The sequence below is a fragment of the Phaeobacter sp. NW0010-22 genome (genome assembly GCF_040365955.1).
GTDB lineage: Bacteria > Pseudomonadota > Alphaproteobacteria > Rhodobacterales > Rhodobacteraceae > OMPR01.
The window spans coordinates 281,777-338,265 of the sequence record NZ_BAABWT010000006.1 but is presented as its reverse complement, the minus strand read 5'-3'; the positions used below and the strand labels follow the sequence as shown (position 1 = coordinate 338,265).

The window sequence follows — 56,489 nt, the reverse complement described above, 5'->3', positions numbered from 1 at the left end:
CACCGAGGGGGCGTCGTTGAAGACGGTAAAGTTAATTGTGACCTGCTGCGTAGAGCTGTTCGTAGCCCCATCATTCAACACCATATCAACGGTTCGCTGGGTGGCATCGGGATTATCGCCCCCCTGATTTTGATAGAGGATGTTGCGGATCAAGGTCTGAACACGAGCTTCAGTCGCATTGGCCGTTAGGCCAATAACCAGAGCCGTCCCCCCGGTTCCCCCAGAGAATGACCCGATCTGTACACCATCGGCAAAAACGCTTGTCGACAAGAGACCCGTTTGACCCGCAGAAAATCCATTATTGGCGACAGTCAGATCATCTTCGCTCTGGCCACCTGCAGAGAAAGAAACCGTCAACGACCCCCCATTGAAATTGGCGTTATCGATGTCTGAAACGGTGGCGTTTCCGGTGACATCAACATTGGTGGTGGTAAAGCCTTCGAAATAATTAATGATGTCGCCATCGACGTTTGTAATGACAGGCGCGTCGCTAACTGGCGTGACTGTGAAATTGAAGGCAGCGGCGGATAGAAATGTAGCGCCATCGTTCACAACAAAGCCAAAGCTGTCAGAGGTGGTTTCGCCGCCATTATGTTCATAGCGTAGGTTGCCGTTGTTGATGTTGGCCTGGGTGAACGTGCTGGTCGCGGCCAGATCAGTATCCCCAGCGTTGAAGGTGTTCGAGTTGTCATTGTCCAGATAGAGAGTGCCGTTGGAAACATCCGTGTCCAGTGTATAGGTCAGGCTTCCATCGGCCGTATCCGCATCGTTGGTGTCCAACTCTGACGACGAAACCTCGTCATCGGCGCCTTCATTCAAGGTGGACCCGGTGTTGGTGTCCAAAGTAGGGGCGGCGCCGGGCGCGGTTACAGAGAAAGCCCCCGGGGTGGTTGGTGCGGTTGACCCTGAAAAGGTCCAGTTTGCCGGATTCGCGATCGCCGCCAAAAGCTCATTCTGTGTACCCGATTGGGTGCCCGTGTAGCGGGTGTTCCCATCATTGAAAGAACCGCCCGGTTCTGTAAGTGCGACGGCGGTCAAACCAGGTGTCAATCCGGGGGGAAGACCCGATTGATCGGCGTTGGGTCCGTTTAGGTCCGTTCCGTTCCAAGCTGCTTGTGTTCCAGCGTCGAATCCGGGAAACCCGTCGGTTCCGGATACGTTGACCCCGAACAGCTCGGTCATGCCCGCGCCGGTAGCGTTGTAGGACCCCTGAAAGGCTGTAATCGAGTTAGAGAAATCCAACCGCCAATCGAAAGCGGTGCTGCCTGTCGGTTGATAAGCCATACTGCCGGAACTGGCGCCCAGGACTTTACCACCGCCAGCTGTGGCATCGGAAAGTTGAGAAATAGTTATAACGGTTCCAGCAGTCATAGCGGTGCCAGAAGACCAGCCCCAGTGGAATTCTCCACCGTCGTAATAGCCGTCGTTGGTCGCGCTGTTGCTGTTCTCGTCAATATAGCCTTTGTTGGTAAAGTTGATCGACGTACTGGAATCAATGTCTTTTAGCAGGACAAAGGAATATTCGGGGCTGCCAAACTGCCCTTGGTATTCAACAATGGCGATATCGCCTTCGGTTAAAGTAGTCATACCCTAAAACTCCTCAGTTCTCGCAAATCGCTGCGCGGCTTATGGTAAAAGGTTTAATAAATTTACAAATCGGTAATGAATCATACGCATAAAGAACCTGATGTCATATATTTTTGGCCATAGACCTTCAAAATCGCAATGCTTTACGAGAGCAGAGCCGCTATCGATCAACTTTGAAGATAACTTGGGCTTTATTAAAGCTTCGGAGTTTTGAGAATAATCCTAAGCAGAAATCATAGCTAATGCTCGTATTGGGCTGTGAGTGGTATTGTTGCGCAACTCGGTTGGTGGGGCTCATTGTACGAATCCAGTGTTAGAGTTCGAAAGTATGAGCCGATGGGCCCCTCAGACACACGAGATTATGAACTGGCCATCGTACAACGAAAGTTTGAAGCGGCGCGGAGCACCGGGGGTTTTGATGCCCTTGCAAACCGCGAAGAGCTTCTGCACTCTACTTCCATGCTGACACTTCATCCCAATTGCGAAATCTGTGACGCTGACCTGCCGCCGGAGACAGATCAGGCTAGGATTTGCACCTACGAATGCACCTATTGCGCTTCCTGTGCTGAAGCGGTTTTGAAAGGTGTTTGTCCCAACTGTGGTGGAAACATTGTGCCGCGTCCCATTCGCCCTAAAGGCGCATGGCGTTCTGGTACGGGCTTGGAAAACCATCCTGCCAGCACCACACGGCGGCACAACAAATACAGTGTTGAAGACCGCAAAGCACTGTCTGATAAATTGAAAGATACGCCCGCACAAGATCGCTAACATCACGTCGCTCTCGCAATGAGTCGGTTCAGGGCGACTGCGTCCTAGCGACAGTTGAGAGGGACAGCATACCCGATAGTGCGACGCTCAGACGTACCCGCTTGATACGCATCACCGGCGACCAGACATCCAGTCAAACGCGGAACTGACGCCGCAAAGGCACCGCCACGTCCCGCTGCCATCTGTCCATCACCGCTTGTCGGGGTGCGAAAGACCGCAAACAAAATTCCGTTCACATCGACCTGGCTCATCATCAATGTCCCGGCTTCTCCGCCCACTTCAATCGCTGTGTTCAGATCCCGTCCACCGTTTGCAATCGCAACCCCCGCCAGTTCAGACAGCTCTTGTGACTCGACACGGACCGGTATCACTGGTTGTCCTGCGAATTGAGCCGGCACACCGCCCCGCCGTGAGACATAGTCTGCCCCGCCCTTTGCTGCGGTGATAGTGCGGGGTTCGCCGTCTATACCAGTAAAGCCGACACCTTCACGGTCCCAGATGTCGTCACAGGCAGATAGGCCGATCAAGGCTATGGCAGGCAGCAGAATTTTATACATGATGATCAGTGGTTAGTGGCAGACATTGGTAGCGTAGCGGCAGCGGGGGTGTGATAGCAAGCATTCTGTCCTGCCCCGCCGAGGGGCAGCCACGAAAAAGGGCCCCACCAAATGGTGAGACCCTTTAAAGTCATCCAAGAAAGGATCAAAACCTTATTTGATTTTGCCTTCTTTGTATTCGACGTGCTTACGAACAACGGGGTCGTACTTACGCACAACCATTTTTTCGGTCATGGTACGTGCGTTTTTCTTGGTCACGTAGAAGTGGCCCGTGCCCGCGGTCGAATTCAGACGGATTTTGATGGTCGTTGGTTTCGCCATGAGTTCTCTCCTGCAGTGAAAGGCAGGGGCCTTTCGAAATAATTCATATGAAGGGCGCTTGTACCCACCCTGCGTCCCGAGTCAACACCGGAATCGAACGGATCAGGTATTACAGCCTCAAAACCACAAGAAACCGCGTCGGCTGTGGAGTATCACGAAACTTAGTCCAGCGGTGGCTGGACTGAAACGACACCTCCGGTCATGTGGGTCAGACCCGCATGGCTCGCAATGTCGCCCTAGCCTAGACGTTTGCAGTGGTCGGTCAAACAATTGAAATGCCACCTGAATTTGTCAGACCATTTTTCCCTTATACGCGGCCTATGACCCGCAAATATAGTTCAATATAGTGGGGAGTTGTTTGGTTTTCCGGCCTTATTTTCAGACCCCCGCTCGATTTGGGATCACGATGAAGGTTTTAGGAATCTGTACTACATCTGCGGTTCTTTGCATGTTAGCCTTGGATGAATTGTTAAGGGGAACAGTCAGTGGCACTTACAGTAAAAACGATGATGGAGGCCGCAAATGCGGCTGTGGCGCGTATCGACAGCGCCAAGGCACAAGAGATGATTGCGCAGGGCGCTTTGCTTCTGGATGTGCGTGACACCATAGAGCTTGAGCAGAGTGGTCGGGCCGTGGGCTCGCACCACATCCCCCGTGGGATGCTGGAGTTCCGGGCGGATAGCAATACGCCGTTTCATGATCCGGAACTGCGCCATGATCGGGCGATTATTCTGCACTGTGCCTCGGGCGGACGTGCGGCTTTGGCTGGCAAGCTGTTGAAAGATATGGGGTTCCAAGAGGTGTACAATCTTGGAGGTTTTGAGGATTGGAAAAATGCAGGTGGGCCAGTGACCGAACCTGTCGATTCTGGAATGTAAAAAATCAGCTGATCGAGATCAAAGCGACGCGATGTTTGGGGAGGTAGGAAACCCCAACACATTCAACAGGAGAATGCCGAAATGGTACGCCTCGCTTCGATTCTTTTTACTTTGATTTCAACCGCGCTCGCAGGCACTGGGGTGATTATTGTTCTGGCGGCGGGCTATGTCTCGGTGAACGCGATCTTGCTGTCCGCTGCGATAGGGTTTGTTGCGGGCGCACCCGTCTCGTGGGTGCTGGCCAAAAAGCTATACAATGACCCGGCGGGCTAAGCCTTAGGCATCCAGAAACGCGCGGGTTGCTGCTTCGAATTCGCGCGGCTTCTCTGCGTGGAGCCAATGGCCGGCACCGGGGATCTTGGCAAACTTGGCCTTGGGAAAATAACCACGGATCGTCGCGCGATGTTCTGGCATCACGTAATCAGAGTTTCCCCCTGACAGGAATAAGGTAGGCCCCTCCCATTGGGTAGCAAGATCAGGAAAGCTCATGATCTTGGGCATTTCCGCGCCAAGCAGATCAAGGTTGAGACGCCATTTTTTCCCCGGAACGTCCAAAGATTGAGTGAAAAAGCTTTGCAAAGCTTTTTCGACGCCCTGTTCCGCCAGCAGAGTTTCCACATCAGACCTGCGTTCGATCTCGTTCAGATCAATGGATTGCATCGCTTTGATGAATTGGATCTGACTGTGCCCATAAGGGACCGGCGCGATATCTGCTACGGTCAACTTGCGCACCAGCTGAGGGTGTTGCAGCGCAAGAACCATCGACGCTTTGCCGCCCATCGAATGCCCGACGACATCAGCCACCCCCCCATGATGTTGGATAACCTCCGCCAGATCATCCGCCATTGAGGGGTAGTCATGCACAGCGGTCCATGGGCTGTTGCCATGATTTCGCATGTCTACGGCAATTACGTGCCGAGTGTCAGACAGGCGCTTAGCGATCACGCCCCAATTGCGGGCAGAGCCATAAAGACCATGTGCAATAACAAGCGGGGGAAGGTCGGTGGCGGTTCCGTGGGAGATAGAAGTTAGCATAGCTGGGGTGATACCCGGCTGCGCGCCTGACGACTAGCCCCATTGAGCCTGCCAAGCGTCTAAAGTAGGGTGCCCTTCAGGAGGCCCGCCCGTGTCAGAGACTATGTCCGCCGAAGATCAGATCGCTCAGATCAGCACCCTGTTGCATCGGAAACTTGGGGTGCGCGGTAAAACGTTGTCCAAGACCTTGCGTAAGGCCAAACACCGCCTGCCACGGCGTATCCATAAACAAGCGATGTCTCTGGCCAAGGTTGAAACGTTGGCCCATCACCCAAAGCTGCGCCTAACGCTGGATCTCACCGGGTTGGGGTCTGCAACGCGAGAAGTGACCGCCTACCTCAACGAGATTGATTTGGCGGATCGTCGCAAGGGGTGGTGGCTTAGCATGCTGGGAGGCCTTGCCTTCAACGTTCTGGTTGCGGCAGCGCTTTTGATTTTGTTTCTCTGGTGGCGCAACCTCATTTGAGGCCGGTCCTCGCGGATCTCGAATACCTACTTTCAAACCCAACGCAGTATCCGAAGGGGTGTGCAAAAAAATGGGCGCCATCCAACGGATGCCGCCCATACAGAGTTGGCCGCTTATGCGACCAACCTGATTTATCTTAGAGGTTCGGGTAGAGTGGGAAGCGCGCGCACAGTTCCGCGACTTCAGCCTTTACCTTTTCCTCAACAGCAGAGTTGCCGTCTGCGCCATTTGCGGCCAGACCATCAACCACTTCGATGATCCAATCTGCGATCTGACGGAATTCAGCCTCGCCAAACCCACGGGTTGTGCCTGCAGGTGAACCCAGACGGATGCCAGAGGTTACGGTTGGCTTTTCAGGGTCGAATGGCACACCGTTTTTGTTGCAGGTGATGTGCGCGCGGCCCAATGCTTTGTCGACGATGTTGCCTGTCACGCCTTTGGGGCGCAGATCGACCAGCACAACATGAGTGTCGGTGCCGTGGGTAACAGTGTCCAAGCCACCCTTGATCAGTTGGTCCGACAGCGCCTGCGCGTTGTTGATGACGTTTTTGATGTAGGATTTGAACTCGGGGCGCAGTGCCTCACCAAATGCGACAGCCTTACCTGCGATCACGTGCATCAACGGACCACCCTGAATGCCGGGGAAGATTGCTGAGTTTACTTTTTTAGCAATCGCTTCGTCATTGGTCACGATCATGCCACCGCGTGGGCCACGCAGGGTTTTGTGTGTGGTTGTTGTGGCCACGTGGGCGTGTGGGAACGGCGAGGGGTGCTCTCCGGCGGCGACCAGACCGGCAAAGTGCGCCATGTCGACGTGCAGATAGGCACCAACCATGTCGGCGATCTCACGCATGCGGGCAAAGTCGATCTGACGCGGGATAGCAGAACCACCAGCGATGATCATTTTGGGCTGGTGCTCTTTGGCCAGGGCTTCGACCTGATCATAGTCCAGCATGTTGTCTTCTTTGCGTACACCGTACTGAACCGCGTTGAACCATTTGCCCGACTGATTGGGTTTGGCACCGTGTGTCAGGTGTCCACCTGCATCCAGCGACATGCCCAAGATGGTGTCGCCTGGCTGAAGCAGAGCTTGAAACACGCCTTGGTTGGCCTGCGACCCGGAGTTGGGTTGCACGTTGGCGAATTCGCAGTTGAACAATTGCTTGGCGCGGTCGATCGCCAGGTTTTCGGCAACATCCACAAACTGGCAGCCACCGTAATAGCGACGCCCTGGGTAACCTTCGGCATATTTGTTTGTCAGCACCGAACCCTGCGCTTCCATCACGGCGGCAGAGACGATGTTCTCGGATGCGATCAGTTCGATTTCGTCGCGCTGACGACCAAGTTCAGATGTGATCGAGCCGAACAGTTCGGGATCGCGAGAGGAGAGGGACTCGGTGAAAAAGCCGGTATCGGTGTTGGACGCAGTCATGGGAGCTCCGAATAGCTGAGTTGATTTGACGGTTTCCTATCGGAAACGAAGCCGGGCAGGAAGACTGGAAAGCGACGAATTGGCTTGCTGCGGCGTCAAGGCTGGCCTCTTGGGGAAAGGTATGATTGTTTCGGAACCGAATGCGCAATACCGGAAACCTCCTGCTATGACCAAAAGAATCGCCTTTCTTGCCAGTGAGGCCCCGGTTGCACAAACCGCCCGGGCGACTTTGATCGGGCGATACGGCAATGCGGCGCCGGGCAATGCGGACGTTATCGTGGCCCTTGGTGGTGACGGTTTCATGCTGCGCACGCTGCACAACACTCAGCACCTTCCGGCCCCGGTTTATGGAATGAACCGAGGAACGATCGGTTTTCTGATGAATGAATACAACGAAACGGATCTCATAGAGCGCCTGTCCGAGGCAGAAGAAGAAATCATCAATCCACTTTCGATGCGTGCGATGGACCAGTCGGGGCAGATGCACGAGGCTTTGGCGATCAATGAGGTGTCTTTGCTGCGCGCCGGTCCACAAGCGGCCAAATTACGAATCTCGGTCGATGGGCGGGTGCGTCTGGCGGAATTGGTCTGTGATGGGGCATTGGTTGCTACACCTGCTGGATCGACCGCCTATAATTATTCGGCGCATGGGCCGATCTTGCCGATTGGCTCGGATGTTCTGGCGCTGACTGCAATTGCAGCGTTCCGCCCACGTCGATGGCGTGGTGCTTTGCTGCCCAAAACGGCACAAGTCCGGTTTGACGTGGTTGATCCAGAAAAGCGCCCGGTGATGGCGGACGCGGATTCAATCTCGATTACCGATATCGATTGGGTCGAAATTCGGTCTGAACCCGCGATCGAGCACAATATCCTGTTTGATCCGGGGCATGGGCTTGAAGAGCGACTGATATCGGAGCAATTCACCTAATCGTTCAGATTGAAGTTGCTGAAAAATTCATCGTTTGTGAAGCAGATCACAGTCGTCGTCGAATCCCTCAGGTATACCTAAGTTACTGACATCAAAGCCCGGCACGGAGGTGAGTGGCCGTCCCGGGGAGCCGTATTAGGTGAGTTTTGCATGTTTTGCATATGTAGGCGCCGTGCCCATCTTGGCGTCTGTAACATTAGATGTTGGTTTTATTGTTCCGGCTCGATCCCGGGGTGCTTGCAGTCAAATGCTCGCATCCCGGGATCTATTTCATTTGGGGCTTAGGAGATCTGACGTTCCTGATCTTTCCAGAAGGGCTTGCGCAGTTCCGTTTTCAGCACTTTGTTTGCCCCAGATAGAGGGAAGGGGTCGGACCGGAACTCGACGCTGCGTGGACATTTGTAACCAGCAATCAAAGTATGGCTGTGGGCCATCAGTTCTTCGGGCGTGACGGTCATACCCTCATTCAGAATGACAATTGCATGCACAGATTCGCCCCACTGCTCAGAGGGAATGCCAATAACCGCGCTTGTTGCAACAGCCGGGTGTTGGCCAAGCGCGTTTTCGACTTCGGCAGAATAGACGTTTTCACCGCCTGATACGACCATGTCTTTGACCCGGTCCATCAGGTAGACGAATCCTTCGTCGTCCATATATCCGGCGTCCCCAGTCATCACCCAACCGTTCACAAGGGTTTCAGCAGTCACTTCTGGCTTGTTCCAATATCCAAGCATGGTGATGGGGCCTTTGACTGCAATTTGCCCGACATCACCTTGTGGCACTTGGGCCCCGGCATCATCAAGTATACATATCTCGCATACACGCGTTGCACGCCCGGCAGAGCGCAATCTTCCGGCAAATGGCCCGTCGAGCGTATGATATTTCGTATCGAGAATTGTCGCCACGGGGCTTAGCTCGGTCTGCCCAAAGGCCTGCAAGAATGCCACTTTTGGAAAGCGTTCAAAGGCTTGGGCAAGCGTGGCTTCGGTAATTGGGGAAGCCCCATAAGCTATGAGTTCGAGGGACGAAATGTCCGTTTGTTCTAGCTTTGGGTCGGCAAGCACCATTTGTAGCATCACCGGAACCAACAAGACATGCGAAGGTCGCGTGGTTTCAATAGCCTCTAGGGTTGCAGCAGGCGTGAACATTGGGATGACACTGTGTGTTCCAGCGACAAATGTGACCGCCATAAAAAACAACAGGTCCGCGATATGGAACATCGGCGCGGCATGCAGGTAAACTGTGCCATCTACCAATTTGATTTCTTGCGCGTTGGAAATTCCGCTGACGTAGAAATTGGTGTGCGATAGCATCACACCTTTGGGGAAACCGGTCGTGCCGCCCGTGTAAAAGATTCCGGCCAGATCATCATCCGCGCGTCCGGCATCCTCAGCCGGCTCAGCCGCTGCTATGATTTGCTCATATCCATGCATACCTTCGGGCACGTCACCGTCACCACAATAGATAACGGTTTTCAAGCCTGCGACATCGGGTTGAATAGCCGCTGCCGCGTCTTTGAATGCCTCATCCACCAACAGAATTTCCGCTCCGGCATCGTTTAGGGCATAGGCGCATTCAGTTGGAGCCCAGCGAATGTTCATCGGCATCATCGCGCCTCCACCCCAAACTGTGGCAAAAAAGTACTCGATGTAGCGATCAGAGTTCAGCGACAGCAGGGCAACCCGATCGCCCGGTTTCATGCCGATGTTTTGCAAGGCTCCGGCAAGGCGTTGCACCCGGTCAAGCAGTTGCGACCAGTTTTGTTGGCGTCCTTGATAGATGGTTGCCGTACCAGTTGGATTCACTTGAACAGCGCGTCTTAGAACAGAGGTTATCTGCATTGCTTTTCTCTTCCCTCTTTGAGTGAACAGGCCGCTCCCTCAGCCTGTTTCAGTTACGCCATGCGTTGCCAAAGTGCGTCGCACATTCGGCCCGCGCGTGCTTCAATTGCGATCGCTGCATCCACTGCGAGATCCTCGCGCCAGCGACGTGCAACAATCTGTACGTTCATCGATTGCGGTCCTTGTGGTAACTCAGCGACGTGGGTTGGGACGCAAGCCGCAGGTAGCCCCATGAAGTTCATCGAATAAGACCACAAAGCGGATCCCAATACTTCGCGGACCCCCTCTGGCCCTTGGGTGTCGCGATCAGGTGCAAAGAACGGCTGCGGCAAAAATGGACACAGCACCAATGGGTACTCTTGCTGAAACACCGACCATTCCCGTGCATAAAAGCTGCGCTTTGCCATCATGTTGAGCAATTCGGTGTCTTTGTAGGGCGTGAATTGGTCGAAATATTCGTCAAAAATGGCGTTGATGGTGGGCGATCCGTGCTGTCGCACACTCTCGCCCATCATTGCGAGCACTTCGCCCATTAGGGCGCGATAGCCATCCATTCCGCAATCACGCAAATGGGGTGGGTCGATCTCTTCGATTTGGTACCCGGCGTCGACAAGCGCATCACGGGCAATATCGAGGGCCCGCGACACCTCTGGATGCAGGTCGAACTCATAGGTGTTTTTAGTAAGCCCTACTTTTATCGGCCCGTCCAACGCTGGCCCACGCCAGGGCAGGGGGGCGTGAAACGGGTCACGGGCATCTGGTTGAACAATGGTTGGCATCGAAAGGTGCAGGTCTTGGGCTGAGCGGGCAAGCAGGCCCTGCACTGACATCGATTGCGCCAACAGACCGCGTTCTGCTGTCTGGCTGGGATTCCATGCCGCCACGCGTCCTAGACCCGGTTTGACTGTTACGGCCCCATTGGCAGCCGCAGGAAACCGGAGGGACCCGCCGATATCGTTGCCGTGGGCCAATGCCCCGATCCCGGCCATAACAGCAGACCCCGCGCCACCGGATGATCCGCCGGGGGACACATGTCGACCCCATGGGTTATGCGTGCGCCCATGCAACGGATTGTCGGTGTCCGCGCGAAACGAAAACTCAGGGGTATTTGTACGTCCGATGATAACAGCGCCCGCTTCCTGCAGGCGCGCTACGATGGGCGCATCGGCCGGGGCAATCAGATCCTTGAGCGCGACCACGCCGTTGCTGCTGGCATAGCCCGTCTGGTCAACATTGATCTTGATGGTGACGGGAACACCATGCAATGGCCCGGTTGGTGCACCACTGGATCGGGCTTTGTCGAGCGCGCGCGCGCGCGTTTGGGCGTCTTGGGTGCAAAAATCGACCACCGCATTCAGGTCAGGATTTACCGCATCCATCCGATCCAACGCTGCTGCAACGGTGTTTTCGGCGGTTAGGTCCCCAGCGGTGGTATGCGCAACGGTTTCAGTGGCGCTTAGACGCCAAACATCAGTATTCGTCATGAAAAATCTCCCGCTTCGCAGCCTAGGCGAGGAGAGAGAGAAGGCAAGGGACTCTGTTCGCGCCCCAACGTCACTTTCGAGGTGGGGAACGTCTTGCCAGAGCTGGATTGTTTTGAGGCGAAACGGGACTGGCCCCCCTCGCAAAGAGGAGGGCCAAAAGTTTAGCTTGCGTAGCCGAGCGTTTTCAGCGCGTCAGTTATTTCATCCAGAATGGCTGGATCATCAATTGTGGCCGGCATTTTGTAGTCTTTGCCATCCGCAATCGACACCATTGTGCCTCGTAGGATCTTGCCTGACCGTGTCTTGGGCAACCGGTCCACAACAACGGCAAGTTTGAATGCGGCCACTGGCCCGATCTTTTCACGGACGAGTTTGACAACTTCGGAAACGACCTCAGCGTTGTCACGACCCGCACCAGAGTTGAGGCATAGGAAACCAACGGGCATCTGGCCTTTCAGCGCGTCTGAAACCCCGATAACAGCGCACTCTGCAACATCTGGATGACCGGCCAAGACCTCCTCCATGCCGCCTGTAGACAGACGGTGCCCGGCCACATTGATGACGTCATCTGTTCGCGCCATGATGTAGAGGTATCCATCTTCATCAATCATGCCCGCATCGCCAGTTTCATAATAACCGGGGAAGGTGTTCAGATAACTTTTCTTATAGCGATCCTCGGCATTCCACAGAGTCGGGAACGTGCCCGGCGGCAGTGGCAGCGGGGTTACAATCGCACCCAGCTCACCCGGTGGCAGCTCATTGCCGTCCTCGTCGAGGATTTTCATCTCATAGCCGGGTAGGGGAACCGAAGGCGACCCTAGTTTGACCGGCATCAGTTCGATTCCGACAGGGTTACACACCGCAGGATAGCCCAGCTCAGTTTGCCACCAATGGTCAATAATCGGCACGTTTAGCTGCTCTTGTGCCCAGACGATGGTGTCTGGATCCGCGCGTTCACCGGCAAGGAAAACCTGATCAAGGCAGGATAGGTCGTATTTTTTGACGAACTCGCCTGTCGGATCTTCGCGTTTCACAGCCCGGAATGCCGTTGGCGCGGTAAAGAAGGTTTTGACTTTGTGTTCCTGAATAACGCGCCAGAAGGTGCCCGCATCCGGGGTTCCGACGGGTTTGCCTTCGAATACAATGGTGGTGTTTCCGTGGATCAGGGGGCCATAGCAAATGTATGAATGCCCAACGACCCAACCCACATCTGACGCTGCCCAGAACACATCGCCGGGTTCCACGTTGTAGATGTTTTTCATCGTCCAGTTCAACGCAACCAAATGGCCGCCCGTCGCCCGGATGACGCCTTTGGGCGCGCCCGTGGTGCCCGAGGTATACAGAATATAGGCGGGGTCATTACCGTTGACGGGTACACATTCCGCTGGCTCGACGCCGTATTGGAACCCATGCCAGTTAAAATCACGGCCTTCGACCAGTTCTGCCACTTCTTGCTCACGTTGAAGGATGACGCAGAAATCGGGCTTGTGTTCGGCCAGATCAATGGCCCCATCCAGCAGCGGTTTGTAGTGGACGACGCGGCCCGGTTCCAGACCGCAGGACGCGGCGATGATGGCTTTGGGTTTGCAGTCGTCGATGCGCACCGCCAGTTCGTTGGCAGCAAAGCCACCAAAGACAACCGAGTGTACGGCACCCAGACGCGCACAGGCGAGCATAGCTTCCAACGCTTCAGGGACCATCGGCATGTAGATAATCACGCGATCGCCTTTTTCGACGCCCTTGGCGCGCAATGCACCTGCAAGATTGGCGACGCGATTGCGCAGCTCAACATAGGAGATCTCGCGCTTGGTGTGGGTGATCGGGCTGTCATAGATGATCGCGGTTTGCTCACCACGGCCGTTTTCGACGTGGCGATCCACAGCATTCCAGCATGTGTTGACCTTCGCGTCCGAAAACCACTCGTACATCGGCGCATTGTCATCAAAGAGCGCTTTGGTTGGGGCTTCGACCCAATCGATACCCTTGGCTGCTTCTAGCCAAAAAGCCTCGGGATCTTTTTTCCAGCTTTGATACACGTCCTGATATGCCATGGCGTCCTCCTCACGTTCGGCTTGTATGATGTGTTAGGCAAGCGCCACGGTTCGGGCAAGAAGGTTACACGACGTAGCGTCAGATTATCGCAAGAGATTTGCAGATTCCCCACTTTTCGCCCTGCAAATTTTTGCAAACAGGGAGTTTTGCCCCGCTTTTTTGGGAAATCTAACAGAGTTTGCAAAGTTTAAGCTTGGGGCCCGAAAGTACGCCGGGCCCCAGAGTTCGAGTATGGATCAGTGATGAAGAGGGGCAGGTAGGCGTCTGATGAACCGGGCGCGCGCGCTGGGGTTCGCATGTGCTTCTGCTGATCGCTTCGTTCTTATCCGTAATGGGTAACTGGTGTGCCGGCGATGGCGGCCATATTCAACAGCCCCCGTGCCGTGATTGAGGGCGACACGATGTGAGCCCGGTTGCCCATGCCCATCAAGATTGGGCCAACTTCCAATCCATCGGCCTTCACCTTTAGCACGTTACGTACACCGCTGGCGGCATCAGCATGGGCAAAAATCAAGACATTTGCTTGTCCTTGCAGGCGTGAATTGGGAAAAATCCGTTGCCGCAGATCGGGGTCGAGTGCGGTATCCAAATTCATTTCACCCTCATAGATGAAATCACGTGGTGCCCTATCTAGAATGTCTAATGCGGCCCGCAACCGTTTTCCGGACCCTTCGGCCTGATTGCCGAATTGCGATTGTGAGCAGAATGCGATTTTGGGTTCCAGCCCAAAGCGACGCACGTGACGCGCAGCCCCAATTGAAATCTCGGCCAATTCCTCGGGAGAGGGCAATTGATGCACATGCGTATCTGCGATGAACAAGGGGCCATCTTCTAGGATCATCAACGAGAGGGCGCCATGTGCGCGCAGGCTGCCACCGCCCAGGACTTGCTGGACATAGTTCAAGTGCCAGCGGTATTCCCCAAACGTGCCGCAGATCAAGCTATCGGCCTCGCCACGTTGAACCATGATGGCCCCAATCGCGGTCGTGTTGGTCCGCATAACTGCTTTGGCCGTATCAGGAGAGACCCCCTTACGCTCCATCAGCTGGTGATATGACGTCCAGTAGTCATAGTATCTGGGGTCGTTCTCGGGGTTCACGATCTGAAACTCTCGGCCGGGCCTGATGTCTAGGCCAATCCGTTCACACCGTGCGTCGATCACGTCGGGGCGACCGATCAGGATCGGCGTCTCTGTCGTTTCTTCGAGAATGGCTTGGGCCGCGCGCAAAACGCGCTCATCCTCACCTTCAGAAAACACAATTCTGCGCGACGCGACTGAGGCGGCCTCGAATACGGGGCGCATGAGCAGGGCGGACTTAAAGACGGTTTGGTTCAGCTTTTCTTTGTACTGTTCCAGATCGTCGATTGGGCGTTTGGCAACGCCGCTTTCCATCGCGGCTTTGGCAACCGAAGAAGACACCACCCCGACCAGCCGTGGATCAAAGGGTTTGGGGATCAGGTAATCAGGGCCAAATGTCAGCTGTTCACCGCGATACGCAGCCGCTGCTTCGGCCGAGGTTGTGGCACGGGCCAATTCAGCAATGCCATCGATGCAGGCCAGTTGCATGGCATCATTGATTTCTGTCGCGCCAACATCCAACGCACCGCGAAAGATGAAGGGGAAACACAACACATTGTTAACCTGATTGGCAAAATCACTGCGCCCTGTTGCGATGATGGCATCCGGTGCGATTTCACGGGCAAGGTCCGGCAGGATCTCGGGATTGGGATTTGCGAGTGCAAAGATGATCGGGCGGCTAGCCATTTTGGCGACCATTTCCGGCTTTAATACGTTGGGCCCGGACAGGCCCAAAAATAGGTCAGCCCCATCAATGACATCATCTAACGTACGCTTATCCGAGGCTTGAGCAAAGGCTGCCTTGTGCGGGTTCATATCCTCGGCGCGGCCCTCGTAGACAAGACCATGAATATCGCACAGCCAAACGTTCTCGCGTTTCACGCCCATTTTAAGAAGCATGTTGAGGCAGGCAATGCCTGCAGCGCCGCCACCCGTTGAAACGATCTTGATGTCTTCAAAGTTCTTGCCAGCAACGTGCAGCGCATTTTTTGCAGCAGCCCCGACAACAATCGCTGTGCCGTGCTGATCATCATGGAATACGGGAATATTCATGCGTTCGCGGCAGATCTTTTCGACAATAAAGCAATCAGGAGCCTTGATGTCTTCTAGGTTGATCGCGCCGAAAGTTGGGCCCAAAGCGCAAACGATCTCCGCCAACTTCTCGGGGTCTTTTTCGTCCACTTCAATGTCAAAACAGTCGATGTTGGCGAACTTCTTAAACAGGACAGCTTTGCCTTCCATCACGGGTTTGGAGGCCAACGCGCCAATATTCCCCAGCCCAAGCACCGCGGTGCCGTTTGACACAACCGCAACTAGATTGCCGCGGGCTGTATAACGTTCTGCGGTTTCGGGGTCCTTGCTTATTTCTATACAGGCTTCAGCAACACCCGGCGAATATGCACGTGCTAGATCGCGCCCGTTGGCCATCGGTTTGGTGGCTTTGATTTCGAGTTTACCGGGTTTGGGGAATTCATGATAATCAAGAGCAGCCTGGCGTTGGTTTTGATTGTCGGACATATTCGGGTGCTCCTGAAAAAACTAGTTTAGCGTTAAACTATAATTGACCTCAGGGAAACAGACCTTTTCAGGAAACACTGTCGCAGGCGTCTTCTTGCAAAACAAGACGCTCAGCGCCAATGTCCGCGCCAGAGGAGAACTTGATGACCGATACGATAGCGGAAATGCGCCTGCCTACAAGCGAGCTGCGAGATGATATCCCGTTTTTTACCAAGGTTCTTGGGATGCGGATGGACATGATTTACCCGGCGGATGATCCAAGCACCGCTGTGTTTTCTGGTCATGGTTTACGATTGCGTGTCGAAAAAGACGCGCCAGAACAGCCCGGGACCATTCGGATCCTGACGAGTGACCCAGACGGATTTGCGGATGGGCAACGCAGCCTTTTGGCGCCGAATGGCACCCGGGTAGAGATCGAAGATCGCAATCCGCCGATGATAATGCCTGAGACGGTGCATTCCTTTGTGGTCCGCCGCCTCAAGGATCAGGCGCCGTGGATCATTGGGCGTGCTGGCATGCATTATCGCGACTTGGTGCCGGATCGGCTGGGCGGATCAATTATTGCCAGCCATATCCGCATTCCAGATGGTGGCCCAGTTCCGGACATGGTGCATTTCCACAAAGTCGGGTTCCAGCTGATCTTTTGCATCCATGGTTGGGTTGATGTTGTATACGAAGACCAAGGCCCAAAGATGCGCCTTACCGCGGGGGATTGCTTTATCCAACCGCCGGAGATTCGCCATCGGGTAATTGAGGCCTCGGATAATGTGCAGGTGATCGAGATCGGCGTCCCAGCTGAGCATGTGACTGAGATTGACCATGACATGCAGTTGCCCACACCGCACCTGTGCCCAGATCGCGAATGGCAGGGGCAAAAGTTTGTCTACAACCAAGCCAAAGACGCAGAATGGGTTCCCTTCAGATTGCCGGGATACATCTGTCGTGACACCACTATCGCCGCTAATACAAAAGGTGTGGCAGGTGTTCAGGTGGCGCGCCGCGGCGAGGGGGAGCCTCAATGGGCCGCCCACGACACAGATATTCACTTTACCTTTGTGATGCAGGGCACAGTGATCCTCGAGGGGGAAGGGCGCGATCCCTATCCGCTTGAACAAGGGGATGCGTTCGTCATTCCGCCCGGCATGAAAACCCGCCTCAGCGTGCCTTCTGACGATATTGAATTGCTCGAGGTCACCTTGCCCGGAACCTTTAACACCACGGTGGAATAACGCCGCGCAACAAAGACGTGCTTAAGAGGGGCTTCACCTCTTGAGTACGTTTCGCGTAGGGTGGGATATTCTGACCAGATGATCAAAAAAAGGAATCGCCATGAGCCTTAAAGATGCTGCACTAGCTGTTCGTAAAAACGCCCATGCGCCGTATTCGAGTTTTCAGGTTGGGGCGGCAATCCGGTCCGTTTCGGGCAAGGTATATGCTGGATGCAATGTTGAAAATGTCGCCTATCCCGAAGGTACTTGCGCAGAAGCCGGTGCCATCGCCGTGATGGTTGCATCGGGTGAAGTCGAACTGACCGAGGTTTACGTCGTGGCGGATTGCCCGGACCCGGTTCCACCTTGCGGTGGCTGCCGTCAAAAGTTGGCGGAGTTTGGCAAGGGGGATGTTGTCGTGACCATGGCCACAACGGATGGTGTCGAAAAATCGATGACCATATCCGAGTTGTTGCCCGGTGCCTTTGGCGCAGAGCACATGGAAGAATCCTAAGACCATGGATGCGCGTGCTATTATTGCCAAGTTGCGGCGCCAATTGGTGCCGGACGCTGATGAGATGCGCTGGTTTGCGCAAGGGTTGGCCGATGGCGGCGTTTCCGATGCACAGGCCGGCGCCTTTGCCATGGCGGTGTGCATGGGGGGGCTTGATGCCTCAGCTCGGGCTGCTCTGACACTTGCCATGCGCGATAGCGGTGATGTTTTGACATGGGATTTGGACGGTCCTGTGATTGACAAGCATTCCACGGGTGGTGTCGGGGATTGCGTGAGCCTTGTTCTGGCACCTGCCTTGGCTGAGTGCGGCGCATATGTCCCGATGATTTCTGGCCGTGGGCTGGGGCATACAGGTGGCACGCTCGACAAGATGGAGGCCATCCCCGGGGTCACGACCCAAGTGTCCGAAGACCGCCTTGCGCAGATTGTGGCGGATACAGGGGCGGCGATCGTGGGTGCAACGGCGCAAATTGCACCGGCTGATAAACGCCTTTATGCGATCCGTGACGTGACCGCGACGGTTGAAAGCCTTGATTTGATTACGGCGTCGATTTTGTCAAAGAAGCTGGCGGCCAGTCCGGATGCGTTGGTTTTAGACGTCAAAGTTGGCAGTGGTGCCTTCATGAAAACCCTTGCGGATGCGCGCGCTCTGGCGTCTGCCTTGTCTGAGACGGCGAATGCGACGGGATGCAAAACCTCGGCGGTAATCACAGATATGAACCAACCATTGGCCGGGTCGCTTGGAAACGCGTTGGAAGTTGCCGAAGTCATGCGCGCGCTCACCAGCGGCAAGGCGAACGCCCTTGCTGAACTTTCGGCAGTATTGGGGGGCGTGTTGTTGGCGGATGCAGGGCTGGCGCAAAATGCTGACCATGGTCGGGCGCAGATTGCTGAAGTTATCCGCAACGGTGGGGCCGCTGATCGCTTTGGTCGCATGATTGCTGCCGTGGGTGGCCCGGTTCAATTTGTCGACAGTTGGGCGCGCTTTTTGCCTGAGGCGAACGTGATTCAAGAGGTCTCTGCCCGCAAGGCCGGATATGTCACCGCAATTGATGGCGAAGCTTTAGGGCTGGCCGTGGTGGCTTTGGGTGGGGGGCGTCAAGTGGAAAGCGACGTGATTGATCCCGCAGTGGGCCTGTCAAATATGGTTCGCCTGGGCGATAAGGTCGATCCCGCAACACCGTTGGCGGTCATTCACGCCGCACGTGAAGACGCGGCGCAATTGGCAGACTCTGAAATCCGCAAAGCGATTTCTATCGGGCCAAAGCCTCTCGCCATTCAGCCCCTTATCCATGAACGGATTCTGGCATGACGCGGGCCTTTCTGGTGGTCATGGATTCTGTTGGCATAGGGGGTGCATCGGATGCTCATGCTTTTTTCAATGGAAAGACGCCCGATACTGGTGCGAATACCATGGCCCATATCGCGCAAGCCTGTGCAAACGGCTTAGCCGAAGAAGGGCGCACAGGCCCGCTGAATGTGCCACATCTCGATGCCTTGGGCTTGGGGGCAGCCGTGGGGTTGGCCTCGAGAGATGCGACGCCGGGACTAGGGGTCGAGCCCACGGGACTTTGGGGATGTGCGCAAGAACATTCGCTTGGCAAGGATACGCCTTCAGGGCATTGGGAATTGGCTGGCGTGCCCGTGCCGTGGGAATGGCACTATTTCCCGGATACCACACCGGCGTTTCCGTCTGAGTTGACACAGGCCGTAATTTCACACGCCGGCGTGCCCGGGGTTCTGGGGGATTGTCACGCCTCAGGAACAGCAATCATTACCCAATTCGGTGCAGAGCATATGCAGAGCGGCAAACCGATTTGCTATACCTCTGCTGACAGCGTGTTTCAGATCGCGGCGCATGAAGAGACGTTTGGCCTAACGCGGTTGTTGGATTTGTGCAAAGCGCTCGCCCCTCGCCTTCATGCCATGAAAGTGGGTCGTGTAATTGCGCGCCCCTTCGTTGGCACGCCTGAAGAGGGTTTTACCCGTACGATCAATCGCAAAGATTTTGCAATCGCTCCCCCGGCGCCGATCCTGACCAATTGGGCACAAGATGCGGGTCGCAAGGTTTATGGTGTCGGAAAAATCGGCGATATCTTTACAATGCAAGGGATCGACGACTTGCGAAAAGGTAGCGATGCCACCTTGATGCAGCATTTGCAGGACCTCGTGCACGATGCCGAGGACGGTAGCCTGACCTTTGCTAACTTCGTGGAGTTTGACAGCCTTTTTGGCCACCGTAGGGATATCAGCGGATATGCACGCGCGTTGGAATGGTTCGATACCGCGATCGGCGGGGTTCTGAAGAACTTGAAACCTGAGGACATGTTGGTTCTGACAGCCGATCATGGAAATGACCCCAGCTGGGTCGGGTCTGACCATACCCGAGAACAAGTCCCCGTTCTGATAGCCGGGCGCGGCACCGGGTCGATTGGTAAGGTCAATTTTGTCGATATTGCCGCCAGCGTTGCCCACCACCTAAATATACCGGCGCAGGGGCCGGGGAGGAGTTTTCTATGACGGTAGCGGATCTTCCCAAGGTCGAATTGCACCTGCATCACGAAGGTGCCGCACCGCCCGCGTTCATTCGCCAGTTGGCGCATGAAAAGAGGGTCGATTTGAGTGGGATTTTCACCTCAGACGGTGCCTATAATTTTCGCGATTTCACTCATTTCTTGTCGGTATACGAGGCCGCAAGTACGGTCTTGACCGGCCCCGAGGAGTTTCGCCGCCTGACCCTTGCGATCTTAGAGGAGAGCGCCGCGAATGGCGTCGTCTATTCAGAAACGTTTCTGAGCCCCGATTTTTGTGGTGGCGGGGATCTACATGCATGGCGTGATTATTTGGCTGCCATTCAGGACGCTGCCGCTGAAGCCGAAGCAAAGCATGGCATCGTTCTGCGCGGTGTTGTGACTTGTGTGCGCCATTTTGGACCGGACAAGGCCAAGGCGGCGGCGCTCTGTGCGGCAGAAACTACGGGCGATTGGGTCGTTGGGTTTGGAATGGGCGGAAACGAAGGCGTCGGAAAACAAGGCGATTTCGGATGGAGCTTTGATTGCGCGCGCGAAGCAGGGCTGCGGCTGACCACGCATGCTGGTGAATTTGCCGGCCCTGATAGTGTGCGTGATGCGGTGCGGATCTTAGGCGTTGAACGGATCGGTCACGGGGTACGGGCCATCGAAGATCCCGATCTTGTGCACGAGCTGGCAGATCGCGGAACCACGCTCGAGGTTTGCCCCGGTTCCAACATCGTTTTGGGATTGTATCCGAACTTTGCTGCGCATCCGATTGCTCGATTGCGAGATTCCGGGGTGAAAGTAACAGTCTCAACTGATGATCCGCCGTTTTTCCACACCACTATGCGCCGTGAATATGAGATGCTGCATGAGGCATTTGGATGGGCCAAAGAAGATTTCGCCGCTTTGAATGCAACTGCACTTGATGCGGCTTTTTGTGATGACAACACCCGAGATCGGGTCAAAAAGAAACTGGAGACAACATGAGCGACCACCTGACTGTCGTCGATCACCCGCTGGTTCAGCACAAACTCACCTTGATGCGGGACAAAGGCACCTCGACCGCTGGGTTTCGGCAACTGCTACGCGAAATCACTCAGTTGCTGGCGTATGAAATCACGCGCGAAATGCCATTGACCACGCGCCAAATTGAAACGCCGATGGAAGAAATGGATGCGCCGATCCTTGCGGGCAAAAAGATGGCGCTTGTGTCGATTTTGCGAGCTGGCAATGGCATGTTGGATGGGGTCCTCGAACTGGTCCCTTCAGCGCGTGTGGGGTTTGTTGGCTTGTATCGAGACGAAGAGACACTGAAACCTGTTCAGTACTACTTCAAAGCCCCCGAAGGCTTGAAAGACCGTTTGGTCATTGCCGTGGACCCAATGTTGGCCACGGGTAACAGCTCGGCAGCGGCGATTGATCTGCTGAAAGAGGCTGGGGCGGTTGATATTCGGTTCTTGTGTCTGCTGGCGGCCCCCGAAGGCGTTGCCCGGATGAAGGAAGCACACCCCGATGTTCCGATCGTTACGGCATCACTCGATCGTGAGCTGAACTCAAAAGGCTATATCATGCCGGGGCTTGGCGATGCCGGGGATCGGATGTTCGGGACAAAATAAGGCGAATCAAAGGCAAAGCGCGCTTTACTCAAGGACAGAATTGCTGCATCCTGACCTCCATATCTTGTGGGGGCAGTCATGAGAATTACAAGAGTTATTGCAGTTACCATCATAGGTGCAACCTTCGGGTTAACATCCTTGCAGGCTCAGACCCTGCGTAAAGCCGCGCCGCCTGCGGAATTTCCTCCTGCCTCCTTTAAAGGGAAGCAGTATGTAGACAGCCGTGGATGTATCTACATCCGGGCGGGTATCGACGGGAACGTCACGTGGGTTCCACGCGTTGCGCGGGATCGTCGACAGGTGTGTGGATATAAGCCCACAGCCGTCGCTGGAGGGTCCGCGCGATCCACAACCAAGCAAGCGGCAGCGCCCACAGTGATCACCAATCCGTCAGGGCCAACAGCTGCACCTGCCAAGCCAAAGGCACAGCCCAAGCCAAAGACCGCTGCGGCTACCACTGTGGCGGCGCCCAAGCCTAAGACGACCACAACGACGCGAACAACAACGACGACGACACGCACCACGACTGCGCCGGCCACCACTGCTGCGAGGACAACGCGCAAGCCGGTGCCAACGATTGCAACGACAACCGTCGCGCCAAAGACACAAAAAACAACGCGTTCCGTTGCGCCAACCACAGCCATCGCTCCCCGCACGGTTCCAGCGAGCAATGGGTGCTCCAATGCGTCGTCCTTTAGCCAGCAGTTTATCAACAAAAAGGGTGTCCGTTGTGGACCACAGGCCGAGTCTCCGGTCACGCCGGGTCGGGGCGGATCGCGGAACTCTTCCGAGCTGATTGCTCCTGCGACGTCCGCGACAGGCGCGACCACACAGGTTGCTCAGCTCACACCCAATACACGGGTTGTGCGTCGCCATGTGTACCAAAACCGTCACAACACAACCAATGTCTCTGTCCCCAAAGGTTATCGTCCTGTTTGGAAAGATGATCGTCTAAATCAGCACCGGGCTGAGCGGACCGCGAGACCATCGGTTGTGAGCGGCACCTATATCGCTCCAAATGGGTATCGTGCTGTTGAGCGTGAAGATGACCGATTGAACCCGAACCGGGGCGTTCGCACTGCCGCTGGGGATGCTCAGACTGATCAGATTTGGCAGCGCACAATCCCGCGTTCGCTTATCCCACTCGAACAAACACCCCCGGTCGTTACTTTGCCAGAGGGGGCTGTGGCCTATTCGGACGCTGCATCAGCCCCAACCTTGTTTCGGATTTCGACCCGGTCCGCGCCGGATGCGAGCGTTGCACAGGCTAAGCCAACGCCGACAGCAACACGGTCCTCTTGGGTGCGGGTAGCGACGTTCAAAACGGATGAACAGGCTCGCCAAGTGGCACAGTCTCTTGCGTCTCAAGGTTTGCCGATGAGATTGGGCACTGTAAAACGGAAGGGCACGGCGTATCGCGTCGTCTTAGCAGGTCCTTTTGGAACTTCAAAACAGACACAATCGGCCTTATCCCAAGTGCGCAGCGCGGGATACAATAACGCCAAAGTCAGCAAATAAGATTAATCAGAACCTAAGTAGGAAAAAGGTCACCCGACAACTCCTGTTTCGATCTTTCCAGAAGGGTTTTCCGCAGTGTTGACCTTTGATTAATTCTAACGTTCATGAAGCTTAGAAACCGCTAAATCTGAAGCCGAAAAAGCTGGTGGACGAATTTTGAGATCTCTTACCTAGTTTTCCGTTTTCAATGCAAGATTCTTGCATTGCCCACTAATTCTTGCGGACACCACAGGCCTTTGTGTTGCACCCAAATTAGGGCCCTGCCGCGTATGCCATGATAGGCATTCCTCGTTTAGCCTCCATCTAGGTGGGAGGCGTCACTGACGAAGGTGGCTATCACTACTCGCCGCAGATATTTTGCAGCAAAACCCAATCCCGATCTGAAAGCACAGGCTCTAAAGTGCGTCCAGCCATCGGGTCCGCCTCAATCAAGCCAATCACCGCTTCGCCTGTGATGTCGCGCGCATAGGCGTAGGGCGAGGTTGGGATGGCGGACTGCGCAAAGATGTTCAGCACTTCTGCCTCAGGCAGCTCAGGACGGGGGGCAGAAAGAATACGCTCCGCGTAATGATCTAGAATCTCCGAAGTCAAAATACCAGTTGTCAACAATCGGAAAGAGGCAGAAGGGCCGGCTTCGTCCAACAGCTCGGCCAGTGGATCGAGATGTTGCGCACGGGCGCGTTCAACCAAAACATATCCAGCTGCGACAGCGGGGTCTTCGTGATCTTCGATTAAGGTGCGGTTGAGTAACACGATACCACCGGGCAGATGTAAGCTGTCGGCAACACCACCCGGCAACACAGCAAGCCGCCGCACGCCGGTGCGCTGCGCAAGCTTGTTCAAAACACCCTGGGTTTCTTCGCTGTGACAGACAGTTCCTGCGACACGCTCGATGCGATCTAGAACTGCGCGTCCAATTTCCTGTCGTTTGATTTCGGGAACCACGGATACCACATGACGTTGTAACGCACCAGGAAGCCAAAGCAACAAGACGGCCATGACCACGGTTACAACACCAGCTACGCTCATCCAGCGTAACCTTCCGGGGCGCGGGCGCGTGCGTTCGATGGCACGATGAAGTCGCTCAATCGCTTCGATCATCGTTGTCTCCGAACCTTCCAGCTCAAGCGTCTCTCCGGGATCTCCGTCCGGATGGTAGATAGCAGGAAAACTGCCCGGATTTTGCCGTTCCAGCGCGGCTAATGACCAATGCGTCAGCGCCTGATCATTAAAGTCGGAGATTGTCAGAGTGGCATCGCCTATGGAAATGACGACTTCGCGCCTTTGCTCCTCAGGTGAGCGGCGCCATAGACCGGTTGCCTCGATCCGTTCGTATTGTTTTAGAGCTGTCATTCTGGCTGAGTGTGCCTGTGCTTTTTTGAAAGCTTAGCATGGCCTTGGTGGGGGCAGCAAACACCTAGCACAGGAATGTGACGATGACGTGAGAAAGCCAGTGGCTGTTTGATCTACAGTCGTAAATTGTTTGGGATGTCGCAGACGGACCAGCACACGGTAATCCGTAGCACTAGGGAGAGAGCATGCATACCAGCCAAAAAGACTCTCCCGTATCTGCAGCGATTTTTATGATTGCTGCCATGGCCATAATTGGGATCATCGACAATTACATTGCCCGCTTAGCCGACACGATCGGCTTGTGGCAGTTCCACTTTTTGCGGGGTGTTATGATGCTCCCGTTGATCGTCATTATGTCTCGGATTGGCTTGGGTCGACTGGCGCCCAACCGGGGATGGGCCGTCGCCGTTCGTAGTCTCGCGCTGGCTGTGGGGATGTTGTTCTATTTCAGCGCCTTGGCCTTGATGCCAATTGCGCAGGCGCTTGCAGGGTTATTCACTTCGCCGATCTTTATCCTGCTGATTACAACGTTTGTGCAGAAACGCCGGATTGGTCCGTGGCGCATTGTGGCTGTTGGATTGGGCTTCATCGGTATTCTGAGCGTTCTACAACCAAATCCTCAGGATTTTGACGCCATGGTTTTGCTGCCCGTCGCAGGTGGTTTTTTCTATGCACTGGGCGCAATCGCCACCCGAACTTTGTGCGAAGGCGAGAGTACAGTTGCCCTCTTGGGAGGGATGATGCTGTCCCTATGTTTGCTTGGCCTAATTGGATTGCTTGTTTTGGCGGTTGTTCCATTACAATCGGTGCCAGGCCCTGCTGGCTTTGTGACGCGGGGATGGGTTTGGCCGATGGAAGATGCCTTGCCATGGGTCATCTTGCAGGCCTTTGGGTCCGTGATCGCCGTGTTCATGTTGGTAAAGTCCTATCAATTGGGCGACGCCACCTATGTTTCGGTGTTTGAATATTCTGTGATGATTTTTGGCCCTGTTTTCGCCTGGATCGCTTTTGGGCAGGCGCTTGGTGTTTGGCAGATCTTTGGGATTGGCCTGATTGTCTTTGCAGGTGGTATCATTGCCATCCGATCGGGGAGCGAGGGGGTTCAGCTTGAGGCAAAACCGGGCTAATCTAAGGCATGATTATCTCGACCGGTCGCGGCTATATTTTTGTACATATTCCCAAAACCGGTGGGACCTCTCTGTCTTTGGCACTGGAGGCACGTGCGAAAAAGGATGATATCCTGATTGGGGACACGCCCAAGGCCAAGCAAAGGCGCAAGCGCGTACAGGGGATCGAAACGCACGGGCGGTTGTGGAAGCATTCAACCCTAACGGACATAGATGGATTGGTGTCTATCGAGGATATCCAAGCGCAGTTTTGCTTTACACTGGTACGCAATCCATGGAACCGCGCTGTGAGCTATTATCATTGGCTTCAGAAGCAAACGTTTGATCATCCTTCGGTTCAGCTTGCGAAGTCGCTGAATTTTGGAGCTTTTCTGACGCATCCGGATACTTTGATCGCGTTTCGTAGGTCACCTGCATGTAGCTATATGCAAACTGTGGATGGGCAAGTGAAATGTGATTTGTACATTCGGATCGAACATTTTCATGAAGATGTTAAACCGCTGCAAGAGCATCTGGGATTCTCGTTAAAGTTACCGCATGAGAACAAGTCGGAACGTAAGTTGGACTACCGAGGATATTACAGCGATCAGAGCGCGGAGTTACTGGGGGCAGCTTGTGCTCAAGATATTTCGCAGTTTGGGTACCGTTTTTGAATTGTGGCAGGTTTGTTGAGCCAGCCGCGTCAATCCCATGACTTTGTTGTGCATTGTCTGGAAATGTCTGAACAGTGCCACAATCATGCCCTTTTCTCGGCCTGAATCGGTCTCTCGAATCAGGCTTCCTATCTGAACAATATGGTTAATCCGGCAAGCCACGATTTGCTGCTGCCACAACAAGGGAAGAGGCGCGTGTTCGGGTGGAAAGAGAAGTGGAGCCGTAGGGTTCCGGAAATGGCGGATGACGCCATCGACGAAGGTATTTTGATAACCGGCCAGTCTGGTTTTCTAACGGGAACGCAAGTCGTATCCAATCTGGGTTGGCGATCAGTCGAGGCTTTGTCCATCGGAGACAAGGTGTTGACATTTGATCATGCCATGCAGCAGATCAAGGGTATCAAGCGTGAAACGCTGTTCATGCAAGACATGATTGTTCCGAAATCCCGCAGGCCAGTTCTGGTGCCAGAAGGGGCTTTGTTTAACCGGCGTGAGTTATGGTTAATGCCTGATCAGGGCATGCTGGTTGAATGCGAGGCCGCGCTAGATGCGTTAGGGGATCCGTTTGCCGTCATCCCTGCGCGCCTGCTGGAAGGGGTGCGCGGAATTGAAGCGGGTATTCCAGGCCAACGGGTTGGGATTACGACGCTGACATTTGAACAAGATGAGGCGATCTATGTCGAAGGTGGCATGCTCGCGCATTGTCCCTTACCGCAGCCGCTTCTGTTTGAAGAAGGGGCGCTGAGCCCAACATTGTACGATGTCTTGGACGGTGATGCGGCTCGGATGTTGGTCGAACATTTGCGGGATGAAAATGACATTCGCGCCTTGGCCAGTCATCCAGACGAGTTGCCGAGCCTGAAAGTGAAGCCTGTGCACCCAGATCGCGGTTTGCGGATCTGACCAAAACTAAATTCGGTCGTCCCGAGGTCCGGGATGCCATCCCTCGGCCTCACGAAGAAACCGGCGCATCAAGTATGCGCCGGTTTTTTTAACTTACGCCGCGGACTTTGCGTCCGGGTTGAAGCGGCCATAAAAGGTCTGACCCTTTTCGGCCATTTCCCGCAGCAGCGGTGGGCAAGCAAACCGATCGCCGAATTTGGCGGTCAGCTGATCACAACGCTCGGCCGCATAGGGCGCGCCGATGATGTCGAGCCAGCTGAGCGGACCACCAGACCAAGGCGCAAAGCCCCACGCCAGGATCGCACCAACGTCCGCTTCGCGGATGTCTTCGACGACACCTTCTTCCAATGCGCGCACGGCTTCCAGCACCTGTGCGAACATCAGACGTTCCTGTACTTCGATCAGATCGGGCTGTTCATCGGCCAGCGGATACTTATCGTGGATACCCTGCCAATATCCAGTGCGCTTGCCCTTTTCGTCATAGTCGAAATAACCCGCTTTGGATTTACGACCTAAACGACCCTCTTCCTCCATCCAAACGATCAGATCGTCGGCTTCAGATGCAGGATAGGTGTTACCCATGGCGGCTTTGGTGGCCTTCATGATGCGTACGCCCAGATCGATCGAGGTCTCGTCACCCAACTGCACAGGACCAACAGGGAAGCCAAGCTGACGCGCCGCGTTGTCGATCAGAACGGGGGCGACGCCTTCTGTGATCATGCGGGTTGCTTCGTTGCCATAAGGAATGATGCAACGGTTGCAGTAGAAGAAGCGCGCATCGTTGACAACGATTGGCGTTTTGCGGATCTGACGAACATAATCCAGCGCCTTAGCGACGGCACGATCCCTGGTTTCCTTGCCTTTGATGATCTCGACCAGCAGCATTTTCTCAACTGGTGAGAAGAAGTGGATGCCAATGAACTGATCGGGACGCACGCTTGCCTTGGCCAGACCGGTGATCGGCAAGGTCGAGGTGTTCGACGCAAAGATGCAATCTTCGGGGATGATCGCCTCGACCTTTTTGGTCATGTCAGCCTTGACCGCTGGGTCTTCAAATACGGCCTCAATGATCAGATCACAGCCTTTGAGCTGCTCCAGATCCGGGGTCGCAGTGATGCGGCCCAACATGGCGTCTTTCTTCTCTTGGGTAACCTTGCCGCGCTTCATGCCCTTGTCGAGGTACGCTTCGGTATAGGCCTTGCCCTTGTCGGCAGCTGCCTGATCACGGTCGATCAAAACAACTTCCATACCGGCCTGAGCAGAAACCAACGTGATGCCGGCCCCCATCATGCCAGCGCCCAGAACGCCCAGCTTTTTGACGCGCTGATCGGCGACATCCTTGGGACGCACAGCTCCTTTTTCCAGCGCTTCTTTGTTCAGAAACAGCGAGCGGATCATGGCACCGGACGACGGGTTCATCAAAACAGAGGTGAACCAGCGCGCTTCGATTTTCAGAGCAGTGTCAAAGTCGACCAACAGCCCTTCGTAAACCGCGCTCAGCAGCGCTTTGGCTGCGGGAAATGCGCCTTGGGTTTTGCCGTGAACCATTGCTGCGGCACCAACAAACGTTGGGAAACCCGCGGGCGAGTAGGGCGCGCCGCCGGGGATCTTGCCGCCTTTGGCGTCCCAGGGTTTGACGATGTCGGCGTCTTTCGCATTCAGAACCCATTCACGGGCTGCGGCGACTGGATCGGCCACAACTTCGTCAACCATGCCCGCGCCTTTGGCTTTCTTCGCGTCCAGCATCTTACCTTCGAGCAGCAAAGGCGAAGCCCCCATTGCGCCCAGTTTTCGAGCCAGACGTGTGGTACCACCCGCACCGGGAAAGATCCCGACGAGGATTTCAGGCAATCCGTACTTGGCTTTGGGGTTTTCGCTGACGAAAATGCGGTGTGTGGCCAGCGGCAGTTCTAGGCCGATGCCGGCAGCAGTGCCAGGCAAGGCGGCTGCGATTGGTTTGCCACCTTTGTTGGTCTTTTTGTCCATGCCAGCGCGTTCGATTTTGCGCAGCAGGGCGTGCATTTTCATCGTGCCTTCAAACAGGCCTTTTGCCGGGTCGTCGCCCGCCTGTTCTTTCATCACGGCCAGCAGGTTCAGGTCCATGCCGCCAGCAAACGAGCCTTCTTTGCCGCTGGTGATCACGATGCCTTTGACGGCTTCGTCTGCCAGTGCGTCATCAATACAGGCGTCCAACTGGGCCAGGCCGTCGAACGACATCACGTTCATGGTCTTGCCGGGAACATCCCAGGTGATGGTTGCGACGCCGTCTGCGTCTTTGCTCAGTGTAAATTCACTCATTGGTGTCTCCGATCTGGTCAGCCGTTAGAGGGCTGCCATCCTTGCGGGTGAACGCGGAGCCAGTGGCATCCTGCTTCACCATCATGTCGATATCGCTGTAATAGCCAGTCTCGGTCGGGGTTCGCGTGCCCACCACCAGAAAGGTTGTGGGCGCATCGGTGGTGTTGATCAGGTGATGGCCGTTGGCCTCACCTGCCGGGAACGTGGCGCAATCGCCGGGCTGCATCTGATGTTCACCTTGATCGTCGACCAAGGTGCAGGTGCCGCTGATCACGATGGCAAATTCATCCTGCTCCATATGGTAATGGCGTAGGGATGATAATCCACCGGGTTCAAGCCGCACCATGTTGACCCCGTACTGGGTCAACCCGCCTGCATCCCCAAGACGCTGGACAAACCGACCAGCGCCCGCCTCAGCCAGCTTACCGGGATACCCGGAGCCACCTTGGAAGGGAATTTGCGACAGATCCAGCTTTGGCATTAGACGCGCTCGATGATTGTGGCGGCACCCATACCGGACGCAATACACAACGTGGCAAGACCCATTTCTTTGTCCTGACGCTCCAGCTCATCCAGCAACGTGCCGATGATGATCGCACCGGTTGCACCCAATGGGTGACCCATTGCGATAGACCCACCATTGACGTTGACCAGCTCGGGGTCGACATCAAACGCCTGTTGGAACCGCATGACAACGCTTGCAAAGGCTTCGTTGACTTCGAACAGATCCAAGTCGCTGATGTTCATCCCGTTATCCGCAAGGATCTTTTGCGTTACAGGAACTGGACCGGTCAGCATGATGGTGGGGTCGGTACCGATCTTGGCAGTCGCTTTGATGCGGGCACGTGGTTTTAGGCCATGTTTCTCGCCGAACTCTTTGTTGCCGATCAAAACAGCGGCCGCGCCATCCACGATACCGGACGAGTTGCCCGCATGGTGGATGTGGTTGATCCGTTCAAGATGTGGGTACTTCAGCATGGCGATCTTATCAAAGCCCGGCATCTGCTCGCCCATCATCTGGAACGCAGGGTTCAGACCGCCAAGGCTCTGCATGTCTGTCTGGGGGCGCATGTATTCGTCGTGATCCAGAATGGACAAACCGTTCTGATCTTTGACGGTGATCACCGATTTTGAGAACCGGTTTTCGTCCCACGCCTGTTTCGCGCGGCGTTGGGATTCAACCGCCAATGCATCCGCCTGATCACGGGTAAAGCCATACTCGGTCGCGATGATGTCTGCCGAAATCCCCTGAGGAACGAAATAGCTGTCCATTGCAATGGATGGATCAACCGCGATCGCGGCGCCATCGCTGCCCATGGGCACGCGCCCCATCATTTCAACGCCGCCTGCGATATAAGCATCGCCCGCGCCGCCTTTGACTTGGTTTGCCGCCAGATTGACAGCTTCCATGCCGCTGGCGCAGAACCGGTTGATCGACAGACCCGGGATCGACTGATCCAGTTCCGAGGCCAGAACAGCCGAACGCGCCAGACACGCGCCTTGTTCCATAACCTGGGTGACATTGCCCCAGATCACGTCCTCAACAGCGTGGCCTTCGAGGTTATTCCGCTCTTTGACCGCATTCAGGGTCAGGGCGCTCAGGCGCAACGAGGTCACCTCGTGCAGCGCACCGTCCTTGCGGCCTTTGCCACGCGGTGTGCGCAGTGCATCATAAATATAAGCTTCGGTCATAAGGGGCTCCTCAAGCTCGATCTGACGGGTTGCCCGGCATCAGATCATAGGGGTGTTTCCAGCCAGGTGTTGCGCTCAGGCGCGTCAACCAGGCATCGATATTCGGCCAATCCGCACGGTCAAAACCGAACGGTTCGTCGTAGAAAAGGTAGCCGCAGCAGCTGAGATCGGCATTGGTCATGCCATCCCCTACGATCCACTCGCGGCCCTCTAGGTGTTTATCCAGCGTGTCGTATGCCGCTTTTAGGCGACCTTGATTGAACGCGATGACTTCCTGCGGCCGCTTATCCTCGGGCAGGAAGTTCATCAGGAAACGGGTCAAGCCAGCCATCGAGCTGAACTTGTGATTGTCCCACAGAACCCAGCGGAAAATCTCGTAGTTCTCTTCGGAGGTTTGACCGCCGAATTTACCTGATTTTTCGGTCACATAAGCCTGAATGGCACCGGATTGCCCGGTTTTGAAGTCACCATCGACCAGAAATGGGGCTTCACCCAGTTCGTTCAGTTCACGAAACTCCGGCGTGCGGGTTTCGCCGTTGAAGAAGTCAACAAAAACCGGCTCCCACTCCAACCCGCTGAGTTCGAGGGCAAGTGCAGCTTTGTAGGAGTTTCCGCTTTCTCCAAAGCAATACAGTTTGATTGTCATATCGCGCCCTCCCTAGGCGGTTATGTTTCTGCGTCGGGCGTGCCGTCGCAGGCGTTCAACGGTGCAAAGTCGTGCGTTCCCAAAGGGCGGCTTAACGCTTGCGATCTTCAAGCTCTGCATTGAATAGACGCAGCCGGTGAGTCAGGTTTTCCTCGTGAATCACACTGTTGAAATTCTCAAACAGAAACGAAAGCGCTTCGCCTTCATCCAACCCTGCTTCTTTTGAAAAGCTTCTGAGTTTGCGATACCCGTCTTCGGTCATGGCAACGGGAAAGCGGCGGGTCAGGCGGAAACGTTTTGGCATCAGGTCCTCTGGTGTATTGGCTTCGGGCAAATCAGCCCGAAGCCAGTTTGCCGTTTAGAAGTTGACGGCGTCCAGTGACATAACAGTGTCACCACCGCTTTGGATGCGAGTCAGGTGCATCGCAGTCGCGGGCAGGCGGCGCGCCATGTAGAAACGACCGGTGGTCAGTTTGGTTTCATAGAACGCTTTGTCTTCGGCTCCGTTTGCCAATGCGTCCAACGACGCCTTGCCCATGCGGGCCCACATCAGACCCAGGCAGACGTGACCAAACATGTGCATGAAGTCATAAGAACCGGACAATGCATTGTTTGGGTTGGTTGCATTTTGCATGAAATACATACCAGCGGCTTGCAGATCCTTTGAGGCTGCTTTCAGCGGCTCAAGGAAATCACGATCAAAAGCTTCATCCTGACCAGAATTTTCTTTGATATAGGATTTCACCATTTCAAAGAACGCCATCACATGTTTGCCACCATCGGCGGCCAGCTTACGACCCACCAGATCCAAGGCTTGGACACCGTTGGCACCCTCGTAGATCATTGCGATTCGGGCATCGCGTGTGTACTGCGACATGCCCCATTCTTCGATGTAGCCATGGCCGCCATAAACCTGCTGCGCCTGAACGGTCATGTCATAGCCTTCGTCAGTCAGGAAGCCTTTGATAACCGGCGTCAGCAGCGAAATCAGACCGTCTGCATCTTTATCTTCCTTCCGGTGCGCAGCATCGATCATCGACGCGCCCCACAGAATGAACGCGCGCGCGCCTTCGATGAAGGATTTCTGATCCATCAGGTTGCGGCGAATATCTGGGTGCACGATTAAGGGATCGGCAGGGCCTTCGGGGTTCTGAACACCGGTTACAGCACGGCCCTGAAGGCGGTCCTTGGCGTATTCCACAGCGTTTTGATAGGCGGCATCTGCTTGGCACAGGCCTTGCATGCCGACACCCAAACGGGCCTCGTTCATCATGGTGAACATGGCGCGCATACCTTTATGCTCTTCACCCAGCAGGTACCCAACGGCACCGTCATAGTTCATCACACAAGTGGAGTTGCCGTGAATGCCCATTTTTTCTTCGATCTTGCCAACGGTGGCTGGGTTGCGATCGCCCAGCGAGCCGTCTTCGTTCACAATGTACTTGGGCACGATGAACAGCGACACGCCTTTGATGCCTTCGGGGCCCCCAACGATTTTCGCCAAAACCAGATGCACGATGTTGTCGGCCATGTCGTGGTCACCAGACGAGATAAAGATCTTTTGTCCGGTGATTTTGTACGAGCCATCCGCCTGCGGCTCTGCTTTCGAGCGCATCAGGCCCAGATCGGTGCCGCAATGCGGTTCCGTCAGGTTCATTGTGCCAGTCCAGTCACAGCTGACCATCTTGGGAAGGTACGTGTTTTTCTGCTCGTCCGTGCCGTGCGCCAGAATGGCCGAAGCAGCACCGTGGGTAAGACCCTGATACATGGTGAATGCGCTGTTCGATGCCGAGAACATCTCTCCAACCGCTGTACCCATCACGTACGGCATATTCTGACCGCCAAATTCTTCGGGCATGTCCAGACCGGTCCAACCGCCTGCTTTGACCTCTTCGAATGCCTCTTTAAAGCCAGTCGGAGTGCGAACGACGCCATTTTCGAGACGGCAGCCTTCGGTGTCTCCGACGACATTCAGCGGATGAAGAACATTGGAGCTGATCTTACCCGCTTCTTCGAGAATGGCGCCGGTGAAATCTGCGTCTAGCTCGTTATATCCCGGGATATCCGATTGGGAGATTTTGAGAACATCGTGCAGCAAGAACTGAGTGTCTTTTGTCGGGGCATTGTAAATGGGCATGAAGAGGATCCCTGAGATTTTGGTGAAGAGGAGAGGAGGCTGCTTATTCAGCAGCCTTTTCGGATTTTTCCATCGAGGCGATAATGTTTTCGCCCCATTTGAGTTGCTCTTTCAGGTCTTCGATCGCCTGATTTAGCTCATCACGTTGAGAAACCATGTCAGCCAACCGCTCACGGGCAATTTCATACGTGCGTGAATACTGTGTCAGCTGCTGGTCGTCTGTGTTGTACAAATCCAGGAGCTGTCGAATTTGCTCGAGGCTAAAGCCAAATCGCTTGCCCCGCAGGATCAATTTCAACCGTGCACGGTCGCGTTTCGTGAACAGGCGCTTTTGGCCCTCACGAAATGGGAACAAAAGTTCCTTGGATTCGTAAAACCGCAGGGTGCGCGGTGTCACATCATATGCGTCGCACATCTCGCGGATTGTCATTGTGTCATCAGTCATGTCTCGAACTCTCATCACATGCGTCATGAAGGTGAGGTGTTGTCTCGGTTTTCAATTTACAACATTGGTTGACGTTCGCGTAAGCCGAACGCTGCGTCACGAAGTTCTTGACGTAAGATCAAAACGAAATGTCCATGTTCCACGCAGGAAAGTTTCGCCCCGAATAGAAGCGTTTGCGTGGTGCTTTGCATGGGATTTCTGTTTAACGACCTGAATGACCGCCGCGCGGGCCAGAGTAATATTGACGTCGGGCGTCTCTCTCTGCAGCGACTTTGGCGTCCCAATTTGATTGAGAAATTCCAGCGGGTGCTGTGCCATAGCCGTTCGGGCCCGTATCACAGGCGGACAGCGCAAAAGCTGCACAAAACAGAATCACAATGTGGGAATGTCTCATGTTCACTCCTTATCTGTGGTTTCAGCAGCCTTTAAAACGATTCCGCTGCCAAGGCAGAATGGCCCGACAGCGATCACGTGACAATCAACTTAGGCAGCACTCACCAGAATGTGCACGGCTCATTTGCGGACGTGAAACCGCCGCAGACCTAAGAGATCTTACCTGCGGCCAGGTCCTGTTTGGTTTCTTCGCGTAGCTGGATGAGCTCATTCATGGCTTCTTCGAGCTGCTGTTTTTGTGATTCCAGCTCACTCAGCTGAACCTCGGCATTGCGCACAAAGGCTTCCATCTGAGCAAGGTTGCCTTCGTGTTCGTAAATCAAAAGCCACTGACGAATCTCTTCTAGCGGAAAGCCGAATCGACGCCCCCGCATGATCAATTTCATCCGAGCACGTTCGCGGGCACCATAATAGCGGGACCGGCCTTCGCGATCTGGTTGCAAAAGCTCGATGTATTCATAATACCGAAGCGTGCGCGGCGTGACATCAAATTCAGCGCACATCTCCTTGAATGACAGGCGTGTGTCAGACATTAGCAATCTCCTTGCGCGCAACCTATGGCGTCGTTCCGTCAAGCGCAACAGGTGGGCTTGCCCTTTTGTCGAATGGCCGGTCATAAAGGGACAACCCTAAGGTAGGACGCGGCGCATGATCGACAAAGTCAAACTGGCTCGACAATTTATTCAAGCAATTCCCCATGCAAAGGCGCTTGGCCTCGAATTGACTCATATCGACGGCGGAACGGCAACAATTTCAATGCCATATAGTGATCAGCTGGTTGGCGACCCACGCAGTGGAGTCATTCATGGTGGGGCGGTTTCAGCAATGATGGACACCTGCTGTGGGGCCGCTGTGATGAGCCACCCTGCGGCTCCTGCGGGAACAGCAACAATTGATCTTAGGATTGATTACATGCGCGCAGCTACGCCTGGGCAGGCAATTGTCACGACGGCTACGTGTTACCACATCACGCGAAATGTTGCGTTTGTTCGGGCGACGGCTACGGATGATGATTCAGACAATCCCGTCGCCACAGCCACTGGCGCATTCACAGTGGAGTCCCGCTAATGGCCCGTTCCAAACCCGAACCGATGCAAGTTGTCAAAAAACGCCGCGACGAAACGTTAAACGCATTGGTCGAAGGGATTCCCTATGTTCAATTTCTGGGGATCACATTTGATCGGCGCGGGGATGAGCTGACAGGCGTTTTGAACTTTGATGACAAATTGATTGGAAATCCGTTTCTGCCTGCGCTGCACGGAGGCGTTACGGCGGCGTTTCTCGAAGTGACCTCAATTATCACGCTCAGCTGGTGGCATTTGTATCCCTTGATTGAAGCCGGGGATTTGACGCCAGAGGAGGTGCGATCAGGCGATGCGCCCGATTTCCCCAAAACGATTGATTTTACCGTCGATTACCTGCGGTCTGGCCTGCCGCGCGACGCCTATGCACGTGCAACCGTAAGTCGGTCTGGGCGGCGCTATGCATCTGTGCGTGTCGAGGCTTGGCAAGACAACCACGATAAGCTGTTCGCACAGGCAACAGGGCACTTCTTAATGCCCAACGTGAAGCCCCTAAAAACGGATTGATATCGTTGTGAGGCTGGACCCAAACCCAATTACGCATCGCCGCGTTTTGTACATTGCCGTGCCCATTGTGTTGTCCAATGCAACCGGTCCCATCTTGGGGGCTGTGGATACTGGCGTGGTTGGGCAGCTTGGGGCAGCTGCCCCGATTGGCGCTGTGGGCATTGGCGCGATCGTGCTGTCGGCCGTTTATTGGATCTTTGGGTTCTTACGGATGGGAACGACGGGTCTGACCAGCCAGGCGTTTGGGGCGGGCAACCGGGCCGAAGTCGCAGCTTTGCTCACCAGGGCCTTGTTGATAGGTGGCTGCGCTGGCTTGGCGATCATCGCGTTGCAAATTCCCATGCTCTGGGCTGCCTTCCAGATCTCCCCGGCAAGCGCCGAAGTCGAAGGGCTCACCCGTGACTACATGCAGATCAGGATTTGGTCTGCGCCGGCGGCCATTGCGATGTTTGGCATTACCGGGTGGCTGATTGCGCAAGAACGCACGCGCGCCGTTCTTGTCATTCAGTTGTGGATGAACGGCTTGAACATCGCTCTGGATTTCTGGTTTGTGCTGGGGTTGGGGTGGGGCGTTTCCGGCGTTGCGTTTGCCACGTTCTTGGCCGAGTGGAGTGGGCTTGCATTGGGGCTGTGGTTCTGCCGAGATACGTTTGCCCGGCCAGATTGGCGGCATTGGGGGCAGGTGTTTGATGCAGCCCGTCTTAAACACATGGTTTCTGTCAATGCGGACATTATGGTGCGTTCGCTGATGTTAGAGGCGATGATCGTGTCTTTCATGCTGTTTGGAGCCGGATTTGGCGACGTTACTTTGGCTGCCAATCAAGTGCTGATGCAGTTTTTGATGATCACGGCCCATGCCATGGATGGCTTTGCTTTCGGTGCCGAAGCTTTGGTGGGCCAAGCGATGGGGGCGCGGCAATTGGCGGTGCTCAGGCGCTCTGCTTGGATGTGTAGCCTTTGGGGGCTTGTGGTGGCCGGTCTTCTTTCAGCCCTGTTCGCGATTTGGGGCAGTGGGATCATTGAAATCATGACCACCTCAGAGGACGTCCGTGCGTTTGCGCGTCTCTATTTGCCTTACTTGATCGCAACCCCAGTTGTGGGCTGGGCTGCCTTCATGCTCGACGGGATCTTTATTGGTGCAACCGCAACTCGCGACATGCGCAACATGATGGTCGTCAGCTTTGGCATCTATTGTGTTGCGGTGGTTGTATTGGTTCCAACGCTGGCCAACCACGGTCTATGGTTGGCCTTGTTGATTTCTTTTGCCGCGCGCGGCATCACGCTTGGGCTGCGCTACCCGGCCTTGGAAGCACGGGTCAACGCCGCTTAAAGCAATTCAAGTAACGCTTCGGTGGGGCGCCCAATTCGGGCGCGGTCCCCATTGATGGCGATGGGGCGTTCAATAAGGGCTGGGTGTTTCGCCATAGCAGTAAGCAATGCTTCATCTGCATCTGTTTTGCTCAGACCCAGCTCTTTAAAGATCGCATCTTTGGTCCGCATCATCTCGCTAACCGCAGGATTCCCAAGCGCGACCCTTGTGGCCATCAACGTTGCCAGATCTGGGCCATCTTCCAGATATTTGCGGACCGTTACGTCCGCACCACGCTCTTCCAGAAGAGCTAAGCCGGCCCGAGATTTCGAACACCGCGGATTGTGCCAATATTCAATCACAGCCAATCCTCGCGTTTGCTACCGACCGCATCTGCAACGGTTTTAAACCCGTCACGTTCCAACAGTGTGTCCAGACCGCGCGCAATATCCGCAGCAAGGGACAGACCACCAAAGACCATCGCAGTATAAAGCTGAACTGCAGACGCCCCAGCGCAAATCTTGGCATAGGCCTGATCGGCGGAGCTGATGCCACCAACGCCGATTAACGGCACATCGTCATTCAACAATTTGCTCAGGCGTGCAACGACGCGGGTCGATTTTTCAAACAACGGTGCACCAGATAACCCACCAGCTTGATCCCGGTGGCTGCTTTGCAATCCCTCGCGTGACAGAGTTGTATTGGTCGCTATGACCGCGTCTACCCCAGTGTCACGGGCAACATCGGCAATATCGGCCAGCTCTTCGTCGGTCAGATCAGGGGCGATTTTCAGAAAGACGGGCAGGGCGCGTGGCAATGTATCCCGGGTTTCGATGACCCCGGCCAGCAGGGCCGTCAAAGCGGCCTTACCCTGCAAATCGCGCAGCTTTTCCGTGTTGGGTGATGACACATTGACGGTCGCAAAATCCAAATGCGCTGCGCAATGGGCCAGAACACGGGCAAAATCGGCGGGGCGATCTTCGCTGTCTTTGTTTGCACCCAAGTTCAGGCCGATTACTGCGTTTTTGGGGCGCTGTGCCAGACGGGCACCAATGGCCTCCATGCCTTCGTTATTGAAACCGAACCGGTTGATCGCAGCCTTGTCTTCGGTCAGGCGAAATAGGCGCGGTTTTGGGTTGCCGGGTTGTGGGCGCGGGGTGGCGGCGCCGACTTCGATAAAGCCAAAACCAGATTGCGCAAGCGGCGCAAGCGCTTCGGCGTTCTTGTCAAATCCAGCAGCTAGACCAACCGGGTTTGGCAGGCTCAGGCCGGCGACGGTTGTGCGCAAACGATCTGATGTCACGGGGCCCGGTGTCGGCGTTAAACCCGATTTCAGCGCCTTTATCGAAAGGCCATGGGCCGTTTCCGGGTCAACTTTGTGCAGGGCGGCAAGGCCCAGCCGTTCTGTCAGGTTCATCCGAATGTCCCCCCGGTTTCAGTCGCGCCGCACCGGATCAGGCGAGATGTTTCAACGGCGGCTTGGCGATGAACAACTGCTTTTTGATAGTTAGGGTCGCTAACCATGGCGAGAAAGGCATGCGCATCAGGGTAACGTGCCACAAACACTTGATCCCATACCTCGTCGCCGGGTCCGATCAAGGTTGTTTCAAACCCGCCACGCCAGATGATCTTACCGCCTAGGTTCGCGAATATCGGGCCGCTTTCTGCACCATAGTTGGCATATGCTTCGGCGCCGCTCAATTTTTGATCGGCCAAAGAGTGGCCCTCTGGATAGGTCGCAGTGTCTTTGAACCGAACCAGATTAAGCATCTCGATCGGATGATCCCGGTCCAAGTTTTTGAAGGCTTCGAATTGGGCGCGATCCGGATCGATGTAGCGGGTCATAGCATGTCCTCCGGAAACTGGTGCATGCCATCTACAAATGGCAAGTCTGTCGCCCATATCACATCTGACATGCGCAACACGCGATAAAGGTGCGGGAATTCCGCCCCTCCACGGGACACTTCCCATTTCAGGTCATCGCCCATTGAATCACCTTCGCAGGCCAACAGGGTTAATCCTGTGACGCCAGCGAAATGCTTGGCAGCAGTTTCCGCAGCCTGCGTCGCAGTTGAAAAGTGAACAAACCCGTCGCTCAGATCAATCGGAGCCCCGCTGGTTTCGCCCTCGGCCTGCAGCGCGGCCCATTCGTCCGCGCGAAAGATTTTATAGATCAGCATAGGGGGGTGATGCCTTGGCCAGACATGGGAATCAAGCGTCAATCCGCCCCAAATTCCCCCTACGTCGCTTGACAGGACCTTTGACTCCGCAGGCTTGGCAGCGCACGATCTAGGAAAAAAGAAACAACTGGGAGAGTTAACATGTTGACCCGATTTCTAACTTCGGTTGCTGCGTTGGGCCTGACGGCTGGCATGGCGGCGGCTGAATACAAGCTAACCATTTTACACACCAATGATTTTCACGCGCGATTTGAACCGATCAGCAAATACGACAGCGGTTGCCGGGATGGCGACAACGCCGAAGGCAAGTGTTTTGGTGGATCTGCACGACTGGTAACAGCAATTGCAGACGCACGTGCTCGGGCCGGAAATTCCGTACTTGTGGACGGTGGTGACCAATTTCAGGGCTCGCTGTTTTACACTTATTACAAAGGCAAAGTTGCTGCCGAGATGATGAACAAGCTCGGCTATGATGGGATGACTGTCGGCAACCACGAGTTTGACGATGGCCCCGAAGTTCTGCGTGGGTTCATGGATGCTGTTGGCTTCCCTGTTCTGATGTCCAACGCGGATGTCAGCAAAGAACCGCAACTGGCGGATACGCTCAAGAAATCGACGGTGATCGAAAAGGGGGGGGAAAAGATCGGCCTGATTGGTCTCACTCCTGAAGATACGAATGAGTTGGCCTCGCCGGGACCGAATATCACCTTTAGCGACCCGATCGCTGCGGTACAGGGCGAAGTGGACAGGCTGACGGCTGAGGGTGTGAACAAGATCATTGTGCTCAGCCATTCTGGATACGCAGTTGACCAACGTGTGGCTGCGGGAACCACAGGCGTTGATGTTATCGTTGGTGGGCATTCCAATACCTATTTGTCCAACGTCGCTGAAAAGGCAGTGGGTCCGTATCCCACGGTCGTTAATGACGTGCAGATTGTTCAAGCCTATGCTTACGGCAAGTTTCTGGGTGAACTGAATGTTACGTTTGATGATGATGGCAACGTGACTGCTGCATCGGGTGAACCGCTCATTATGGATGGCTCCGTGTTTGAGGACGGTGAAACGGTTGCTCGGATCGCTGACTTGGCCGAACCTCTGGATGAAATTCGAAACAAGGTCGTTGCAAGCGCTGCGACGGCTATCGAAGGGGATCGCGCGGTCTGTCGCGCCGGAGAATGCCAGATGGGCAATCTTGTTGCTGACGCGATGCTAGAACGTGTAGCAGATCAGGGCGTGACCATCGCAATTTCCAATTCAGGAGGCATTCGAGCCTCCATTGATGCGGGAGATGTCACGATGGGCGAAGTCCTGACCGTGCTGCCATTCCAAAACACGCTCTCTACATTCGAGATAAGTGGTAAAGTGCTTGTCGAAGCACTTGAGCATGGGGTTAGCCAGGTTGAGGAATCCAAAGGCCGGTTCCTGCAGGTCGCTGGTATGACATTTGTCTGGGATCAATCCATAGCGCCAAACGAAGGGCGTATCTCTGAGGTCATGGTTGCGAGCGAAGATGGCTTCGTACCGATCGATCTCGCGCAGACCTATCTAGTCGTAACCAACGACTATGTGCGTAAGGGCGGCGATGGTTTCAAAATGTTCGCGGGGGATGACAAAAACGCCTATGACTTTGGCCCTGATTTGGCCGATGTCACAGCCGAATACTTGGCTGAGCATGCGCCTTATCAACCCTATGTGGATGGCCGTATCGTTCAGAAATAATCCAGTTTTTGGACTTAGTATCAGCGGTCGCGCCAATAGGCGCGGCCGTTTTCATTTGGGGTCTGGCCATCCATCCATACGTAAGTTTAGGTTGAGGGATGTGCGGACGCTTTGCTGTAACCCTGCCCAATGACGCGATGGCGCAATTATTTGCGGCCCAGCCTGCGAACACCCTTCCTGAGGTGCCAAACTTCAACGTTTGCCCTACCAATCAAGTGCATGTGGTTCGAAGCGGGGAAACCGGCCGCCAACTTTTACCCATGCGATGGGGGTTTATTCCGCATTGGTACAAAGCCGAAAATGCAGGGCCGTTGTTGATCAATGCCCGCAGCGAAACATTGGCTGAAAAACCAGCCTTTCGCGACGCTTGTCGGATGCGACGCTGCCTGATGGTTGCCACTGGATTTTATGAATGGACCAAGTCCTCCCAAGAAACGCGATTGCCATGGTACATCCATCGTCAGGATGGCGCCCCGATCGCGTTTGCCGGAATTTGGCAGGATTGGGGATCCGCAGACGAGCGCAAGCCTACCTGTGCGATTGTGACAACGGGCGCAAATGACAGCATATCGAACATTCACCATCGCATGCCGGTCATATTGGAACCGCACCAGTGGTCTTTATGGCTGGGGGAAGAGGGCAAAGGCGCGGCACGATTGATGCAGGCCACGCCGGATAACACGCTGACATACCACCGCGTCGACCCAAAGGTGAACTCAAACCGCTCCAGCGGTCCAGAGTTGATTGAACCCTTCGACGCTTAATCGCTTTGAGGTGCGTTTTGGACCAAAGGCGCGCGGCTTTGTTTGTTGCCGGAGATTGCAATTTTGTCCAGCAATGCAAGGAGTTGAGTTTGTTCCCCCTCGGTTAATCCGGCCATCATTTTCGGTTGTGCGGACTCCACAAGCGGTTGGGCTTGAGCCAAAACCTGTTGCCCCAAGGGGGAGAGAGACAAACATTTTGAACGCCGGTCTTTTGGGGACACGGATCTTTCCACCAAGGCCCGTTGTTCTAATCGGTCGATGACTTTGCCCAACGTAGCGCGATCATAGGCGATCCGCCCGGCAAGTGTTGCTTGGTCAATACCGGGGACGGATTGGATGGTTGCAAGCGCAGAATATTGAACCGGGGTCAGTTGAATGCCCGCACGCTGCATGCTGTCCAAAAACGTGGCGACCGAGATTTGATTGACACGCCGGATAAGGTGGCCAGCAAGATGGTAAATGCACATGAGGCATGTCTTCCCTGATTACCAAAGACAATTTAGTTAAGTGATCAATATTGACAAGATAAATATGGTGCAGTTAGGGCAGTTTTCTGATGTCTCTTTCCCTTGGGTGATAGACGGGATAGATCCAGCACCATGGCTTTAGACTTCTCCTCGCTCCAATCGCTTTATGATCACGGGTTTGACACCGTGATCGATGTTCGCAGCCCGGCTGAATTCGCCGAGGATCACCTGCCTGGTGCAATCAACCTGCCAGTTCTGGACAACGAAGAGCGGGCCAAAGTTGGCACAATGTACGTACAGGAAAGCCCCTTTTTAGCGCGCAAACTTGGCGCGGCCTTGGTGTTTCGCAATGCGGCGAACCATATCGAGGCAAGCCTGTCCCATCACGAAGGTGGGTGGAAACCACTGGTATATTGCTGGCGGGGTGGTCAGCGATCCGGATCGTTTACATGGATGTTGCAACAGATCGGATGGCGGGCTGATATCGTATCGGGGGGATATCAAACTTATCGCCGGTTGGTGTACAAATATCTTTACAAAGAAACACTGCCCCATCGTTTGATTGCGCTGGATGGATATACTGGCACGGCAAAGACTGACGTTTTGGCGGTCTTGAACGCGCGCGGTGTGCAAGTTCTGGATTTGGAAGGGCTGGCCAACCATCGGGGATCACTCTTGGGTGCAATGCCGGGGGGGCAACCCAGCCAAAAAGCATTTGAATCCGCTTTGGCAGGTGCCCTGTGTCAACTTGATCCGAATTTGCCCGTCGTTGTCGAAGCAGAATCCAGCAAGATTGGCGCACGTATCGTCCCACCCACCGTTTGGAATGCGCTAAAGAACGCACCACGCATTGAAATTGGCGCACCCCTTGAGGCCCGAATACCTTACCTTGCGGCGGCCTATGATGACATTTTGTCTGATGAAATCCGCCTCAAAGAACGTCTTGCACCGCTGCGGCAACATCGGGGGCATGAGGTGGTTGATGGTTGGTTTGCATTGATCGATGCGGGCGATAAACAAGCAGTGACGCGGGCATTGATGGAGCAACACTATGATCTGGCCTATCAGAAATCCCGCAAAGCACATGATGTACCGATCCAAGCGCGTGTCGAGGCCCAGAGCCTAGATCCAAGCGGTTTGGAAACAATCGCAGATCAGATCAAAGTGATCGTGGACGGGAATTAGAGCGTCAGTCCGGGCGTTTCAGTCAACACCCCAACGCAGGCAGCCTGATATCCAGCCGCTTTTAGCCGAGACAGGATCATCTCTGATTGATCGGCAGAGATGGCCGCCAACAATCCACCTGCGGTTTGCGGATCGAACAGAAGATCGGATTTGCCACCTTGGGGCAGGTCCATGGCGATCATGCGGTTTTCTAAGAACAGGCTGGATTGGATGCCTGCGGCAGATAATTCCACCGCGCCCCGCATGACCGGGATTGCCTCTAGATCCAGCTTGGCACCACATCCAGAGGCCTCACACAGACCTGCAAGGTGACCCGCAAGGCCAAACCCGGTCACATCCGTCATGGCATGCGCGTCTTTCAGAATGCGTGACGCTTTGCCTTGGGGTTGCACCATCTGGTCCAAGGCAGATGCGACCCATTCTCCTTTTGCCACGCCAGCCATCTCGGCGGCCATGACTACGCCACTTCCCAATGGTTTGGTCAGAACCAACACGTCGCCGGGCTGCCCTCCTGCGAGTGTGATGGGCTTCTGTGAACACAAGCCTGTCAGCGTAAAACCAATGGTCAACTCATCCCCGATCGAGGTATGACCCCCAACGATTTCGGCCCCGGCCTCCCGTATTGCGGATGTGGCGGTGGTCATGATTTCCTCGAGAGTCCGGTGTTGCAGCGTCGGCGAGAGACGCGGCAGGATCAAGGTGGCGGTCGCTGCCTGCGGATCAGCACCCATCGCCCAGATATCGCCCAATGCGTGGATTGCGGCGATCCGGGTCATCGTAACAGGATCTTCGGTCAAGCTGCGCAGATGATCCGAGGTCATAACCTGTTGTATGCCCCCTGTAGTCATCACAGCGGCATCATCACCGGGGAGCGGAGTGATATCGGTCCGGGTTGTTGTGGGTAATGTTCGCAGTGAATTTTGCAACGTCGTGCGTCCGACCTTGGCACCGCATCCCCCGCACAGGGGTTTTCCCCCCACAGCGTCTGCCAAACCCGAGGCGTGCTCTTTCGGCAGAGCGGGCGTCTGCATCTGGGGCAAGATGCGGAATTTATTCATAAAGGTTTGATCGATGTGGTCTTTCCATTTCCACATCAGCCCACCGCTTACAGGGATTCCGAACCGTTCTCCCAAGGCTGATTTTTGTCCAAGAGAGATCAGTTTCAGGTAGTCTTTTTGCGGAGTATAAGGCCGCATTTTACCGGCCCCCAGTGCCACCCGCAGGTTGTTGAACAAAATAGGCGCTTCACGTACCGCATATACCCCCGCTTTGGGACGTGGGTTATCTCTTAGGTGGGCGCAATCCCCGGCCGCAAAGAGGGCGGGGTCACTGGATTGCAAATGGCGGTCCACGGCAATGAACCCTTGGTGTAATTCAAGACCCGTTTGGGACATCCATTCGTAGGCACGCGCACCTGCGGCCCCCGTGGTAAAGTCGGAAGCAATCTGGCGCCCGTCCGACAGGTCTATGTGCGTGGGTTCAATCTGAGTGATCTGGGCTTCTTCGATCAAATCGACACCCAAGTCAGACATGGCGGCACGGATGCGCATTGCGGCTTTGGCGCCAAGTGCTGTCAGGGCGCGGGCGCTATCAATCAAAGACACAACGGCTGGCCGCTGACGGGTTCTGAGGGCATGAGCCATCGCCATCGCCAGCTCTGCACCGGCCACACCGCCTCCGATCACGGCCACATGTGCGGGCCCTGATTTCGCAAGATAATCGCTCCACCGCGTCGCAAACGGACCCAACGGTTTGGCTGGAACAGCGTATTCAGCAAAGCCGGGCAGCGTGGGCATATCCGATGTGATCCCGACATTGATCGAAGCAACGTCAAAAGAGATCGGTGGTCGTCCCGGGAGGTGTATTTGGCGTGCTTCCGTGTCGATACCTTGCACGCTGCCGACGATGATTCTGGCGCCTGCAAAACGGGCGAGGCGGACAAGATCAATGTCCAGCTCTTCGCGTGCATAATGTCCGGCAACAAATCCCGGCAACATTCCTGAATAGGGTGCGGTTGGTCCGGGATTGATCACGGTAAGCCGTGCACCGGACAGGGGGGACATGCCCCATTTTCGCAACACCAAGGCATGGGTATGTCCCCCACCAATCAGAACCAGATCTTGGGTGAGGGGCAGTGGAGGTGTGTGCATTGTGTGTCAGGTCGCCGTGTGGTCAGGAACGTCTTCTTCTTGTTCGACCGCATGGGTGGCCCAACTGTCGTCTTCCCCTGTGGGGGGGAGAGTCTCGGGGCTTTCATGACGGTGAATGTGCCATTTGGCAATGAACAGAGCCGTGACTGGCGCGGTTAGGAACAAAAATAGCGTGATCAACAGCTCGTGCAGCGATAAATGCCCTTCAATCGCAAATGAATGCAGGATCGACGCCAAAAGGACCCCACCCACACCCAGAGTGGTTGCTTTGGTCGGGGCATGTAGGCGTGACATCGGGTCCTTGAGCTTGATCATCCCAAAAGACCCCACAAACCCAAAAATACCTGACACGATCAAAAAGAAAGCGATGAGGATCTCAAAAAACATCTGCATTGGGGACCCTCACTCGATGATATTGCCGCGCAGCATAAAGCGCGCATAGGCAACCGTGGATACAAAGCCCAGCATGGCGATTATCATAGCAGATTCAAAAAAGATCTCGGTTCCGATGTTCAGACCATAAAGGATCATCAGGGCAATCGTGTTGATCACCATCGTATCCAGCGCGAGCACTCGGGTTCCGACACCTTCGGCGGTGATGATCCGCCACAAACACATCATGATAGCCGCACCAAAGCAGGCGAAAGCGAAGTAAATAGCTATGCTGATCATTCGAAAATCTCCTTGAGGCGGCGTTCGTACCGTTGCTTGATCTCGTCGCGCACGGCCTCGGGATCGGGGGCGTCCAAGCAATGCACCAACAGGTTGTGCCCGCCAGAGGACAAGTCCGCACTGACAGTGCCGGGGGTCATGGTGATGGTTCCAGCGAGAACCGTGATGGCCTCGGGGCTGCGCAGGTCGAGCGGAACGCAGATCCAATTGGGTTGTCTATCTGCATCTCGTTTGAAAAGAATGATCATGGCAACGGTCACGTTGGCGACCACGATATCCCACAATACGATCAGAATATAAGACACGACCATCGGCCAGTTGCGCAGTTTGGGGCGATCTGGCCAATAGGGCTGTGTGACAAAGGGGATTACGATCCCCAAAAACAGGCCAAACACCAGCGAATTCAACGAGAGTGAATTGGCCAACAGCATCCAGACCAGCGTCAACAAAACGCTCATGTGCGGGTGTGGGAAAATACGATGGAGCAGTTTCATTCTTGTCCCCCTTTGAGAACCGCATTGATGTACTCAGCAGGATTATAAAGCTGTTCTGCTGTTTGCTGCGCATATTCCATCATTGGACCAGAAAAGAGCGTGAGGGCTGCAAGCCCAATGCCCAGCAGAAAGATCGAAGCAAAGGCAACAATTGGATAGGGCTCAGGTGCTGGCTCTTTCACGATCTCATCGTCGTTGTCGGGGTCCGGTTCCGGGTTGTAAGCGGCGTCATGGCTTTTCCAAAAGATCACCGTGCCTGCGCGGGCAAAACCCACGATGGTGACGAAAGAACTGATCAGGATCACAGCCCAGATAAACGCGTAATCGGTTGAACTACGCGCGGCATCCATCACCAACAGTTTTCCTATGAACCCTGAAAGCGGCGGCATCCCGGCCATGGCGATGGCACCAATGAAAAACAACGCAGCGATCAATCCGGTTTGGGGCATTGGTTTGACAGCAGAAATTTGGCGCCCCTGTCGTTCCATAACCAGATCCGCAACTAGGAACAGCAGTGCCGTAGCAAATGTCGAATGCACGATGTAATACAACGCGGCACTGGTTGCTTGCGGTGTGAACAGTGAGATTGAAATCAACAGCGTCCCCATCGAAGCGATGGCGCCAAAGGCAACAAGGCGCCCGATCTGTCGTGATCCCAGGATCCCCAGCGCGCCAATCGCCAAGGTCGCCATAGCTGCAATTGGCAACCAATCGCTGGCCAGACCTGCGGTGTTCGCAACCTCAGGCCCAAATACCAACGTGTACATGCGCAAAATCGCGTAAGCGCCAACCTTGGTCATAATGGCAAAGAGGGCAGCCACCGGAAGCGGCGCGTTTGCATAGCTGGCTGGCAACCAGAAATGCAGGGGCAATACCGCGGCCTTGATGGCAAACACCAACAACAACAACACAGCGCCAACGCGTAGCAGGGCAGTATCTTCGGCGGGGATTTCAGCGACACGAACTGCGAGGTCTGCCATATTCAACGTCCCAGTAACGGCATACAACGTCCCAAGGGCAAACAGGAACAGAGTGGATCCCAGCAGGTTGTAAACCACGTATTGCACGCCTGCCTTTAACCGTTCAGCCCCGCCGCCATGGGTCATCAACCCATAAGAGGCGATCAGCAGTACTTCGAAAAAGACAAAGAGGTTAAACGCATCTCCGGTGAGAAAGGCCCCGATGACTCCCATCAGCTGAAACTGAAACAGAGCGTGAAAATGTCGACCGCGTGTGTCCCAACCAGATCCAATGGCATAAAGCACGACAGGCAAAGCCAACAACGCCGTCAACAGAACCATCAGCGCAGACAACCGATCCAGCACCAAAACGATGCCAAAGGGTGCCTGCCAATTGCCAAGCTCGTATATCATCACCTCGCCGCCCGACGCTTGCGCCAAAAGGGTGAGGGCGATGCCCAGCAAGCCAACGGTGCCAGCAACAGAGAAAATGCGCTGCAGGTCCAAGTGATACCGCAACACCATGATGATGAAGGGCGCGACCAATGCGGGCAGAATGATCGGGGCTACGATCCAGTGGTTCATGCGTCATCTCCCGCATCATCTTGGGCGGTCATGTCGATCCGGTCATCATCCGAGGACAAATAGGCGCTGAGGGCAATCATCACGATGACAGCGGTCATGCCAAAGGAAATCACAATCGCCGTCAGAACCAACGCCTGTGGCAATGGATCTGTATAAGCGACGTCTTCGTATTTGTTCAGGACAGCAGGGGCATTGATGGCCAAGCGCCCGGTTGCGAACAAAAAAGTATTTACTGCATAGGTCAGCAAAGACAGGCCAAGGATGACCGGAAAGGTGCGGCGACGCAGGATCAGGAAAATCCCAGCGGCGGTGAGGACACCCACGGCGGTGGCTAGAAGGAGTTCCATGTCAGCTTTCCTTCTCTTGCGTGTTCACAGATGCGGATTCTTCGGGTGGGTCATCGCGCGCCGGGTTGATATCCATCGGGTGTTCCGAGGCAATGCCAGGACGCCATGCAAAGCGCGACAGGCTCTCTAGGGCAAGCATGACAGCGCCCAGGACCGCGAGGAACACGCCAGTATCAAACAACATTGCTGTGGCCCATTCGAATTCCTCGAACGGAGGAATGTGGATGTAGCCATAGTCGCTGGTCAGGAACGGAACCTTGTTGAACCACGCGCCCAATCCAGTGGCGGCAGCAATCAGAACCCCCCAACCGATGGTCGCGTGATAGTAAAACCGTTGGCGCTCAGCCGCCCAGGTAAAGCCGCTGGCCATGTACTGCATCAAATAGGCGATTGCCGCGATCAGGCCAGCGATAAAGCCGCCTCCGGGTTGGTTGTGACCCCTGAAAAAGATGTAAGCGGCCACCATCAAAGCCATAGGCATCATCACACGCGTAACTACAACCATCATCATGGGATGTGCATCCCCGGATTGTGGCCAGTGGGGTTTGCGATTCAGCAAACGTGCCCGCACACTGGTGCCCAACACGCTTTCAGTGAGGGCAAAGATTACCAAGGCGGCGATACCAAGCACGATGATCTCACCAAAGGTATCAAAGCCGCGGAAATCAACCAGGATCACGTTGACCACATTGGTGCCGCCACCCCCTTTGTAAGAATTCGCGAGATGGAATTCCGAGATGGAGGGAAACGCAAAATCCCGCATCATCAGCGCATAAACCAGCGCTCCGGTGCCTAGTCCCGCAACAATTGAAATCACCGTGTCACGTACCTTGCGGGCCATCGAGCTGTCGACCGGGGTTTGTGTGGGCATGAAGTTCAGCGACAACAGCAGCAAAATCATGGTCACCACTTCGACTGAAATCTGAGTAAGCGCCAGATCCGGGGCGGAGAGATAGTTGAACGCCATAGATACGATCAAGCCAACAACGCCGATCAATACCAGTGCCAACAGCCGATTCCGGTGGAAATAGACGGTGGCTAAAGTTGCACCAACCAAGCAGATCCAGCCGATGATGGGCAGCAAAGGTGCCTCGAGCGAAATGCGCGTCGGCAGGCCAATCGTGCCGGTTGCGTAGGCGTAGTAGGCAAGCCCTACCGTAAACACGACAAAGATCATGCCATATCGGCTGACAACTCCATTGTGCAGGCTGTTGGTGATCGTCTGGCTGAGGCCAGTCAATGCCCGGATCACACTGTCAAAGATAACTTTGGCTTCAGGACGCGGGAGTGCATTCCAGATGCGTTCGAGCCAGCGATGTCCCAACAAAAGCGCAACGCCTCCAAGCGTTGCCACCAAGGACATATAGAGCGCAGGCGTAAACCCATGCCAGATTTTGAGAGAGTAATAGGGCGGTTTCCCTCCGCCAAATACGGCGTCTGATGCGACGGCGACCAAAGGCCCCACGATGGTGGCCGAATTCAAACCGATCAGCACGACAAGCAACACAAGGAACGCCGGGGCCAGCCACAACCCTACAGGCGGATCATGCGGATGCGCGGGGTAGTCCCCACGTTCCGGCCCGAGGAAAACATGGGCAATATATCGAAAAGAGTAAGCAGCTGAAAACAGCGCGCCCAGCAACGCAAACCCTGGAACCAAGTAGGGTGAGTTGAGCCAAGTCGTGTGAACGGTCTCCTCCAACATCATCTCTTTGGACAAAAAACCGTTCAGTGGCGGCAGGCCTGCCATCGACAGTGCGGCGATGGCGGCAATCCCAAACGTAATTGGCATCAGATGACGCAAGCCACCCAGCCGCTTGATATCGCGTGTGTGGGTTTCGTGGTCGATGATACCCGCGCTCATGAAAAGCGCCGCCTTAAAGGTCGCGTGGTTGATGATGTGGAAAATCGCGGCCACAGCCGCAATCTTGGTGCCAAAGCCGAGCAACATCGTGATCAGCCCCAGATGGCTGACGGTGGAAAAGGCAAGCAGCGCCTTTAGGTCATCTTTGAACAGTGCGATCACCGCGCCAACGACCATCGTGATAAGACCAGTTGTGGCTACAATATAGAACCAGGCATCTGTTCCGGCCAAAACTGGCCACATCCGGGCCATAAGGAACAATCCAGCCTTCACCATCGTCGCCGAGTGTAGATAGGCCGAGACAGGGGTCGGGGCGGCCATGGCATGCGGCAACCAGAAGTGGAACGGGAACTGCGCCGATTTGGTGAACGCACCCAAGAGGATCAAGATCAACGCAGGCAGGTACAAAGGAGAGGCTTGGATCAGCTCTTTGTTCTGCAAAATCACCGTTAGATCATAGCTGCCCACGATATTGCCAAGGATCAGCATGCCACCGATCATGGCCAAACCACCCGAGCCGGTCACAGCCAATGCCATACGTGCGCCCTGACGCCCTTCCGGCAGATGTTTCCAATACCCTATCAACAGGAACGAGCTGAGTGAGGTGAGTTCCCAAAAAACAAGCAAAAGTAGGATGTTATCTGACAAAACGATGCCAACCATCGCACCCTGAAACAACAGAAGGTAGGTGTAGAATTGCCCCATTGGATCCTGTCGGGACAGGTAGAACCGCGCATACAGTATGATCAGCAACCCGATCCCCAGAATGAGACCTGCGAACAGAAAGCCAAGGCCATCAAGGTAGAAGTTTGCGTTCAGACCGAGACCTGGCAGCCAGTCGACACGGGCGGTTACGACCTCGCCGCGCATCACGGCTGGCGCGTTGATCAGCAACCCGACAAAAGCCAGAAAAGTCGTCATGCCAGCAGCAGAAGCGGATGCATTTCGACCCGCTCTGATCAGCAATGCCGGGAATACCGCGCCAAGAAAGGGAAGGGCCGCAATCAGGAATAGGGACACCAGCAGTACTCCAGTTTAACAACGTCGTATTTATATACCTTTGAGTAAGGATAATTTCCGTCCTGTCCAGCCATTGCAAGTTTGCAAATATTTCCTAGAGGCATCTGAAACACTCATTTTTCAAAAAAATGTGGTCTGACGAGAAGGTGAACCCCAAAGGGGAGGCATCTCTGGCCTTACGTGATAGAACCAGTTTGGCAACGCGAGGAGAAGAAGTTGGTGGAAAAGCAGCAGACAAATCTACCCAAAATTTCACGTCGTTGGGTGTTGGCTGGCGCTGTTGCTGTTGTCGCCGGTGGGTTTGCAGTGCGTGAGTATCGACTTATTCCGCCAGATTACGCGGGCGACAAGCTCAGTGCTGAACAGGCTCATCAGGCTGCCGCATCAGGTGAGGTGACGTTGATCGACATTCGTACACCGGGGGAATGGAAATCCTCGGGGGTGGGTGAAGGCGCCTATCCTCTTGATTTGCGGCGCGCTGATTTTATCGATGCGCTAACGGCAATTGTTGGACCAGACCGGGGTCAGCCAATCGCCTTGATTTGTGCCCGTGGGGTGCGCTCTGCACGCTTGAGCTTGGTACTGTCCAAGGCGGGGTTCACCAATATCATCGACGTGCCCGAAGGGATGCTGGGATCGCGGGCCGGGCCGGGGTGGTTAAATACGGGCTTGCCCGTTGTGTCATACAAGGAGCCAACAGGGTGATCCGAGCTTTACTTGCATCTTTGGGTTTCATTGGACTTGCAGGTAGCGTGCAGGCCAACTGCGCCGGGTCCGCGGAAGCCTGCGAAATTGAAACAGGCAGCTACCACATCGACTTGCCAAAGACAGAGTCCCCCCCGTTGGTGGTGTTTTTGCACGGTTACGGCGGCAATGGCGCCGCAACGATGCGCAACAAAAACATGCGGGACGGGCTGATCGCGCGGGGCTACGCCGTAATGGCCCCCAATGGGTCACGACAAGTTGGCGAAGGGCGAGGTCTGAGCTGGAACTTTTTCCCAGGGTGGGAGGGGCGAGACGAAGGAGCCTTTCTGAGTGAAGCCGTTGCCAACGCGGTCAAACGGTTCAAGGTGGATCCAGAACGAGTTATCCTGAGCGGGTTTTCCGCAGGTGGGTTTATGGTTTCGTATCTTGCCTGCGCCACTCCGGACATGTTTTCAGCCTACACACCAGTTTCGGGTGGCTTTTGGCGCCCCCATCCCACCACTTGCTCTGGACCAGTTCGCATGTTCCATACCCATGGCTGGACGGACAATGTTGTCCCGTTAGAGGGGCGTAAGTTGGGCGGAGGTAAGTTTCAGCAGGGGGACATTTTTGCGGGCTTAGAAATTTGGCGATCGGCCAATGCTTGTCCCGATAACCGCCCAAGCAGTTTTTCAAACACTGGCCCCTTTATGCGACGCAAATGGGCAGGGTGCGCAGATGGTTCTGCGTTGGAATTAGCTTTGTTCCCCGGCGGTCATCAAGTGCCGCAAGGGTGGGCTGATATGATGGCTGACTGGTACGAAGGCCTGCTAGGGTCTTGACTATTCAGCAGGTGTTACTCTGCTTTGTCCTTCGATCATGGATTTCAATTCATTCCGATAATGGCGCGCCGCCTGCGTGATTGCAGGTTCGCGGTAATCTTCACGCAACCCCATCAACCGGCGCGCGGTACCGGCCGTCACGCCGCTTAGGGCAGATAGCGGAATAGCGAACGCAAGGCTCAGGGCGATAGGAGCCAGCCAAGCTGAAATCAAACCCAACAGGATGCCAATTGTCAGGGCAATGCCGCTGACAGTTTCTAACGCATGACAGATCATCAAAGTCTTTAGTCCATAGGTTCCGCCATCACGGGCTTGTGGATTCCACCCTTTTTGCAGCCCAAAGGCGGTGCGAAACACGGCAATCATCTGCTGGACCATCAAAATGGGCGCATAAATGATCGACAGAATCAGCTCTGACATGAACGAGAGCGCAAAGCGCGCACCACCGCCGAATTCAGCATACCGTGCGCCGGTCAGGCGCAGCGCTGCAACGCCCATCAACTTGGGAACCAAAAGCATCGCATACATCAAAACAATGATGAGAACATGCCGCCCTTCGGTCATTTCTGGCCATTGGGGGAATAGCGGATTATCGGGGTCGAAATAGTGCAGAACACTCGCGTCCTCCCCCCGGCCAATCAGGGCCCACATCACCAGCAAGGCAAACCAGATTGGCGACATCAGATAGCCAATTGCCCCATGAAACAGATGGAACCGGGAAATCGACTGGAAACCCTTGGATCGCAGCAGTTTGAGGTGTTGAAGATTGCCCTGACACCAGCGGCGGTCTCGCAGTATGTGATCAATCAACGTTGCCGGAGTTTCTTCGTACGATCCACGGATACGCGGCAGGAAACGAACGGACCACCCCGCCCGTCGCAACAGGCCTGCCTCGACAAAATCATGGCTCATGATCAGCTGTTCGCGGCCTGTAAGGGACCGCAGGCGTGGCAATCCAGCACAATTGGCAAACGCAGCCGTTCGAATGATGGCATTATGCCCCCAATAGTTGCCTTCGTGCCCGCACCAGCGCGCAACCCCTTCGGCGAGCGCTGCGCCATAAACACCGTTGGCAAATTGCTGCATCCGGGCAAAGACAGATTGTGCGCCAATAAGTTGTGGAAAGCTTTGGATGAGCCCGGCACCGGCATCCCGCGCCAAGGCGTCGGTCAATCGCGCAATGGCACGTCCGGTCATCAGGCTGTCGGCATCCAAGACCAACATCGCTTCATAAGCACCACCCCAGCGGCTGACCCAATCGGCAATGTTTCCTACTTTGCGGTCCGTGTTTTCTGGCCGCCGGCGGTAAAACAACTTCAGATCTGGTGGCAAGGAGGCTCTCAAAGCCATGATGCTGGCTTGTTCCTGCGCTGCAATGATGTCGTCGCGTGTGTCAGATAGAATGAACACCGAATATTCATGCACCCCACCGCGCGCGCGCAGCTCTTCCAACATCGAACGGGCATTGCCCATCACGTACCATGGAACTTCGTTATAAATCGGCATCACCAAGGCCACGTTGAGAGGCTGAGCCCGGGTCGGTCGTGCCGGGGTATGCTGACGTGACAGAGAAAACAAACCCAGCAATACAGTGCAGACTGTGAAGGTGATCCAGAAGAAGTTAAACGAAATCAGCGCTAACAGCAGGCCTTCAATCCAACTGATCCCTTCGTCGGAAAACCAGTTTTCCATAACCCACCACAACCCGACTGTCGCCACAACAGACGGGCAGAACGCCAACAATCGCCAAACCATAGTTTGCTCAGGCGACGCATTGTGGGGGGCATCTGCATCCCGAAAGCCAGCCTGGAAGTTCTGTGCCGGCATTGCCAGTGGCTGTTCGAGGGGCATGATATGCAGATCGGGGCTCATGCAGTCCACCGATAGAGCCATACTTCGGACGCGGGCGCGGTCCCTTTGCGCAACTGTGCTCGCAGCTCGACCAGTTGATGATCGCCGGGTTGGAATGAAAACGCGAGCCTTAGGCCCCCGGTTTCGGGGTTGCGTTGCAGAACGCCTTTGGTTGTTTCGGCATGAGGGGATTGAACAAAAATATCGAGATCCTCGATATCGTCGTGCATTTCATCCGCTTCAAAATCGATGACAGCCACCCGACCGTCGCCAAAGGTTTTATCCCCCATCGCAGTGTTGATCACGCGGGGCATCGCGGTGCGTTCTGGCTCCGCGCCCCAAGTGAGGCGATAGCCAATCGTGACTTCGCTGCCAGCGGCATAGGGCGTCGCGGGTCGCCAATAGGCGACGATGTTGTCATAAATTTCCTGATCCGCCGGGATCTCGACAAGCGTCACGGTGCCTTTGCCCCAATCGCCCATTGGCTCAACCCAAAGACCGGGGCGTCTGTGGTAGTGCGCTTCGAGGTCGGCAAAATCTGCAAACTCACGGGCTCGTTGCATCAACCCAAATCCGCGTGGGTTTGTGTCCACAAACGAAGACACCTGCAACGTTTTGGGATTGGCCAGCGGGCGCCAAATCACCTCTCCTGCGCCGTTCCGGATCATCAACCCATCGCTGTCATGGACTGCTGGGCGAAAATCATCAAACCGCGTGCGGTTGGTCTGATCGTAAAGAAACATAGAGGTCAACGGTCCCAGCCCGACGTGGTCCAATTCTTCGCGGGCGAACAACGTGGCCTCAACCTCCATCACGCAGTCGTCGCCGGGCGTCACATCAAAGC

General features: G+C 55.1%; 57 protein-coding genes (1 of these 57 cut by a window edge). 23 read left to right on the top strand and 34 right to left on the bottom strand.

Annotated features, from left to right (window positions below; translation table 11 throughout):
- The coding region (locus tag ABWV33_RS15390; RefSeq protein WP_353331988.1) for a cadherin-like domain-containing protein at positions 1–1,587 on the bottom strand (1,587 nt) is incomplete at its 3' end.
- A 336-nt stretch (positions 1,588–1,923) separates the two neighbouring features.
- On the opposite strand from ABWV33_RS15390, the gene ABWV33_RS15385 reads away from it, so the two are divergent.
- Positions 1,924–2,355, top strand: a complete 432-nt coding sequence (locus ABWV33_RS15385; RefSeq protein WP_353331986.1) for a DUF1272 domain-containing protein — start codon at positions 1,924–1,926, stop codon at positions 2,353–2,355.
- Between the two features lie 44 nt (positions 2,356–2,399).
- Here ABWV33_RS15385 and ABWV33_RS15380 read toward each other — a convergent pair whose 3' ends face one another.
- Positions 2,400–2,912, bottom strand: coding sequence for a hypothetical protein (locus ABWV33_RS15380; RefSeq protein ID WP_113825873.1), 513 nt, complete (start codon positions 2,910–2,912; stop codon positions 2,400–2,402).
- Positions 2,913–3,065: 153 nt separating this feature from the next.
- The gene (gene rpmG / locus ABWV33_RS15375) at positions 3,066–3,233 is read right to left on the bottom strand and encodes a 50S ribosomal protein L33 (protein ID WP_007814563.1); all 168 of its coding nucleotides are present in this window, start codon (positions 3,231–3,233) and stop codon (positions 3,066–3,068) included.
- A gap of 485 nt (positions 3,234–3,718) precedes the next feature.
- On the opposite strand from rpmG, the gene ABWV33_RS15370 reads away from it, so the two are divergent.
- Entirely contained in the window at positions 3,719–4,111 is a 393-nt protein-coding gene (locus tag ABWV33_RS15370) for a rhodanese-like domain-containing protein (RefSeq protein WP_113825874.1), read from the top strand.
- Between the two features lie 81 nt (positions 4,112–4,192).
- Entirely contained in the window at positions 4,193–4,384 is a 192-nt protein-coding gene (locus ABWV33_RS15365; protein WP_113825875.1) for a hypothetical protein, read from the top strand.
- 3 nt (positions 4,385–4,387) lie between these two features.
- Here ABWV33_RS15365 and ABWV33_RS15360 read toward each other — a convergent pair whose 3' ends face one another.
- Positions 4,388–5,146, bottom strand: coding sequence for an alpha/beta fold hydrolase (locus ABWV33_RS15360; protein ID WP_353331983.1), 759 nt, complete (start codon positions 5,144–5,146; stop codon positions 4,388–4,390).
- Positions 5,147–5,237: 91 nt separating this feature from the next.
- Between ABWV33_RS15360 and ABWV33_RS15355 the strand changes: the two genes are divergently transcribed.
- The gene (locus ABWV33_RS15355) at positions 5,238–5,612 is read left to right on the top strand and encodes a hypothetical protein (RefSeq protein ID WP_353331981.1); all 375 of its coding nucleotides are present in this window, start codon (positions 5,238–5,240) and stop codon (positions 5,610–5,612) included.
- Between the two features lie 136 nt (positions 5,613–5,748).
- On the opposite strand, the gene glyA is transcribed toward ABWV33_RS15355, so the two are convergent.
- Entirely contained in the window at positions 5,749–7,044 is a 1,296-nt protein-coding gene (gene glyA, locus ABWV33_RS15350) for a serine hydroxymethyltransferase (RefSeq protein ID WP_113825878.1), read from the bottom strand.
- A 166-nt stretch (positions 7,045–7,210) separates the two neighbouring features.
- Here glyA and ABWV33_RS15345 point away from each other — a divergent pair, with 166 nt between their 5' ends.
- Positions 7,211–7,972 (top strand): NAD kinase, encoded by a 762-nt coding sequence (locus tag ABWV33_RS15345; RefSeq protein ID WP_113825879.1) that lies wholly within the window; start codon positions 7,211–7,213, stop codon positions 7,970–7,972.
- 281 nt (positions 7,973–8,253) lie between these two features.
- On the opposite strand, the gene ABWV33_RS15340 is transcribed toward ABWV33_RS15345, so the two are convergent.
- The 4 genes from ABWV33_RS15340 to ABWV33_RS15325 all read right to left on the bottom strand — a co-directional run bounded on the left by ABWV33_RS15340 (position 8,254) and on the right by ABWV33_RS15325 (position 15,945).
- On the bottom strand, positions 8,254–9,813 hold the full coding sequence (locus tag ABWV33_RS15340) for a long-chain-fatty-acid--CoA ligase (protein ID WP_353331979.1): 1,560 nt from the start codon (positions 9,811–9,813) through the stop codon (positions 8,254–8,256).
- Between the two features lie 53 nt (positions 9,814–9,866).
- Positions 9,867–11,297, bottom strand: a complete 1,431-nt coding sequence (locus ABWV33_RS15335) for an amidase family protein (protein ID WP_353331977.1) — start codon at positions 11,295–11,297, stop codon at positions 9,867–9,869.
- A gap of 161 nt (positions 11,298–11,458) precedes the next feature.
- Positions 11,459–13,348: a propionate-CoA ligase PrpE gene (gene prpE / locus ABWV33_RS15330; RefSeq protein WP_353331975.1), complete on the bottom strand. Its 1,890-nt coding sequence runs from the start codon at positions 13,346–13,348 to the stop codon at positions 11,459–11,461.
- Positions 13,349–13,671: 323 nt separating this feature from the next.
- Entirely contained in the window at positions 13,672–15,945 is a 2,274-nt protein-coding gene (locus ABWV33_RS15325) for an NADP-dependent malic enzyme (RefSeq protein ID WP_353331973.1), read from the bottom strand.
- 143 nt (positions 15,946–16,088) lie between these two features.
- Between ABWV33_RS15325 and ABWV33_RS15320 the strand changes: the two genes are divergently transcribed.
- From ABWV33_RS15320 to upp, 6 genes are all read left to right on the top strand, one after another.
- Entirely contained in the window at positions 16,089–17,174 is a 1,086-nt protein-coding gene (locus ABWV33_RS15320; protein ID WP_353331971.1) for a cupin domain-containing protein, read from the top strand.
- A 100-nt stretch (positions 17,175–17,274) separates the two neighbouring features.
- Positions 17,275–17,667 (top strand): cytidine deaminase, encoded by a 393-nt coding sequence (locus ABWV33_RS15315; RefSeq protein WP_353331969.1) that lies wholly within the window; start codon positions 17,275–17,277, stop codon positions 17,665–17,667.
- A 4-nt stretch (positions 17,668–17,671) separates the two neighbouring features.
- Positions 17,672–18,979: a thymidine phosphorylase gene (locus tag ABWV33_RS15310; protein WP_353331967.1), complete on the top strand. Its 1,308-nt coding sequence runs from the start codon at positions 17,672–17,674 to the stop codon at positions 18,977–18,979.
- Complete coding sequence (locus tag ABWV33_RS15305) at positions 18,976–20,187, top strand: phosphopentomutase (protein ID WP_353331965.1); 1,212 nt, start codon at positions 18,976–18,978, stop codon at positions 20,185–20,187. Before ABWV33_RS15310 ends, ABWV33_RS15305 begins: the two co-directional genes overlap by 4 nt.
- Positions 20,184–21,170: an adenosine deaminase gene (locus ABWV33_RS15300; RefSeq protein ID WP_353331963.1), complete on the top strand. Its 987-nt coding sequence runs from the start codon at positions 20,184–20,186 to the stop codon at positions 21,168–21,170. Before ABWV33_RS15305 ends, ABWV33_RS15300 begins: the two co-directional genes overlap by 4 nt.
- Positions 21,167–21,799, top strand: a complete 633-nt coding sequence (gene upp / locus ABWV33_RS15295; protein WP_113825889.1) for a uracil phosphoribosyltransferase — start codon at positions 21,167–21,169, stop codon at positions 21,797–21,799. The genes ABWV33_RS15300 and upp overlap by 4 nt, the downstream gene beginning before the upstream one ends.
- Positions 21,800–22,032: 233 nt before the next feature.
- Here the strand turns inward: upp and ABWV33_RS15290 are convergent, their stop codons facing one another.
- Entirely contained in the window at positions 22,033–22,629 is a 597-nt protein-coding gene (locus ABWV33_RS15290) for a hypothetical protein (protein ID WP_353331961.1), read from the bottom strand.
- A 163-nt stretch (positions 22,630–22,792) separates the two neighbouring features.
- On the opposite strand from ABWV33_RS15290, the gene ABWV33_RS15285 reads away from it, so the two are divergent.
- Positions 22,793–23,317 (top strand): SPOR domain-containing protein, encoded by a 525-nt coding sequence (locus ABWV33_RS15285; RefSeq protein WP_353331959.1) that lies wholly within the window; start codon positions 22,793–22,795, stop codon positions 23,315–23,317.
- Positions 23,318–23,656: 339 nt separating this feature from the next.
- On the opposite strand, the gene ABWV33_RS15280 is transcribed toward ABWV33_RS15285, so the two are convergent.
- On the bottom strand, positions 23,657–24,670 hold the full coding sequence (locus tag ABWV33_RS15280) for a hypothetical protein (RefSeq protein WP_353331957.1): 1,014 nt from the start codon (positions 24,668–24,670) through the stop codon (positions 23,657–23,659).
- Between the two features lie 185 nt (positions 24,671–24,855).
- On the opposite strand from ABWV33_RS15280, the gene ABWV33_RS15275 reads away from it, so the two are divergent.
- From ABWV33_RS15275 to ABWV33_RS15265, 3 genes are all read left to right on the top strand, one after another.
- Positions 24,856–25,797, top strand: a complete 942-nt coding sequence (locus ABWV33_RS15275) for a DMT family transporter (protein ID WP_353331955.1) — start codon at positions 24,856–24,858, stop codon at positions 25,795–25,797.
- A gap of 8 nt (positions 25,798–25,805) precedes the next feature.
- Positions 25,806–26,450, top strand: coding sequence for a sulfotransferase family 2 domain-containing protein (locus ABWV33_RS15270; protein WP_353331953.1), 645 nt, complete (start codon positions 25,806–25,808; stop codon positions 26,448–26,450).
- 237 nt (positions 26,451–26,687) lie between these two features.
- On the top strand, positions 26,688–27,353 hold the full coding sequence (locus tag ABWV33_RS15265) for a Hint domain-containing protein (protein ID WP_353331951.1): 666 nt from the start codon (positions 26,688–26,690) through the stop codon (positions 27,351–27,353).
- A gap of 93 nt (positions 27,354–27,446) precedes the next feature.
- Here the strand turns inward: ABWV33_RS15265 and ABWV33_RS15260 are convergent, their stop codons facing one another.
- From ABWV33_RS15260 to ABWV33_RS15220, 9 genes are all read right to left on the bottom strand, one after another.
- The gene (locus ABWV33_RS15260; protein WP_353331949.1) at positions 27,447–29,651 is read right to left on the bottom strand and encodes a 3-hydroxyacyl-CoA dehydrogenase NAD-binding domain-containing protein; all 2,205 of its coding nucleotides are present in this window, start codon (positions 29,649–29,651) and stop codon (positions 27,447–27,449) included.
- On the bottom strand, positions 29,644–30,132 hold the full coding sequence (locus ABWV33_RS15255; protein ID WP_164622404.1) for a cupin domain-containing protein: 489 nt from the start codon (positions 30,130–30,132) through the stop codon (positions 29,644–29,646). The genes ABWV33_RS15260 and ABWV33_RS15255 overlap by 8 nt, the downstream gene beginning before the upstream one ends.
- Positions 30,132–31,343: an acetyl-CoA C-acetyltransferase gene (locus tag ABWV33_RS15250; RefSeq protein ID WP_113825897.1), complete on the bottom strand. Its 1,212-nt coding sequence runs from the start codon at positions 31,341–31,343 to the stop codon at positions 30,132–30,134. The genes ABWV33_RS15255 and ABWV33_RS15250 overlap by 1 nt, the downstream gene beginning before the upstream one ends.
- Positions 31,344–31,353: 10 nt before the next feature.
- Complete coding sequence (locus tag ABWV33_RS15245; protein WP_353331946.1) at positions 31,354–31,989, bottom strand: glutathione S-transferase family protein; 636 nt, start codon at positions 31,987–31,989, stop codon at positions 31,354–31,356.
- Positions 31,990–32,080: 91 nt separating this feature from the next.
- Positions 32,081–32,293: a hypothetical protein gene (locus tag ABWV33_RS15240; protein ID WP_113825899.1), complete on the bottom strand. Its 213-nt coding sequence runs from the start codon at positions 32,291–32,293 to the stop codon at positions 32,081–32,083.
- A 54-nt stretch (positions 32,294–32,347) separates the two neighbouring features.
- Complete coding sequence (locus ABWV33_RS15235; RefSeq protein ID WP_353331944.1) at positions 32,348–34,126, bottom strand: acyl-CoA dehydrogenase C-terminal domain-containing protein; 1,779 nt, start codon at positions 34,124–34,126, stop codon at positions 32,348–32,350.
- 43 nt (positions 34,127–34,169) lie between these two features.
- Positions 34,170–34,571, bottom strand: coding sequence for a MerR family transcriptional regulator (locus ABWV33_RS15230; RefSeq protein WP_113825901.1), 402 nt, complete (start codon positions 34,569–34,571; stop codon positions 34,170–34,172).
- Between the two features lie 202 nt (positions 34,572–34,773).
- Positions 34,774–34,965 carry a hypothetical protein gene (locus ABWV33_RS15225; RefSeq protein ID WP_147232909.1) on the bottom strand — a complete coding sequence of 64 codons (192 nt, stop codon included), beginning with the start codon at positions 34,963–34,965 and terminating at the stop codon, positions 34,774–34,776.
- 148 nt (positions 34,966–35,113) lie between these two features.
- Positions 35,114–35,497 (bottom strand): MerR family transcriptional regulator, encoded by a 384-nt coding sequence (locus tag ABWV33_RS15220; protein WP_113825903.1) that lies wholly within the window; start codon positions 35,495–35,497, stop codon positions 35,114–35,116.
- A 115-nt stretch (positions 35,498–35,612) separates the two neighbouring features.
- Here ABWV33_RS15220 and ABWV33_RS15215 point away from each other — a divergent pair, with 115 nt between their 5' ends.
- From ABWV33_RS15215 to ABWV33_RS15205, 3 genes are read left to right on the top strand one after another with little or no spacing between them, the layout of a single operon-like run.
- On the top strand, positions 35,613–36,032 hold the full coding sequence (locus ABWV33_RS15215; RefSeq protein ID WP_113825904.1) for a PaaI family thioesterase: 420 nt from the start codon (positions 35,613–35,615) through the stop codon (positions 36,030–36,032).
- Positions 36,032–36,553, top strand: coding sequence for a PaaI family thioesterase (locus ABWV33_RS15210; protein WP_164622406.1), 522 nt, complete (start codon positions 36,032–36,034; stop codon positions 36,551–36,553). Before ABWV33_RS15215 ends, ABWV33_RS15210 begins: the two co-directional genes overlap by 1 nt.
- 7 nt (positions 36,554–36,560) lie before the next feature.
- Complete coding sequence (locus ABWV33_RS15205) at positions 36,561–37,883, top strand: MATE family efflux transporter (protein ID WP_353331941.1); 1,323 nt, start codon at positions 36,561–36,563, stop codon at positions 37,881–37,883.
- Here ABWV33_RS15205 and arsC read toward each other — a convergent pair.
- From arsC to ABWV33_RS15185, 4 genes are read right to left on the bottom strand one after another with little or no spacing between them, the layout of a single operon-like run.
- Entirely contained in the window at positions 37,880–38,224 is a 345-nt protein-coding gene (arsC, locus tag ABWV33_RS15200; protein WP_353331939.1) for an arsenate reductase (glutaredoxin), read from the bottom strand. The genes ABWV33_RS15205 and arsC overlap by 4 nt on opposite strands.
- On the bottom strand, positions 38,221–39,279 hold the full coding sequence (locus ABWV33_RS15195; RefSeq protein ID WP_353331937.1) for a quinone-dependent dihydroorotate dehydrogenase: 1,059 nt from the start codon (positions 39,277–39,279) through the stop codon (positions 38,221–38,223). Before ABWV33_RS15195 ends, arsC begins: the two co-directional genes overlap by 4 nt.
- Complete coding sequence (locus ABWV33_RS15190; protein WP_113825909.1) at positions 39,276–39,707, bottom strand: DUF1330 domain-containing protein; 432 nt, start codon at positions 39,705–39,707, stop codon at positions 39,276–39,278. The genes ABWV33_RS15195 and ABWV33_RS15190 overlap by 4 nt, the downstream gene beginning before the upstream one ends.
- A complete protein-coding gene (locus ABWV33_RS15185; protein WP_353331935.1) occupies positions 39,704–40,042 on the bottom strand; it encodes a DUF952 domain-containing protein in 339 nt (112 codons plus the stop codon). Before ABWV33_RS15185 ends, ABWV33_RS15190 begins: the two co-directional genes overlap by 4 nt.
- A gap of 141 nt (positions 40,043–40,183) precedes the next feature.
- Here ABWV33_RS15185 and ABWV33_RS15180 point away from each other — a divergent pair, with 141 nt between their 5' ends.
- Both ABWV33_RS15180 and ABWV33_RS15175 read left to right on the top strand, forming a co-directional pair.
- Positions 40,184–41,761 carry a bifunctional metallophosphatase/5'-nucleotidase gene (locus ABWV33_RS15180; RefSeq protein ID WP_353331933.1) on the top strand — a complete coding sequence of 526 codons (1,578 nt, stop codon included), beginning with the start codon at positions 40,184–40,186 and terminating at the stop codon, positions 41,759–41,761.
- Positions 41,762–41,859: 98 nt separating this feature from the next.
- Positions 41,860–42,525, top strand: a complete 666-nt coding sequence (locus tag ABWV33_RS15175) for an SOS response-associated peptidase (protein WP_353331931.1) — start codon at positions 41,860–41,862, stop codon at positions 42,523–42,525.
- On the opposite strand, the gene ABWV33_RS15170 is transcribed toward ABWV33_RS15175, so the two are convergent.
- Positions 42,522–42,992: a MarR family winged helix-turn-helix transcriptional regulator gene (locus ABWV33_RS15170; RefSeq protein WP_353331929.1), complete on the bottom strand. Its 471-nt coding sequence runs from the start codon at positions 42,990–42,992 to the stop codon at positions 42,522–42,524. The genes ABWV33_RS15175 and ABWV33_RS15170 overlap by 4 nt on opposite strands.
- Positions 42,993–43,124: 132 nt before the next feature.
- Between ABWV33_RS15170 and mnmH the strand changes: the two genes are divergently transcribed.
- Positions 43,125–44,177 (top strand): tRNA 2-selenouridine(34) synthase MnmH, encoded by a 1,053-nt coding sequence (mnmH, locus tag ABWV33_RS15165; protein ID WP_353331927.1) that lies wholly within the window; start codon positions 43,125–43,127, stop codon positions 44,175–44,177.
- Here mnmH and selD read toward each other — a convergent pair.
- The 7 genes from selD to ABWV33_RS15130 are packed head-to-tail and all read right to left on the bottom strand — an operon-like array spanning position 44,174 to position 52,268.
- Positions 44,174–46,327, bottom strand: coding sequence for a selenide, water dikinase SelD (gene selD / locus ABWV33_RS15160; protein ID WP_353331925.1), 2,154 nt, complete (start codon positions 46,325–46,327; stop codon positions 44,174–44,176). The genes mnmH and selD overlap by 4 nt on opposite strands.
- A gap of 6 nt (positions 46,328–46,333) precedes the next feature.
- Positions 46,334–46,720 (bottom strand): Na+/H+ antiporter subunit G, encoded by a 387-nt coding sequence (locus ABWV33_RS15155; RefSeq protein WP_113825916.1) that lies wholly within the window; start codon positions 46,718–46,720, stop codon positions 46,334–46,336.
- A gap of 9 nt (positions 46,721–46,729) precedes the next feature.
- Positions 46,730–46,999: a K+/H+ antiporter subunit F gene (locus ABWV33_RS15150; RefSeq protein WP_113825917.1), complete on the bottom strand. Its 270-nt coding sequence runs from the start codon at positions 46,997–46,999 to the stop codon at positions 46,730–46,732.
- Positions 46,996–47,493: a Na+/H+ antiporter subunit E gene (locus ABWV33_RS15145; RefSeq protein WP_113825918.1), complete on the bottom strand. Its 498-nt coding sequence runs from the start codon at positions 47,491–47,493 to the stop codon at positions 46,996–46,998. The genes ABWV33_RS15150 and ABWV33_RS15145 overlap by 4 nt, the downstream gene beginning before the upstream one ends.
- Positions 47,490–49,037 carry a monovalent cation/H+ antiporter subunit D gene (locus tag ABWV33_RS15140; protein WP_353331922.1) on the bottom strand — a complete coding sequence of 516 codons (1,548 nt, stop codon included), beginning with the start codon at positions 49,035–49,037 and terminating at the stop codon, positions 47,490–47,492. The genes ABWV33_RS15145 and ABWV33_RS15140 overlap by 4 nt, the downstream gene beginning before the upstream one ends.
- On the bottom strand, positions 49,034–49,384 hold the full coding sequence (locus tag ABWV33_RS15135) for a Na+/H+ antiporter subunit C (RefSeq protein WP_113825920.1): 351 nt from the start codon (positions 49,382–49,384) through the stop codon (positions 49,034–49,036). The genes ABWV33_RS15140 and ABWV33_RS15135 overlap by 4 nt, the downstream gene beginning before the upstream one ends.
- 1 nt (position 49,385) lies before the next feature.
- On the bottom strand, positions 49,386–52,268 hold the full coding sequence (locus ABWV33_RS15130; protein ID WP_353331920.1) for a monovalent cation/H+ antiporter subunit A: 2,883 nt from the start codon (positions 52,266–52,268) through the stop codon (positions 49,386–49,388).
- A gap of 219 nt (positions 52,269–52,487) precedes the next feature.
- Between ABWV33_RS15130 and ABWV33_RS15125 the strand changes: the two genes are divergently transcribed.
- Positions 52,488–52,973 carry a rhodanese-like domain-containing protein gene (locus ABWV33_RS15125; protein WP_353331918.1) on the top strand — a complete coding sequence of 162 codons (486 nt, stop codon included), beginning with the start codon at positions 52,488–52,490 and terminating at the stop codon, positions 52,971–52,973.
- Complete coding sequence (locus ABWV33_RS15120) at positions 52,970–53,794, top strand: CE1 family esterase (protein WP_353331916.1); 825 nt, start codon at positions 52,970–52,972, stop codon at positions 53,792–53,794. The genes ABWV33_RS15125 and ABWV33_RS15120 overlap by 4 nt, the downstream gene beginning before the upstream one ends.
- On the opposite strand, the gene mdoH is transcribed toward ABWV33_RS15120, so the two are convergent.
- Positions 53,795–55,666, bottom strand: coding sequence for a glucans biosynthesis glucosyltransferase MdoH (mdoH, locus tag ABWV33_RS15115; RefSeq protein WP_353331914.1), 1,872 nt, complete (start codon positions 55,664–55,666; stop codon positions 53,795–53,797).
- Positions 55,663–56,489: the 3' portion of an OpgD/OpgG family glucan biosynthesis protein gene (locus ABWV33_RS15110; protein WP_353331912.1), read on the bottom strand. The gene runs 679 nt beyond the window's last position; the window shows 827 of its 1,506 coding nt (coding positions 680–1,506); its start codon lies beyond the right edge, outside the window; it ends in the stop codon at positions 55,663–55,665. The genes mdoH and ABWV33_RS15110 overlap by 4 nt, the downstream gene beginning before the upstream one ends.

What these genes read in the sequence shown, in the direction of transcription:
- ABWV33_RS15245 (WP_353331946.1), bottom strand. Translation starts at nt 31,989, where the DNA reads ATGACAATCAAACTGTATTGCTTTGGAGAAAGCGGAAACTCCTACAAA.
- ABWV33_RS15365 (WP_113825875.1), top strand. Translation starts at nt 4,193, where the DNA reads ATGGTACGCCTCGCTTCGATTCTTTTTACTTTGATTTCAACCGCGCTC.
- rpmG (WP_007814563.1), bottom strand. Translation starts at nt 3,233, where the DNA reads ATGGCGAAACCAACGACCATCAAAATCCGTCTGAATTCGACCGCGGGC.
- ABWV33_RS15275 (WP_353331955.1), top strand. Translation starts at nt 24,856, where the DNA reads ATGCATACCAGCCAAAAAGACTCTCCCGTATCTGCAGCGATTTTTATG.
- ABWV33_RS15280 (WP_353331957.1), bottom strand. Translation starts at nt 24,670, where the DNA reads ATGACAGCTCTAAAACAATACGAACGGATCGAGGCAACCGGTCTATGG.
- ABWV33_RS15340 (WP_353331979.1), bottom strand. Translation starts at nt 9,813, where the DNA reads ATGCAGATAACCTCTGTTCTAAGACGCGCTGTTCAAGTGAATCCAACT.
- ABWV33_RS15195 (WP_353331937.1), bottom strand. Translation starts at nt 39,279, where the DNA reads ATGAACCTGACAGAACGGCTGGGCCTTGCCGCCCTGCACAAAGTTGAC.
- ABWV33_RS15185 (WP_353331935.1), bottom strand. Translation starts at nt 40,042, where the DNA reads ATGCTGATCTATAAAATCTTTCGCGCGGACGAATGGGCCGCGCTGCAG.
- mnmH (WP_353331927.1), top strand. Translation starts at nt 43,125, where the DNA reads ATGGCTTTAGACTTCTCCTCGCTCCAATCGCTTTATGATCACGGGTTT.
- ABWV33_RS15225 (WP_147232909.1), bottom strand. Translation starts at nt 34,965, where the DNA reads ATGAGACATTCCCACATTGTGATTCTGTTTTGTGCAGCTTTTGCGCTG.
- ABWV33_RS15145 (WP_113825918.1), bottom strand. Translation starts at nt 47,493, where the DNA reads ATGAAACTGCTCCATCGTATTTTCCCACACCCGCACATGAGCGTTTTG.
- ABWV33_RS15335 (WP_353331977.1), bottom strand. Translation starts at nt 11,297, where the DNA reads ATGACGAATACTGATGTTTGGCGTCTAAGCGCCACTGAAACCGTTGCG.
- ABWV33_RS15260 (WP_353331949.1), bottom strand. Translation starts at nt 29,651, where the DNA reads ATGAGTGAATTTACACTGAGCAAAGACGCAGACGGCGTCGCAACCATC.
- ABWV33_RS15325 (WP_353331973.1), bottom strand. Translation starts at nt 15,945, where the DNA reads ATGTCCGACAATCAAAACCAACGCCAGGCTGCTCTTGATTATCATGAA.
- ABWV33_RS15380 (WP_113825873.1), bottom strand. Translation starts at nt 2,912, where the DNA reads ATGTATAAAATTCTGCTGCCTGCCATAGCCTTGATCGGCCTATCTGCC.
- upp (WP_113825889.1), top strand. Translation starts at nt 21,167, where the DNA reads ATGAGCGACCACCTGACTGTCGTCGATCACCCGCTGGTTCAGCACAAA.
- ABWV33_RS15190 (WP_113825909.1), bottom strand. Translation starts at nt 39,707, where the DNA reads ATGACCCGCTACATCGATCCGGATCGCGCCCAATTCGAAGCCTTCAAA.
- ABWV33_RS15270 (WP_353331953.1), top strand. Translation starts at nt 25,806, where the DNA reads ATGATTATCTCGACCGGTCGCGGCTATATTTTTGTACATATTCCCAAA.
- ABWV33_RS15220 (WP_113825903.1), bottom strand. Translation starts at nt 35,497, where the DNA reads ATGTCTGACACACGCCTGTCATTCAAGGAGATGTGCGCTGAATTTGAT.
- ABWV33_RS15315 (WP_353331969.1), top strand. Translation starts at nt 17,275, where the DNA reads ATGAGCCTTAAAGATGCTGCACTAGCTGTTCGTAAAAACGCCCATGCG.
- ABWV33_RS15250 (WP_113825897.1), bottom strand. Translation starts at nt 31,343, where the DNA reads ATGACCGAAGCTTATATTTATGATGCACTGCGCACACCGCGTGGCAAA.
- ABWV33_RS15240 (WP_113825899.1), bottom strand. Translation starts at nt 32,293, where the DNA reads ATGCCAAAACGTTTCCGCCTGACCCGCCGCTTTCCCGTTGCCATGACC.
- ABWV33_RS15235 (WP_353331944.1), bottom strand. Translation starts at nt 34,126, where the DNA reads ATGCCCATTTACAATGCCCCGACAAAAGACACTCAGTTCTTGCTGCAC.
- prpE (WP_353331975.1), bottom strand. Translation starts at nt 13,348, where the DNA reads ATGGCATATCAGGACGTGTATCAAAGCTGGAAAAAAGATCCCGAGGCT.
- ABWV33_RS15210 (WP_164622406.1), top strand. Translation starts at nt 36,032, where the DNA reads ATGGCCCGTTCCAAACCCGAACCGATGCAAGTTGTCAAAAAACGCCGC.
- ABWV33_RS15155 (WP_113825916.1), bottom strand. Translation starts at nt 46,720, where the DNA reads ATGCAGATGTTTTTTGAGATCCTCATCGCTTTCTTTTTGATCGTGTCA.
- ABWV33_RS15135 (WP_113825920.1), bottom strand. Translation starts at nt 49,384, where the DNA reads ATGGAACTCCTTCTAGCCACCGCCGTGGGTGTCCTCACCGCCGCTGGG.
- ABWV33_RS15385 (WP_353331986.1), top strand. Translation starts at nt 1,924, where the DNA reads ATGGGCCCCTCAGACACACGAGATTATGAACTGGCCATCGTACAACGA.
- ABWV33_RS15150 (WP_113825917.1), bottom strand. Translation starts at nt 46,999, where the DNA reads ATGATCAGCATAGCTATTTACTTCGCTTTCGCCTGCTTTGGTGCGGCT.
- ABWV33_RS15320 (WP_353331971.1), top strand. Translation starts at nt 16,089, where the DNA reads ATGACCGATACGATAGCGGAAATGCGCCTGCCTACAAGCGAGCTGCGA.
- glyA (WP_113825878.1), bottom strand. Translation starts at nt 7,044, where the DNA reads ATGACTGCGTCCAACACCGATACCGGCTTTTTCACCGAGTCCCTCTCC.
- ABWV33_RS15180 (WP_353331933.1), top strand. Translation starts at nt 40,184, where the DNA reads ATGTTGACCCGATTTCTAACTTCGGTTGCTGCGTTGGGCCTGACGGCT.
- mdoH (WP_353331914.1), bottom strand. Translation starts at nt 55,666, where the DNA reads ATGAGCCCCGATCTGCATATCATGCCCCTCGAACAGCCACTGGCAATG.
- ABWV33_RS15305 (WP_353331965.1), top strand. Translation starts at nt 18,976, where the DNA reads ATGACGCGGGCCTTTCTGGTGGTCATGGATTCTGTTGGCATAGGGGGT.
- ABWV33_RS15170 (WP_353331929.1), bottom strand. Translation starts at nt 42,992, where the DNA reads ATGTGCATTTACCATCTTGCTGGCCACCTTATCCGGCGTGTCAATCAA.
- ABWV33_RS15175 (WP_353331931.1), top strand. Translation starts at nt 41,860, where the DNA reads ATGTGCGGACGCTTTGCTGTAACCCTGCCCAATGACGCGATGGCGCAA.
- ABWV33_RS15345 (WP_113825879.1), top strand. Translation starts at nt 7,211, where the DNA reads ATGACCAAAAGAATCGCCTTTCTTGCCAGTGAGGCCCCGGTTGCACAA.
- ABWV33_RS15310 (WP_353331967.1), top strand. Translation starts at nt 17,672, where the DNA reads ATGGATGCGCGTGCTATTATTGCCAAGTTGCGGCGCCAATTGGTGCCG.
- ABWV33_RS15300 (WP_353331963.1), top strand. Translation starts at nt 20,184, where the DNA reads ATGACGGTAGCGGATCTTCCCAAGGTCGAATTGCACCTGCATCACGAA.
- selD (WP_353331925.1), bottom strand. Translation starts at nt 46,327, where the DNA reads ATGCACACACCTCCACTGCCCCTCACCCAAGATCTGGTTCTGATTGGT.
- ABWV33_RS15255 (WP_164622404.1), bottom strand. Translation starts at nt 30,132, where the DNA reads ATGCCAAAGCTGGATCTGTCGCAAATTCCCTTCCAAGGTGGCTCCGGG.
- ABWV33_RS15230 (WP_113825901.1), bottom strand. Translation starts at nt 34,571, where the DNA reads ATGACTGATGACACAATGACAATCCGCGAGATGTGCGACGCATATGAT.
- ABWV33_RS15215 (WP_113825904.1), top strand. Translation starts at nt 35,613, where the DNA reads ATGATCGACAAAGTCAAACTGGCTCGACAATTTATTCAAGCAATTCCC.
- ABWV33_RS15360 (WP_353331983.1), bottom strand. Translation starts at nt 5,146, where the DNA reads ATGCTAACTTCTATCTCCCACGGAACCGCCACCGACCTTCCCCCGCTT.
- ABWV33_RS15140 (WP_353331922.1), bottom strand. Translation starts at nt 49,037, where the DNA reads ATGAACCACTGGATCGTAGCCCCGATCATTCTGCCCGCATTGGTCGCG.
- ABWV33_RS15265 (WP_353331951.1), top strand. Translation starts at nt 26,688, where the DNA reads ATGGCGGATGACGCCATCGACGAAGGTATTTTGATAACCGGCCAGTCT.